This window comes from Nereida ignava, assembly GCF_001049735.1.
Taxonomy (GTDB): Bacteria; Pseudomonadota; Alphaproteobacteria; order Rhodobacterales; family Rhodobacteraceae; genus Nereida; species Nereida ignava.
The window spans coordinates 1-54,315 of record NZ_CVPC01000006.1; the positions used below are offsets into that span (position 1 = coordinate 1).

Annotated in this window: 59 protein-coding genes, 1 tRNA gene and 1 rRNA gene (1 of these 61 only partly in view); 39 read left to right on the forward strand and 22 right to left on the reverse strand. The window is 55.1% G+C overall.

Translation table 11 applies throughout. The features are described from left to right. The first annotated feature begins 57 nt into the window (after positions 1-57). Both rrf and NIG5292_RS06990 read left to right on the forward strand, forming a co-directional pair. Positions 58-172: ribosomal RNA gene (rrf, locus tag NIG5292_RS06985) — 5S ribosomal RNA — on the forward strand. 332 nt (positions 173-504) lie between these two features. Beyond that, positions 505-581: transfer RNA gene (locus tag NIG5292_RS06990), tRNA-Met, on the forward strand. Between the two features lie 264 nt (positions 582-845). Here NIG5292_RS06990 and NIG5292_RS06995 read toward each other — a convergent pair. Beyond that, positions 846-1,778: a LysR family transcriptional regulator gene (locus tag NIG5292_RS06995; protein WP_267884462.1), complete on the reverse strand. Its 933-nt coding sequence runs from the start codon at positions 1,776-1,778 to the stop codon at positions 846-848. Between the two features lie 158 nt (positions 1,779-1,936). On the opposite strand from NIG5292_RS06995, the gene pgsA reads away from it, so the two are divergent. From pgsA to NIG5292_RS07010, 3 genes are read left to right on the forward strand one after another with little or no spacing between them, the layout of a single operon-like run. Continuing rightward, on the forward strand, positions 1,937-2,602 hold the full coding sequence (pgsA, locus tag NIG5292_RS07000; RefSeq protein ID WP_048598816.1) for a CDP-diacylglycerol--glycerol-3-phosphate 3-phosphatidyltransferase: 666 nt from the start codon (positions 1,937-1,939) through the stop codon (positions 2,600-2,602). Further along, the gene (gene moaD / locus NIG5292_RS07005; protein ID WP_048598817.1) at positions 2,599-2,844 is read left to right on the forward strand and encodes a molybdopterin converting factor subunit 1; all 246 of its coding nucleotides are present in this window, start codon (positions 2,599-2,601) and stop codon (positions 2,842-2,844) included. Before pgsA ends, moaD begins: the two co-directional genes overlap by 4 nt. Positions 2,845-2,849: 5 nt before the next feature. Further along, positions 2,850-3,284, forward strand: a complete 435-nt coding sequence (locus NIG5292_RS07010; protein WP_048598818.1) for a molybdenum cofactor biosynthesis protein MoaE — start codon at positions 2,850-2,852, stop codon at positions 3,282-3,284. A gap of 4 nt (positions 3,285-3,288) precedes the next feature. Here NIG5292_RS07010 and NIG5292_RS07015 read toward each other — a convergent pair whose 3' ends face one another. The 3 genes from NIG5292_RS07015 to ubiA all read right to left on the reverse strand — a co-directional run bounded on the left by NIG5292_RS07015 (position 3,289) and on the right by ubiA (position 6,507). Continuing rightward, positions 3,289-3,618, reverse strand: a complete 330-nt coding sequence (locus NIG5292_RS07015) for a hypothetical protein (protein WP_048598819.1) — start codon at positions 3,616-3,618, stop codon at positions 3,289-3,291. Next, the gene (locus NIG5292_RS07020) at positions 3,618-5,492 is read right to left on the reverse strand and encodes an OmpA family protein (RefSeq protein WP_053084846.1); all 1,875 of its coding nucleotides are present in this window, start codon (positions 5,490-5,492) and stop codon (positions 3,618-3,620) included. Before NIG5292_RS07020 ends, NIG5292_RS07015 begins: the two co-directional genes overlap by 1 nt. A 61-nt stretch (positions 5,493-5,553) precedes the next feature. Then, entirely contained in the window at positions 5,554-6,507 is a 954-nt protein-coding gene (gene ubiA, locus NIG5292_RS07025; protein ID WP_048598820.1) for a 4-hydroxybenzoate octaprenyltransferase, read from the reverse strand. A gap of 12 nt (positions 6,508-6,519) precedes the next feature. Here ubiA and NIG5292_RS07030 point away from each other — a divergent pair, with 12 nt between their 5' ends. The 3 genes from NIG5292_RS07030 to NIG5292_RS07040 all read left to right on the forward strand — a co-directional run bounded on the left by NIG5292_RS07030 (position 6,520) and on the right by NIG5292_RS07040 (position 9,203). Beyond that, positions 6,520-7,242: a 16S rRNA (uracil(1498)-N(3))-methyltransferase gene (locus tag NIG5292_RS07030; RefSeq protein WP_048598821.1), complete on the forward strand. Its 723-nt coding sequence runs from the start codon at positions 6,520-6,522 to the stop codon at positions 7,240-7,242. Continuing rightward, positions 7,239-7,760 (forward strand): hypothetical protein, encoded by a 522-nt coding sequence (locus NIG5292_RS07035; RefSeq protein ID WP_048598822.1) that lies wholly within the window; start codon positions 7,239-7,241, stop codon positions 7,758-7,760. The genes NIG5292_RS07030 and NIG5292_RS07035 overlap by 4 nt, the downstream gene beginning before the upstream one ends. Before the next feature lie 72 nt (positions 7,761-7,832). Beyond that, entirely contained in the window at positions 7,833-9,203 is a 1,371-nt protein-coding gene (locus NIG5292_RS07040; protein WP_048598823.1) for a glutamate--cysteine ligase, read from the forward strand. Here the strand turns inward: NIG5292_RS07040 and plsY are convergent, their stop codons facing one another. The 4 genes from plsY to NIG5292_RS07060 are packed head-to-tail and all read right to left on the reverse strand — an operon-like array spanning position 9,204 to position 12,562. Beyond that, positions 9,204-9,794, reverse strand: a complete 591-nt coding sequence (plsY, locus tag NIG5292_RS07045; RefSeq protein WP_048598824.1) for a glycerol-3-phosphate 1-O-acyltransferase PlsY — start codon at positions 9,792-9,794, stop codon at positions 9,204-9,206. Beyond that, entirely contained in the window at positions 9,791-11,056 is a 1,266-nt protein-coding gene (gene pyrC, locus NIG5292_RS07050) for a dihydroorotase (protein WP_048598825.1), read from the reverse strand. The genes plsY and pyrC overlap by 4 nt, the downstream gene beginning before the upstream one ends. Positions 11,057-11,063: 7 nt before the next feature. Continuing rightward, on the reverse strand, positions 11,064-11,615 hold the full coding sequence (locus NIG5292_RS07055; protein WP_048598826.1) for a hypothetical protein: 552 nt from the start codon (positions 11,613-11,615) through the stop codon (positions 11,064-11,066). Continuing rightward, on the reverse strand, positions 11,612-12,562 hold the full coding sequence (locus tag NIG5292_RS07060) for an aspartate carbamoyltransferase catalytic subunit (RefSeq protein WP_048598827.1): 951 nt from the start codon (positions 12,560-12,562) through the stop codon (positions 11,612-11,614). The genes NIG5292_RS07055 and NIG5292_RS07060 overlap by 4 nt, the downstream gene beginning before the upstream one ends. Positions 12,563-12,663: 101 nt before the next feature. Between NIG5292_RS07060 and NIG5292_RS07065 the strand changes: the two genes are divergently transcribed. From NIG5292_RS07065 to NIG5292_RS07080, 4 genes are all read left to right on the forward strand, one after another. After that, positions 12,664-13,431, forward strand: coding sequence for a uracil-DNA glycosylase (locus NIG5292_RS07065; protein ID WP_048598828.1), 768 nt, complete (start codon positions 12,664-12,666; stop codon positions 13,429-13,431). Beyond that, entirely contained in the window at positions 13,428-13,979 is a 552-nt protein-coding gene (moaB, locus tag NIG5292_RS07070; RefSeq protein WP_048598829.1) for a molybdenum cofactor biosynthesis protein B, read from the forward strand. Before NIG5292_RS07065 ends, moaB begins: the two co-directional genes overlap by 4 nt. A 104-nt stretch (positions 13,980-14,083) precedes the next feature. Beyond that, on the forward strand, positions 14,084-15,535 hold the full coding sequence (locus NIG5292_RS07075) for an efflux RND transporter periplasmic adaptor subunit (RefSeq protein ID WP_048598830.1): 1,452 nt from the start codon (positions 14,084-14,086) through the stop codon (positions 15,533-15,535). Then, positions 15,535-18,933, forward strand: coding sequence for an efflux RND transporter permease subunit (locus tag NIG5292_RS07080; RefSeq protein ID WP_048598831.1), 3,399 nt, complete (start codon positions 15,535-15,537; stop codon positions 18,931-18,933). Before NIG5292_RS07075 ends, NIG5292_RS07080 begins: the two co-directional genes overlap by 1 nt. Here the strand turns inward: NIG5292_RS07080 and NIG5292_RS07085 are convergent. Then, on the reverse strand, positions 18,930-19,742 hold the full coding sequence (locus NIG5292_RS07085) for a protein-disulfide reductase DsbD domain-containing protein (protein WP_053084847.1): 813 nt from the start codon (positions 19,740-19,742) through the stop codon (positions 18,930-18,932). The two genes, NIG5292_RS07080 and NIG5292_RS07085, sit on opposite strands and share 4 nt — an antisense overlap. 109 nt (positions 19,743-19,851) lie before the next feature. Between NIG5292_RS07085 and NIG5292_RS07090 the strand changes: the two genes are divergently transcribed. Then, positions 19,852-20,430, forward strand: coding sequence for a YqgE/AlgH family protein (locus tag NIG5292_RS07090; protein WP_048598832.1), 579 nt, complete (start codon positions 19,852-19,854; stop codon positions 20,428-20,430). A 6-nt stretch (positions 20,431-20,436) separates the two neighbouring features. On the opposite strand, the gene NIG5292_RS07095 is transcribed toward NIG5292_RS07090, so the two are convergent. After that, entirely contained in the window at positions 20,437-21,360 is a 924-nt protein-coding gene (locus NIG5292_RS07095; RefSeq protein ID WP_048598833.1) for an L-threonylcarbamoyladenylate synthase, read from the reverse strand. Positions 21,361-21,477: 117 nt separating this feature from the next. Here NIG5292_RS07095 and NIG5292_RS07100 point away from each other — a divergent pair, with 117 nt between their 5' ends. Continuing rightward, positions 21,478-23,205 carry an acyl-CoA dehydrogenase family protein gene (locus tag NIG5292_RS07100; protein WP_048598834.1) on the forward strand — a complete coding sequence of 576 codons (1,728 nt, stop codon included), beginning with the start codon at positions 21,478-21,480 and terminating at the stop codon, positions 23,203-23,205. Positions 23,206-23,214: 9 nt separating this feature from the next. Continuing rightward, a complete protein-coding gene (locus NIG5292_RS07105; RefSeq protein WP_048598835.1) occupies positions 23,215-24,255 on the forward strand; it encodes an MBL fold metallo-hydrolase in 1,041 nt (346 codons plus the stop codon). On the opposite strand, the gene NIG5292_RS07110 is transcribed toward NIG5292_RS07105, so the two are convergent. Beyond that, on the reverse strand, positions 24,252-24,461 hold the full coding sequence (locus tag NIG5292_RS07110; protein WP_048598836.1) for a DUF6356 family protein: 210 nt from the start codon (positions 24,459-24,461) through the stop codon (positions 24,252-24,254). The two genes, NIG5292_RS07105 and NIG5292_RS07110, sit on opposite strands and share 4 nt — an antisense overlap. Before the next feature lie 114 nt (positions 24,462-24,575). On the opposite strand from NIG5292_RS07110, the gene NIG5292_RS07115 reads away from it, so the two are divergent. From NIG5292_RS07115 to NIG5292_RS07130, 4 genes are all read left to right on the forward strand, one after another. After that, positions 24,576-25,034 carry an Lrp/AsnC family transcriptional regulator gene (locus NIG5292_RS07115; protein ID WP_199555578.1) on the forward strand — a complete coding sequence of 153 codons (459 nt, stop codon included), beginning with the start codon at positions 24,576-24,578 and terminating at the stop codon, positions 25,032-25,034. A gap of 39 nt (positions 25,035-25,073) precedes the next feature. Beyond that, positions 25,074-25,523: a DUF6173 family protein gene (locus NIG5292_RS07120; RefSeq protein WP_048598838.1), complete on the forward strand. Its 450-nt coding sequence runs from the start codon at positions 25,074-25,076 to the stop codon at positions 25,521-25,523. 102 nt (positions 25,524-25,625) lie between these two features. Further along, positions 25,626-25,766: an aa3-type cytochrome c oxidase subunit IV gene (locus tag NIG5292_RS07125; RefSeq protein WP_048598839.1), complete on the forward strand. Its 141-nt coding sequence runs from the start codon at positions 25,626-25,628 to the stop codon at positions 25,764-25,766. A 4-nt stretch (positions 25,767-25,770) separates the two neighbouring features. After that, entirely contained in the window at positions 25,771-26,394 is a 624-nt protein-coding gene (locus NIG5292_RS07130) for a hypothetical protein (RefSeq protein WP_074842095.1), read from the forward strand. A 12-nt stretch (positions 26,395-26,406) separates the two neighbouring features. Here the strand turns inward: NIG5292_RS07130 and NIG5292_RS07135 are convergent, their stop codons facing one another. Continuing rightward, positions 26,407-26,745, reverse strand: coding sequence for an AzlD domain-containing protein (locus NIG5292_RS07135; RefSeq protein ID WP_048598840.1), 339 nt, complete (start codon positions 26,743-26,745; stop codon positions 26,407-26,409). Next, positions 26,742-27,455 carry an AzlC family ABC transporter permease gene (locus tag NIG5292_RS07140; protein WP_048598841.1) on the reverse strand — a complete coding sequence of 238 codons (714 nt, stop codon included), beginning with the start codon at positions 27,453-27,455 and terminating at the stop codon, positions 26,742-26,744. The genes NIG5292_RS07135 and NIG5292_RS07140 overlap by 4 nt, the downstream gene beginning before the upstream one ends. Positions 27,456-27,504: 49 nt before the next feature. Here NIG5292_RS07140 and NIG5292_RS07145 point away from each other — a divergent pair, with 49 nt between their 5' ends. Genes NIG5292_RS07145 through NIG5292_RS07160 form a run of 4 tightly spaced genes read left to right on the forward strand, consistent with a single transcriptional unit; the run spans position 27,505 to position 31,635 of the window. Beyond that, entirely contained in the window at positions 27,505-28,398 is an 894-nt protein-coding gene (locus tag NIG5292_RS07145; RefSeq protein WP_048598842.1) for a formate dehydrogenase accessory sulfurtransferase FdhD, read from the forward strand. After that, positions 28,395-28,985 (forward strand): molybdenum cofactor guanylyltransferase MobA, encoded by a 591-nt coding sequence (gene mobA / locus NIG5292_RS07150; protein ID WP_048598843.1) that lies wholly within the window; start codon positions 28,395-28,397, stop codon positions 28,983-28,985. The genes NIG5292_RS07145 and mobA overlap by 4 nt, the downstream gene beginning before the upstream one ends. Further along, positions 28,982-29,476, forward strand: a complete 495-nt coding sequence (gene mobB / locus NIG5292_RS07155; protein WP_048598844.1) for a molybdopterin-guanine dinucleotide biosynthesis protein B — start codon at positions 28,982-28,984, stop codon at positions 29,474-29,476. Before mobA ends, mobB begins: the two co-directional genes overlap by 4 nt. Further along, positions 29,473-31,635 carry a molybdopterin-binding protein gene (locus NIG5292_RS07160; protein ID WP_048598845.1) on the forward strand — a complete coding sequence of 721 codons (2,163 nt, stop codon included), beginning with the start codon at positions 29,473-29,475 and terminating at the stop codon, positions 31,633-31,635. The genes mobB and NIG5292_RS07160 overlap by 4 nt, the downstream gene beginning before the upstream one ends. Before the next feature lie 2 nt (positions 31,636-31,637). On the opposite strand, the gene NIG5292_RS07165 is transcribed toward NIG5292_RS07160, so the two are convergent. Together NIG5292_RS07165 and greA are read right to left on the reverse strand one after the other, a co-directional pair. Further along, positions 31,638-32,660: a hypothetical protein gene (locus NIG5292_RS07165; RefSeq protein WP_048598846.1), complete on the reverse strand. Its 1,023-nt coding sequence runs from the start codon at positions 32,658-32,660 to the stop codon at positions 31,638-31,640. A gap of 6 nt (positions 32,661-32,666) precedes the next feature. Continuing rightward, the gene (greA, locus tag NIG5292_RS07170) at positions 32,667-33,137 is read right to left on the reverse strand and encodes a transcription elongation factor GreA (RefSeq protein ID WP_048598847.1); all 471 of its coding nucleotides are present in this window, start codon (positions 33,135-33,137) and stop codon (positions 32,667-32,669) included. A 208-nt stretch (positions 33,138-33,345) separates the two neighbouring features. Between greA and NIG5292_RS07175 the strand changes: the two genes are divergently transcribed. The 3 genes from NIG5292_RS07175 to NIG5292_RS07185 all read left to right on the forward strand — a co-directional run bounded on the left by NIG5292_RS07175 (position 33,346) and on the right by NIG5292_RS07185 (position 37,667). After that, positions 33,346-34,998, forward strand: coding sequence for an electron transfer flavoprotein-ubiquinone oxidoreductase (locus tag NIG5292_RS07175; protein ID WP_048598974.1), 1,653 nt, complete (start codon positions 33,346-33,348; stop codon positions 34,996-34,998). Positions 34,999-35,124: 126 nt separating this feature from the next. After that, positions 35,125-36,819: a tetratricopeptide repeat protein gene (locus NIG5292_RS07180; protein ID WP_048598848.1), complete on the forward strand. Its 1,695-nt coding sequence runs from the start codon at positions 35,125-35,127 to the stop codon at positions 36,817-36,819. A 38-nt stretch (positions 36,820-36,857) separates the two neighbouring features. Next, on the forward strand, positions 36,858-37,667 hold the full coding sequence (locus NIG5292_RS07185) for a 4-(cytidine 5'-diphospho)-2-C-methyl-D-erythritol kinase (protein WP_048598849.1): 810 nt from the start codon (positions 36,858-36,860) through the stop codon (positions 37,665-37,667). 3 nt (positions 37,668-37,670) lie between these two features. Here NIG5292_RS07185 and NIG5292_RS07190 read toward each other — a convergent pair whose 3' ends face one another. Then, positions 37,671-38,672 carry a polyprenyl synthetase family protein gene (locus tag NIG5292_RS07190; RefSeq protein WP_048598850.1) on the reverse strand — a complete coding sequence of 334 codons (1,002 nt, stop codon included), beginning with the start codon at positions 38,670-38,672 and terminating at the stop codon, positions 37,671-37,673. Between the two features lie 51 nt (positions 38,673-38,723). Between NIG5292_RS07190 and NIG5292_RS07195 the strand changes: the two genes are divergently transcribed. From NIG5292_RS07195 to NIG5292_RS14605, 3 genes are all read left to right on the forward strand, one after another. Next, positions 38,724-38,939 (forward strand): putative signal transducing protein, encoded by a 216-nt coding sequence (locus NIG5292_RS07195; RefSeq protein ID WP_048598851.1) that lies wholly within the window; start codon positions 38,724-38,726, stop codon positions 38,937-38,939. Beyond that, positions 38,936-39,664, forward strand: coding sequence for a tRNA1(Val) (adenine(37)-N6)-methyltransferase (locus NIG5292_RS07200; protein ID WP_048598852.1), 729 nt, complete (start codon positions 38,936-38,938; stop codon positions 39,662-39,664). The genes NIG5292_RS07195 and NIG5292_RS07200 overlap by 4 nt, the downstream gene beginning before the upstream one ends. A 123-nt stretch (positions 39,665-39,787) precedes the next feature. Then, positions 39,788-39,955 carry a DUF465 domain-containing protein gene (locus NIG5292_RS14605; RefSeq protein WP_074842094.1) on the forward strand — a complete coding sequence of 56 codons (168 nt, stop codon included), beginning with the start codon at positions 39,788-39,790 and terminating at the stop codon, positions 39,953-39,955. Positions 39,956-39,997: 42 nt separating this feature from the next. Here the strand turns inward: NIG5292_RS14605 and NIG5292_RS07205 are convergent, their stop codons facing one another. Beyond that, positions 39,998-40,939: a transcriptional regulator GcvA gene (locus NIG5292_RS07205; protein WP_048598853.1), complete on the reverse strand. Its 942-nt coding sequence runs from the start codon at positions 40,937-40,939 to the stop codon at positions 39,998-40,000. Between the two features lie 111 nt (positions 40,940-41,050). On the opposite strand from NIG5292_RS07205, the gene NIG5292_RS14945 reads away from it, so the two are divergent. Further along, complete coding sequence (locus NIG5292_RS14945) at positions 41,051-41,200, forward strand: hypothetical protein (RefSeq protein ID WP_158441650.1); 150 nt, start codon at positions 41,051-41,053, stop codon at positions 41,198-41,200. 96 nt (positions 41,201-41,296) lie between these two features. Here NIG5292_RS14945 and phbB read toward each other — a convergent pair whose 3' ends face one another. Both phbB and NIG5292_RS07215 read right to left on the reverse strand, forming a co-directional pair. Next, complete coding sequence (gene phbB / locus NIG5292_RS07210) at positions 41,297-42,022, reverse strand: acetoacetyl-CoA reductase (protein ID WP_048598854.1); 726 nt, start codon at positions 42,020-42,022, stop codon at positions 41,297-41,299. Positions 42,023-42,117: 95 nt separating this feature from the next. Beyond that, entirely contained in the window at positions 42,118-43,293 is a 1,176-nt protein-coding gene (locus tag NIG5292_RS07215; protein WP_048598855.1) for an acetyl-CoA C-acetyltransferase, read from the reverse strand. Between the two features lie 259 nt (positions 43,294-43,552). Between NIG5292_RS07215 and NIG5292_RS07220 the strand changes: the two genes are divergently transcribed. After that, complete coding sequence (locus tag NIG5292_RS07220) at positions 43,553-44,143, forward strand: DNA-3-methyladenine glycosylase I (protein WP_048598856.1); 591 nt, start codon at positions 43,553-43,555, stop codon at positions 44,141-44,143. Here the strand turns inward: NIG5292_RS07220 and NIG5292_RS07225 are convergent. Beyond that, a complete protein-coding gene (locus NIG5292_RS07225) occupies positions 44,121-44,666 on the reverse strand; it encodes a TlpA family protein disulfide reductase (RefSeq protein WP_048598857.1) in 546 nt (181 codons plus the stop codon). The two genes, NIG5292_RS07220 and NIG5292_RS07225, sit on opposite strands and share 23 nt — an antisense overlap. 32 nt (positions 44,667-44,698) lie before the next feature. Here NIG5292_RS07225 and argH point away from each other — a divergent pair, with 32 nt between their 5' ends. The 5 genes from argH to NIG5292_RS07245 are packed head-to-tail and all read left to right on the forward strand — an operon-like array spanning position 44,699 to position 50,524. Beyond that, positions 44,699-46,087, forward strand: coding sequence for an argininosuccinate lyase (gene argH, locus NIG5292_RS07230; RefSeq protein WP_048598858.1), 1,389 nt, complete (start codon positions 44,699-44,701; stop codon positions 46,085-46,087). After that, positions 46,084-46,257: a hypothetical protein gene (locus NIG5292_RS15040; protein ID WP_177193428.1), complete on the forward strand. Its 174-nt coding sequence runs from the start codon at positions 46,084-46,086 to the stop codon at positions 46,255-46,257. The genes argH and NIG5292_RS15040 overlap by 4 nt, the downstream gene beginning before the upstream one ends. Positions 46,258-46,259: 2 nt before the next feature. Continuing rightward, complete coding sequence (locus tag NIG5292_RS07235; RefSeq protein WP_233488193.1) at positions 46,260-46,595, forward strand: DUF2834 domain-containing protein; 336 nt, start codon at positions 46,260-46,262, stop codon at positions 46,593-46,595. Positions 46,596-46,612: 17 nt separating this feature from the next. Beyond that, positions 46,613-47,878: a diaminopimelate decarboxylase gene (gene lysA / locus NIG5292_RS07240; RefSeq protein ID WP_048598859.1), complete on the forward strand. Its 1,266-nt coding sequence runs from the start codon at positions 46,613-46,615 to the stop codon at positions 47,876-47,878. Between the two features lie 36 nt (positions 47,879-47,914). Then, the gene (locus NIG5292_RS07245; RefSeq protein ID WP_048598860.1) at positions 47,915-50,524 is read left to right on the forward strand and encodes a TIGR02302 family protein; all 2,610 of its coding nucleotides are present in this window, start codon (positions 47,915-47,917) and stop codon (positions 50,522-50,524) included. A 1-nt stretch (position 50,525) separates the two neighbouring features. Here NIG5292_RS07245 and NIG5292_RS07250 read toward each other — a convergent pair whose 3' ends face one another. Next, on the reverse strand, positions 50,526-51,413 hold the full coding sequence (locus NIG5292_RS07250) for a zinc-ribbon domain-containing protein (RefSeq protein WP_158441651.1): 888 nt from the start codon (positions 51,411-51,413) through the stop codon (positions 50,526-50,528). Positions 51,414-51,588: 175 nt separating this feature from the next. Here NIG5292_RS07250 and NIG5292_RS07255 point away from each other — a divergent pair, with 175 nt between their 5' ends. Genes NIG5292_RS07255 through NIG5292_RS14805 form a run of 3 tightly spaced genes read left to right on the forward strand, consistent with a single transcriptional unit; the run spans position 51,589 to position 53,876 of the window. After that, complete coding sequence (locus NIG5292_RS07255; protein WP_048598976.1) at positions 51,589-52,260, forward strand: cell division ATP-binding protein FtsE; 672 nt, start codon at positions 51,589-51,591, stop codon at positions 52,258-52,260. Next, positions 52,257-53,153: a cell division protein FtsX gene (locus NIG5292_RS14800; protein ID WP_048598862.1), complete on the forward strand. Its 897-nt coding sequence runs from the start codon at positions 52,257-52,259 to the stop codon at positions 53,151-53,153. Before NIG5292_RS07255 ends, NIG5292_RS14800 begins: the two co-directional genes overlap by 4 nt. Continuing rightward, a complete protein-coding gene (locus tag NIG5292_RS14805) occupies positions 53,154-53,876 on the forward strand; it encodes a lysophospholipid acyltransferase family protein (protein WP_048598863.1) in 723 nt (240 codons plus the stop codon). 64 nt (positions 53,877-53,940) lie between these two features. On the opposite strand, the gene NIG5292_RS07270 is transcribed toward NIG5292_RS14805, so the two are convergent. Continuing rightward, positions 53,941-54,315: the end of an acetyl-CoA carboxylase carboxyltransferase subunit alpha gene (locus NIG5292_RS07270; protein ID WP_048598864.1), read on the reverse strand. Its footprint extends 591 nt past the window's final position; the window shows 375 of its 966 coding nt (coding positions 592-966); the start codon falls outside the window, past its right edge; the stop codon is at positions 53,941-53,943.

Consider the following 54,315-nt stretch of genomic DNA (forward strand, 5'->3'; position numbering starts at 1 on the left):
AACTACACAAGTTACGAAAATCTGGATTAAAAATGTTTGTAATGGTTCTTTCTTTGGTTTGGTGATCATAGCGCAAGTGAAACACCCAGCCCCATCCCGAACCTGGCAGTTAAGCACTGTTGCGCCGATGGTACTGCGTCTTAAGGCGTGGGAGAGTAGGTCATCGCCAAACCTAACAAAGAACCAATACTCTATATTCGATTATCATACATTAGGCCGCTACGAGCTCAGCTCGTGGCGGCCTTTTTGTGTCTATACCACCTGAAATCTTAGTGCGCGGTGCGAGGCGTGGGGTCTGCTGCGCCGCAGCTACAGATAGCCCCCCTCTGAAACCGGCTATCCTGAGAGCCGCATCATAATCGCACCCCCTGAAATCTGCCCGTCCCAATTGACGCCATGGACCACAACGCAGCAGACCTCACCTACCTCCCCTAAACAAAATCAACCAAACCCCAAATCCGCCCTTGCAGACAACACAACCCCAAACTAAACAAACCAAGTTGGCGCGGGATGGAGCAGCCCGGTAGCTCGTCAGGCTCATAACCTGAAGGTCGTAGGTTCAAATCCTACTCCCGCAACCAACGATAACCGACACCCCGCCCGTAATACGGCGGGGTTCGTCGTTTGTAGGTCCCGATAACTCCAAGATCGCGGCCAATTCTCTATAAAGTACAATGTGATGACCATCTTGAGTGAACTCTGCTGGATCCAGCAGAGCATAAGTCACAAGACCACGCAAAAGCTCCTCTAAGAATAAGATCGACAGTGGGCAAGACGTAAGGGACAGTAGGGAGGGGAGGCCCAGAATAACAACATGGTCACTAGGGATTAAAACCAATACGAAGCTACAGCTTCTCCATGAACTGCTGTTTCAGAATTTCACCAAAAGCATGTGCGTATCGATCTGTGGCTGTTTGCTGGGCAACGACGTAGCCAAACTCTATTGTCAACTGCTGTTCCCATGGGATTAACACGATACCGTTTGCCAGTTCGGGATCCATCGATACAGTATCTGCAAACGTAAAGCCGAGCCCCTGACGAACCAGCCTATATGCCGCATTACACACGGAAACTTCATAGGTAGGTATAGGCAATCCCGTGACCTGTTGGTCAATCAGGCGTCGCAGTACCGTAGAGTCATCGAGCGCAACATAGGGAACGTCACACAGGTCCTTCGGGCCGAGGGACGCGCGTGATGCCAGCGGATGATCATGCGCAAGCGCGATACGCAGGGTCGTTGCCCCAAGCGGGTGGGGAGTGAGTTTTTCCACAGGAAATGGCAAAGCTGAAACGCAAACATCAAAACGCTGATGCATAATCCGACGACCTAAATCTCGTCGTAGCATAATTTCCAGCTTTACAGGTTGATCCGGATATTGATTTGCAAATTCGGCGATAGCCGGAAGTACAAGGCCGTTCGCGATCCTAGTCTGTGAAACAATACGTAGGGGACTACGAACCTTCTGCTTCATCTGTTCGAACACAGCGGGAAGGTCATCAATCTGCGCAAGCAAACTGAGTGCTTCGGGGTAGAAGGCTTCGGCCTGCTGTGTCGCGATCAGGCGTTTTTGATCGCGACCAAACAAAGCGACATCAAACTGCTCTTCCAAAAGGGAGAGTTGACGGCTTGCGGCGGATTGGCTGAGGTTCATCCGCTCAGCGGCACGCGCTAGGGTGCCTTCTTCCATCACGTAAACAAAAAGGCGGAGAGCACGGATATTCAATGTTCCAATTTCTCGATTTATAGATGCGATAATTGCGTTTTTTATATGTGACACCTTTTGCTAAACTTAACCAGTAAAGTAAACGGCGCGTTAGTTCAGACGCCGATGTCTGTGGGAGGACACGGGGCTTTGTAATAATTCAGGCGGGAATTGTTTGATTTGTCGCAAAAGAACCTGTGGCGGCGCAGAGAATCCTAGGCTAGATCAAGGATATGAATTGGACTTTGCCAAATATCCTGACCGTCTTGCGCCTATTTGCGGCCTTTGGCGTCGTCATAATGTTCTTGTATTTCAATCGGCCTTGGGCGGATTGGTTTGCGCTGGTTTTGTTTGGCCTTGCCGCGCTGACAGATTTTTTTGATGGCTACCTTGCGCGCTTGTGGAACCAAACGAGCCGCTTTGGTGCGATGCTTGATCCGATTGCCGACAAAGCGATGGTGGTAATTGCGCTGCTGATTATTGTTGGCTTTTCTGGGATGGACCCGTGGCTGCTCTTACCTGCGAGCGTCATCATATTCCGTGAAGTGTTTGTAAGTGGCTTGCGTGAGTTTTTGGGTGATGACGCCAAAACCCTGGCGGTTACCAAGCTTGCGAAATGGAAGACGACCGCGCAGATGCTGGCTATTGCGGTTCTCTTTTCGAAGGGTGCGTTTGAACATTACTTCATTGAACAGACTGTGGGCATGACGTCTGAGATGGTTGATGGTATTTTGGCAGGGGAAATCGAAGATGTTGTTGGTTTGCGCTGGAAAGAAATGGGCTGGCACCTGAGCTGGTCCGTAGGTTTGGTTCTTCTTTGGGTTGCGGCGTTGTTGACGTTGATCACAGGCTGGGATTATTTCCGTAAATCGCTACCATTTCTGAGAGATCCGCAATGAATGTTGTTTATTTCGCATGGGTTCGTGAACGTATTGGCCTGCCTCACGAGCAGATCACGACGGATGCTGCAACAGTAGCTGAGCTGGTCGATGAGTTGCGCGCACGTGAAGCCCGTTATGAGGCGGCATTTGCAGATATCAGCGCGCTGCGTGTTGCGGTTGATCAAGAGTTGTCTGATTTTGACGCATCACTGAAAGATGTTCGCGAGGTTGCCTTCTTCCCACCCATGACAGGCGGCTAAGGGCGATGGACATTCGTGTGCAGCAGGAACGTTTTGATGCGGGTGCTGAGCTGAATGGTTTTGATCCGAACGGTGCAGGCGCTGTTGTCACATTCACGGGTTTGGTCCGCGACGTGGCGGGCGGGCTTGAGGAAATGCTGATCGAGCATTATCCGGCGATGACCGAAAAAGCGTTGCGCGAAATTGCGGCTGAGGCGGAGGCGCGTTGGCAATTAAGCAACGTCCTCGTGATCCACCGCTTTGGATCGCTACAGCCTGATGAGCCGATCATGATGGTGGCCACGGCCAGTCGTCATAGGGATGCAGCCTTTGAAGCTGCTACGTTTTTGATGGATTATCTGAAGTCTCGCGCGCCGTTTTGGAAAAAAGAAACAACGGCCACTGGTGAGAACTGGGTGGAGAGTACCGTAAAAGACGAAGAGGCGCTGAAACGCTGGTAGGTCGCTACTTTGCTTTGTTGGCGCGTTCGATATAGGCGCGCAATTCTTCAGCCTCGTGCCGTGCATCGCGCAAACCATCCATTGCGGCCCGCAGTTCAGCTTCGGTTTGGGCCATCTGGTTGCTCATTTCGGCTTCGCGCTGTTGCAAATATGCTATTGCTTGGTCGCGGGTTTCTTCGGCTTCATGCAAAGACTGCGCAAGCTTATCCAGCTCGCCGACGTCAGATTGTGACACGCGGGTGAAACGGCTGATCAACCAATGGGCGAACCATCCCAGAATGAATGCAACAAACAGGATGGCCGCAATTGCCACGATAAACTCAGTTCTGTTCATTACTCTTGTCCTGTCTCGTCGGTTGCGGGCTCAGCTTCAGTCGCTTCGGCCTTATCGGTGGTGTTTGCTGAAAGGGTGAATTCAATGCGGCGGTTTGCTTCACGGCCTTCTTCGGTTCCATTATCAGCAATCGGTGTTGCTTCGCCATAGCCAACCGCTGTCAATCTTTCCGGCGGAATGCGGCGGGTCACAAGAGATGTGCGCACAGCATCCGCGCGGCTTTGCGAGATGCGCGCATTCAGCTCTTCACTACCTTGGCTATCGGTGTGCCCTGCAATTTCAACCGAAACATTCACACAGGCCTTTAGCACCTCGGCAATTCGGTCAATCGTGGTGCGGCCTGCGTCATCAACTGTGCTGGAGCCAGGCTCGAACGTAATTTTGGTTTGCGCAAGGATCGCATCAATTTGCGCGACGCATTCTTCGGGGGTGGGGATAGACGCGATCGGGTCCAGTTCTTCTTTATAGTCCACGTCAATCTTGAAAGTGCCTTCGCCATCAAGCTTATCGGCCAGAATGCGGCTGATGATGGACCGGCTGCGCGTATCACCAGTGTTGCCGCGTACTTGGATAACGTCCCCCTGAACAATCACAGCGCCGTTGTTTACCTCTGACAAGGCTTCAACTGCGGTAAGAACGCGCAAGGGCCAGCCATCTGGCAGACCTGCTTCAACCTTGGTTGCGTTGTAAACGCGGTCGGCACCAAACTTCGCAAGTGCGAGGCTTTCCACAGATGATTTCAGGAACTCGCTGCTGACCGCTCCGCGCAGTTGCACTTGGCCTTCAGGCGACAATGTGGCCAGAAATTCCAGCTGCTCAGTGGCGTCGTTCGCGGCGGGGTCTGGCACATAGATGGCTTGAAGCGCGAACACTTCGGGCAGTTCGTTTTCTAGATCAGATGCAATTGAGTTGAACTTTTCTTCATCAAAACCGGCGGGGCTTTCGAGCGTGACGTCTGTGTCGGAGATCGTGATGCCGCCGCCGCCCATCTCGGACACTGCCGCGATTGCCGATGCACCAGCACGGCCCCAACGCGGGCTCGGCATGCCAAGGCCCAAGACGCAATCTACATCACCAGTTAGCCCTGCACTACGTGCTGCACCAACCAATTGTCCGCGTACTTGTTCGGTTCCTGCAGCGCAGGCATCAAATTGCGCGGTGCCTTGCGCGTCAATAATGAAACGCAGGGTATAAGGCGAAATGACGGGGCGTGGTGCGGTTATGCTGAGGTCCAGTTCAAGCCCTGCGGGCAACTCCCCCTCAAGAATTTCCTCAACGCGGGCTTTTTCCTCTTGGCTGTCGGTTGCAGCGATAATCGTGACACGCTCTGCGGTGATTGAAACTTTTGAGCGATCAAGGTTTTGCATTGCCGCCAAGCCAAAGCGCGTAGCGTCCTCCCAGCCGTTGGGCACGGGATAGTCAGCAACCTCTAGCAGGTCTGAGACTTCTGCGCCGCGTGCCGTGCGCGCAATGTCACGGACTAAATCATCACGGTCAACTTCAGCGGGGATCAACCCGATCAACGATAGGCCACCGTCATTCTTGAGTAGCTCAATGGAAAAATCCGGCGCGCGGGTCTGATCAACTTGCGCAATCACAAAGTTATCAATCAGGCGCGATGCATCCACTGCGGTGCTGGCAACTGAAAGCGCCCTGAAACGTGCGGCTTCATCTGGGGCTTCGCCTGACAAGATCACACTTAGCCCATCTGTTTCGATACTGGCCCAAGGGACGCTCTCTTCTGAAAACACTTGATCAACCGCAAGCGCAGAGCGGTCTTCCACCAATCGGACCACAGCATTCGAGGCTAGGACCGCCCCTGCAGCACCCAAAGTAAGGGCACCAATCGTAGAAATCAGGGCGTTCACAGTCATTATGCGTCATGTTCCGTATTAGAGAATGCCAACCTTTACGATGCCCCGTCAGCAGGCGCAATCAGAGCAAAGCAGCAACGGCAAAAAACAGCACAGGGAGCAAGCCTGCGTTCCGGTTCGAGCGGAACAGCATGATCAAGCGGTCACTGTCATCTGGTATAAAGCGCGTAAGTTGCCACGCCAGATGCCAGCCAAGCGCCCATGCGCCACCCAAAGCCACGACCACAGCCAAAACATTACCGCATGGTACGGTGACCATCATGGAGGCTGCGCCAATAATGACGACGGTTAACACCAAAAAGGCACGTAGCCATTTAGGGCTATTGTCTCCGAACAATCGTGCGGTTGACTTCACGCCGATCAACGCGTCGTCTTCGGTGTCTTGGTGGGCATAGATCGTGTCGTAGAAAAGCGTCCAGAAAATGCCGCCGACATAAAGTAGAACCGCGGGCCAGCCCAAGCTGCCGGTGTGCGCCGTCCAAGCCAGCAGGGCGCCCCAGTTGAAGGCAAGCCCCAAGAATACCTGCGGCCACCAAGTGAACCGTTTGGCAAAGGGGTAGATCGCCACGGGCAGCAGGGCCGCTATGCCTAATATAATCGCTGCGGTGTTGAAGCTGAGCAAAATGGCAAAAGCAACAAGGCACTGGACGACCAGCCAGATCAGCGCGGCCTTCACTGTCACTTGTCCTGACGGAAGTGGCCGCGACCGTGTGCGCGCAACGGAGGCGTCGATGTGACGGTCTGTGATGTCATTCCATGTGCAACCTGCGCCGCGCATCAGCCACGCACCCGCACTGCATCCCGCCGCAATCCACAGATCAGCCAGTGACGCGCGCCCCGTAGACAAGATTGCCAAGGCCAAGCCCCACCAGCACGGCAACAGCAAAAGCCATGTCCCGATCGGGCGATCCGCACGGGCCAGCCGCAAAAACGGGCGTGTCGCGCGCGGTGCAAATCTGTCGACCCAATTGTCTTTTACGGCATCTGCTACTTGGCCTTGGGGTGTGTCAGTCATAGTGTACGCTCCATGGCGAAAGTTCGTTTATATGTAGATCACCCGCTGGGGCAGGATCAAACGGTTCCTTTGGAACAATCACAAGCGCACTATTTATTTGGTGTGATGCGATTGGCAGTGGGGCAGGTGATTTCTGTTTTTGACGGTGTGAAAGGCGAATGGGACGCAGAAATCACGCAAGCCGCCAAGCGTGGTGGGCTTTTGACCTGCGTGGCGCAGACCCAAGAACAAAGCGTGCCGGCTGACCTTTGGTTGATGTTTGCCCCGATCAAAAAGGCGCGCACGGATTTCATCGTTGAAAAAGCAGCCGAGATGGGCGCCGCACAAATTCTGCCCGTTCAAACCCAGTTCACCAACGCAGAGCGGATTCGCCAAGACCGGTTGCAAGCGCATGCTGTTGAAGCGGCCGAGCAATGCGGCGGAACTTATGTGCCCACCGTGGCCTCTTTGCAAAAGTTAAGCGCGGTTCTGGACGGATGGGATCCGGCGCGACAGCTGATCTTTTGCGATGAAACACTGGTGGGGCGCGCAACGGCTGGCCTATCAAGTCTTGCTTCTGCACCCGCTGCTATCTTGATTGGGCCGGAGGGGGGCTTTTCACCCGAAGAACGGGCCCGCTTGCTTGGGCTACCTTTCGTGCAGACTTTATCGCTTGGGCCTCGCGTGTTGCGCGCAGATACGGCTGCTGTTGCCGCGCTGACGCTGTGGCAGCAAAGCAAAGGGGATTGGACATGAATTTTATCCGCCCCGAGGTTGCAGCTTTTCTGGTGAAATGGCGTGAAGTTCTTATGGGCTTAGGTCTTGTGTTGTTTGGGCTTTACGTGGCGGTGACTTCTTTCGGTTTAACGCCTTGGGCAGGCGGCCTTCTGATGATTGTTGGTGCTGCGGTGATCGTACAAGGCGTGCAGCGTGCACGTTTTCCGTTTGGCCGTGGTGGCGCAGGCGTTGTCGAGGTCACCGAAAGGCAGATCGCATATTTTGGACCTGACGGAGGCGGCGTCGTTTCTATCAATGAGTTGATCCGCGTTATGATCCACAAGCACCGCGGTGTTTTGCACTGGCAATTCGATGCGCGCGGCGCGCCGTCGCTGACCGTGCCCAACAGTGCCGCGAAAGCAGAGACTTTATATGATGCGCTTGCGTCCCTCGACGGGGTTGATCTTGATGCGGCGCGCCGCGCTATGGCCGAGGATGTGCCGATGGTCTTGATCTGGCAGTCCAAAGATGCCCGTGCGCACACGGCTGTGCAGTAACGCCCATTGACAAGCGCGTCTGGCGAGGCCACGCACATTATACCTTGATCCACTCCAGCGGAGACTTCGCGTATGTCTATTCCACAAAGCGGCGGCGGCCCAATCGAACACCACGATGATCTTGCGGCGCTTTTGGAGAAAGGCTGCAAGCCGAAGGATGCTTGGCGCATTGGGACGGAGCATGAGAAATTTGGATATTGCCAGGATAGCCATCTGCCTTTGCCCTATGAGGGCGAGCGGTCGATCAAGGCAGTCCTAGAAGGGCTTCAAAGGCGCTTTGGATGGTCTCCGGTGGTTGAGGCGGGCAACATCATTGGCCTTGAAAAAGACGGTGCAAACGTCAGTCTTGAACCGGGTGGCCAGCTTGAGTTGTCTGGCGCACCACTGGAAAATATTCACCAAACTTGTGATGAAGTGAACACCCACCTCGCGGAAGTGCGCGCGATCGCGGATGAAATTGGCGTTAAGTTTATTGGCCTCGGTGCAGCCCCTGAATGGAGCGGCGCGCAAATGCCCGTCATGCCCAAAGGCCGCTATAAACTGATGACGGATTACATGGACCGCGTTGGGACGCACGGCAAACAAATGATGTACCGGACCTGCACTGTTCAGGTGAACCTCGACTTTGGTTCCGAGGCGGACATGGTGCAAAAGCTGCGCGTCGCCTTGGCTCTTCAACCTGTTGCCACGGCCCTTTTCGCAAATTCACCGTTCTTTGAAGGTAAGCCAAACGGTCATAAATCTTGGCGGAGCCGTATTTGGCGCAATCTGGATGATGCGCGCACAGGCACGCTTCCGTTTGTGTTTGAGCAAGGGTTCGGGTTTGAGGCTTGGGTGCAATATGCGCTCGATGTGCCAATGTATTTTGTCTACCGCGACGGAAAGTACGTGGACGCCTTGGGAATGTCGTTCCGTGATTTTCTTAAGGGGCAGCTGCCTGCGCTCCCTGGTGAAAAGCCGACGCTGTCTGACTGGGCCGATCACCTCACAACAATTTTCCCCGAGGCGCGGATCAAGCAGTTCTTGGAAATGCGTGGAGCGGATGGTGGCCCATGGCGCAGACTTTGTGCGCTTCCTGCGTTTTGGGTTGGTATTTGTTACGATCAAAACGCGCTGGATGCGGCGTGGGATCTTTGCAAAGGCTGGAGCGCTGAACAACGTGAAGCGCTTCGCGTGGCCGCATCGGTAGACGGGTTGCAGGCTAAGGTTGACGGTATCGTTATGGCTGATCTGGCGCGTGAGCTGGTTGCCATTGCCGAAGCTGGCCTGAAGGCGCGCGGCAAAGCGGGCGCAGGTGGCATGGTTCCTGATGAGACGCACTTCCTGAACGCATTGCATGAGACGCTTGAAACAGGCATGACGCCAGCGGATGAATTGCTTGCGCGCTATAACGGTGAATGGGGTGGTGATCTGTCTCGCATCTACGGCGAATACAGCTACTGATTACTTGCTACCGATTTTACCTTCGGTGCCTTTCAACAGGCGCTGAATGTTTTCGGTGTGCCGCCAAAAGATAAGTAGAGCCAAGATGATCAGGAAGGGCACCATGAGTGTTCCTCCCAGTGCGGCTGCATAGACCGGCGCAAGCGCGCTGGCGATCAATGCCGACAGGGACGAATATCTGCTGAGTGCGGCAATGACGAGCCAAGTGGCGCCAGCAGCCAATCCAACAGGCCAGCAAGCGGCGAAAATTAGGCCAAAGAAAGTGGCGACGCCTTTACCGCCTTTGAAGCCCAGCCATACTGGATAGCAATGACCGACAAATGCGGCCAGTCCCGCCACCAGTCCTGCGAGTTCTCCGAAAAGAGCACCGGCAAGTAAGACAGCAATGCCCGCTTTGCCTGCATCAAGGATCAGGGTCAGAAAGGCAGCAAGTTTGTTTCCGGTGCGCAAAACATTTGTCGCACCAATGTTACCGGACCCGATTGCCCGTAAATCACCAAGCCCGAACACTTTGGCCATCACAATACCAAACGGAATTGCGCCAAAGAGATAGCCTGCAAGTGCGGCAAGAAGGAGGGTGATAATTGTCATAGGGTGCCGTGGACCAGTTCACCTTCAACAAGTGTTGCGATGATCCGACCTTCCATGCGTTGTCCGTCGAATGGCGTGTTCTTGGATTTCGATTTCAGTTTGAAGCGATCCATAATGAACGGTGCGCTGGGATCAAACACCACCAGATCGGCAGGGGCACCAACTTCAAGGCGACCTTGCGCAAGGCCTAACCGGTTTGCGGGGTTTAGTGACAGGGCAGCCCAGAGCGTCGGTAGATCGATCATCCCAGAATTGACGACCCTAAGCGCTGCAGGAAACAGGGTCTCAAGAGCAACCGCACCGCTCGCGGCTTCCTCAAATGGCAGGCGCTTGCTTTCCTCATCTTGGGGGGTGTGCATGGAATGGATGATGTCGATAGTTCCATCCGCAAGCGCCTCAATCATCGCAATGCGGTCATCTTCGCAACGTAGAGGAGGCTTGATCTTAAAGAACGTGCGGTAGTTGGCGACGTCCAGTTCGTTCAGCGTTAAGTGATGGATGCTAACACCTGCCGTCACATCCAGACCATTCGCCTTGGCGCGTTTTAGGGGTGGGATCGCACGTGCAGTGGTAATCTGATCGGCGTGATATTTCGCACCGGTCATTTCGACCAGCGCGATATCACGATCAAGGCCCATACGCTCGGCCATAGGTGAGACAGCCGGCAGCCCCCGCAACGATGCGAATTTGCCGCTTGTCGCACAGGCGCCTTTGCTCAGGGTTGGCTCTTGCACGTGGCCGATGACCAGTGCGCCAAGTGATCGTGCGTAGGTCAATGCGCGTTGATAGACTTTGGTGTTGGTGATGACGTGATCGCAATCTGTGAACGCTACTGCGCCTGCGTCTTGCAGAAAACCGATCTCAACCATTTCGCTGCCTGCGCGTCCCTTTGTTAGGGCGGCCATCGGGTGCACTTTGACGGGGCTGTCTTTTTCTGCGCGCTTTGCGATGAACTCTAACACTTCGGGTGTATCAATGGCGGGGTCTGTGTCTGGGCGCGTTACAATTGTGGTGACCCCACCTGCCGCTGCCGCAGCGCCCGCAGAAGCATAACTCTCTTTGTGGCGCTCTCCTGGCTCACAAATTTTCACGCCAATATCAACGATACCTGGTGCAAGGCATGCCCCGTCCAGATCGACAATAGTCCCAACCTGCGGGCCATCGATCGCTGTGATTTGTCCGTTGGCTACCGTGAGGCCGCCGAGAGCATCGGTGCGCGTTGCGGGGTTGATCAGGCGGGCGTTGATATAGGTCGTGGTCATTTCGTCTTTATCCTGCGATCCAGATCATAAGGCCAACAAGGGCAAACATCGTCAGCAATGCGTAGGTGGCGATCATGCCGCTCATCGCCGCGTCACTTTTCTTCTTTTTCGGCTTACCCCCGAGGCTGGTGTCATCCACCTCTGGCGGGGTGACAGCCGCATCGCTTTCTAAGGTGATGGTGGGCGTTTGCGCGCCTGCTTCTTTGAAAGCACCAATTGGTCGCAGCGGGTGTTTGTGGGCGAGTGATGTCATTTGCCCTGCGAATGCCTTGGACAGAACCACGACGACATAGCCGTCTACATCCACAATTCGTTCTGCGTAGGGGTCGATATCACGCGATGCTATGCCAAGGCCGGTTTCCATATAGCCGCGCAGGCCGATGTCTTCGAGGTCATTGACGCTAAAGATTTCGACAAAATCTGTATCTAGTTCGGGGGCGTTAAGGGCCTGCTGTACGTCATATGCCGTTAGGGCTTTCGCGTCAGCCGCAGGGAGAGCGACCTCATAGAGCCGCACGATGCCGGCTTCGTCGGCGTCAACGTGTTTGAGCCAGCTCATGTTGCAACCCCTTGGGCTGTTTCGCGGCTGGCTTGGACAAGCAATTCCATCGCGGCCATCCGCACAGCGACGCCCATTTCGACTTGCTCCTGGATGACCGAACGGTTGATGTCATCGGCAAGTTCGCCGTCGATCTCAACACCTCGGTTCATTGGGCCTGGGTGCATGACAATTGCGTCGCTTGCCGCGTTATCCAGTTTTGCCTGATCCAGACCATAGCGGTGATAATACTCACGTTCCGACGGGATAAAGCCACCGTCCATCCGCTCGCGCTGAAGGCGCAGCATCATCACAACATCAACGTCTTTAAGGCCTTCTTCCATGTTGTCGAACACCTCTACGCCAAAGTGGTCAATCTCTGCGGGCATCAACGTGGGCGGTGCAATCAGGCGAATGCGGTTTTCCATCTTGCCCAACAACATAATGTTTGAGCGCGCCACACGGCTGTGAGCGATATCGCCACAAATTGCGATGTTGAGACGATGAAGCCGCCCCTTGCGCCGCCGAATGGTCAAGGCATCCAGAAGCGCCTGCGTGGGGTGTTCATGGCGTCCATCGCCCGCGTTTAGCACTGCGCAATTTACCTTTTGCGATAACAGATCAACCGCGCCGGAATGAGGGTGGCGCACCACCAGCAAATCGGGGTGCATTGCGTTCAGGGTCATCGCCGTATCAATCAGCGTTTCGCCCTTTTTGATCGAGCTGGCCTGCATGGCCATGTTCATCACATCCGCGCCGAGACGTTTGCCTGCCAACTCAAAGCTTGCTTGGGTCCGCGTCGAATTCTCGAAGAACATATTGATCTGCGTCAGACCCGCCAACACATCGGAATGCTTGTGAGGCTGGCGGTTTAGCGCAACATATTGGTCCGCCAGATCAAGAAGGGTCGTAATCTCATCAGGGGCGAGTTGTTCGATTCCAAGCAGATGTTTGGCGCGCCATCCCATGTCTTAAGTCCCCTCAACATGATGTTCAGCGCCTTATATGAGCCCATCCAAAGCGCGGCAAGGTGTTTACCATCTCAAGGGCTGCGCATAAGTTTAGCCGCATGGAATCATTGGATTGGCACAGCGGCCTTGCCGCGCTGGAGTGGCAGGTGGAGTTGGGTGCTGATGAATGCATCAGTGACGCGCCGATCAACCGCTATGACGTGCCTGCAGAAGCGCCCAAATTAGCTGCAAAAGGGGTTAAGCACGCAGCACCTGTTATTACCCCGAAATTAGATGTCGTCGCCGAGGCGCAAAAAGCCGCACAGGCCGCGTCTAATCTGGATGAGTTGAAAGCCGCAATGGCGGGCTTTGAGCATTGTGATCTGAAAAAAGGCGCGCAAAATTTGGTGTTCAGTGACGGCATTGTGGGCGCGCCGTTGATGGTTGTGGGCGAAGCACCGGGCCGCGAAGAGGACATTGCAGGCAAGCCTTTCATTGGTGCTGCTGGTGCCATGCTTGACCGGATGTTGGGCGCGATTGACGTTTCGCGCACAAAAGACGTCTACATCACAAACGTTATCCCGTGGCGGCCCCCGTCTAATCGTGATCCAAAGTCGCTTGAGATTGCGATGATGCAGCCTTTCCTTATGCGTCATATCGCGCTGGCGGCTCCAAAAGTTTTGATCGCGATGGGCAACATCAGTTGTCAGGCCCTGCTTGATCGCAAAGGCGTGACCCGCTTGCGCGGCACATGGGCCGAGGCAGCAGGATTGCCGTTGATGCCGATGTTCCATCCAGCATATTTGCTTCGTAACCCCGCCGTAAAGCGCGAGGCGTGGGCTGACCTGCTTGATGTGCGCGCGCGCCTGAAGGGAAATGGCCCATGAGTTCAGCCAGTCGAATTGATGAAACGCGCGAATTCATAGTGGTGCGCATTGCCGTGCTCACGGTCAGTGATACGCGCACGTCTGACGATGACCGCTCCGGCGATACGCTTGTCGCGCGTCTCGAAGCGGCAGGTCACCAATTGGCCGCACGTAGCATCGTGAAAGATGATCGGACGGAGATCGCGAATATCCTGCGCGCTTGGTGTGATGATGAGGCCGTTGACGTGATTATCTCAACGGGGGGCACGGGCCTGACTGGGCGGGATGTCACCGTTGAGGCACACAGGGACGTTTACGAAAAAGAGATCGATGCGTTCGGCACAGTTTTTACCCACGTGAGCATGGCAAAGATCGGCACCAGCGCGGTGCAATCTAGGGCGACTGGCGGCGTTGCGAACGGGACGTATTTGTTCGCACTCCCGGGCAGCACTGGCGCGTGCAAAGACGCGTGGGACGAGATTTTGGTCAAACAACTCGATTACCGCCACCGGCCGTGTAATTTTGTAGAAATCATGCCGCGCCTTGATGAACACAAGCGCCGGAAGTGAAGTTTTTGTGCAGATGACCGACGGAAACGCGGCTCTGGTTCGTTAAAGATTTGGTAAAATGCCAAAAGGGCCTAAGTCTATCCGTAGACAATTAGGATAATGCGATGCGATTCTTGTTGCGTAGCCTCATGGGCATGGTGATGTTGGCGTTGACGGCAGGCTTGGTAAGCTTTGCTGGCTACTCGGTGGTGAGCGCTGTGCGCGAAAAAGCGGCACAAACGCCGTTCGCCAGACCAGCACGCGAGCGGACATTTACAGTAAATGTTGTTCCATTTGAGCCGACAACAGTTGTGCCAGAAATGACTGTGTTTGGTCAGATCGAGAGCCGCCGCACCCTTGATTTGCGCGCCGCCGTCGCAGGTCCCGTTATTGAAGTTTCACCTAACTTTACGGAAGGCGGTCGTGTTTCAGAGGGTGAGTTGTTGGTACGCATCGACCCGTTTGAAGCGCAAACTGCGTTGGCGCGTGTCAAAGCGGACGTATCTGATGCGCTTGCCGAACAGCGCGAGGCAACAGCGGCTTTGCTTTTGGCAAAAGATGATCTGGCTGGCGTGACTGCACAGCGCGATTTGCGCAGCCGCGCGCTTGTGCGGCAGCAGGACCTAAAGGATCGCGGTGTCGGCACAGATGCGGCTGTTGAGGCTGCTGAATTAGCGGTAGCTGCGGCTGATCAAGCTATCTTGACCCGCAGACAAGCGGTGCAGCAGGCGCAGGCACGTGTGGACCGTGCCGATGCGCAAATTGAGCGACTGGATATTTCGCGCATGGAGGCAGAGCGTCGTCTAGCAGACACGCAGATCCGCGCAAAATTTGATGGCACCTTGGCGGACGTGGCTGTGGTGGAAGGTACGCGTGCCGCACAGGGGGCAGCGCTTGCGCAGCTTGTTGATCCTGCACAACTGGAGGTAGCTTTTCGTCTGTCCACGACCCAATATGCACGGCTTTTGGATGATGCTGGCGCTTTGACGCAAGCGCCGGTCACCGTCACGCTCGACGTTCTGGGCACCGATATGAAAAGCAGCGGCGTGATTGCTCGCGAAGGTGCAAGCGTTGGTGAAGGGCAAACGGGCCGATTGGTATTTGCGCGCCTCAATGACCCACGCGGGATGCGCCCGGGTGATTTCGTCAGCGTTAGTATTGCAGAGCCCGCGTTGAACTGGGTTGTCAGCCTGCCCGCTGCGGCGGTGAATGCCAGTGGTGAGCTGCTTGTGCTGGGTGAGGATGAGCGCTTGGAAGTAGTGCAGGCTCAGGTTCTTCGTCGTCAGGGCGATTTCGTATTGGTCCGCGCACGTAATATGGAAGGCCGCGAGGTCGTGACTGCGCGGTCTCCGGTTCTGGGCGCGGGTATCAAAGTCCGTCCGCTGCGCGCTGATGCCGTTGTGGAAGAGCCGCAAACCGTTGCGCTGACGCCGGAACGACGCGCCAAGCTTGTTGCATTTATCAATGCCAATACGCGCATGCCCAAGGCAGCTAAAGACAGAGTTTTGGCCCAACTCAATCAGGACGTGGTTCCTGCCCGCGTGGTTGAGCGGATTGAAGCACGGATGGGCAGCTGATGCGCGATATTGGTGTATCCACAGGCGGGGTCCTGTCGTATTTTACGCGGCACAAAACGGCCGCGAATTTGTTGTTGGTCGTTATGCTTGTGTTGGGGGCGGCGTCGCTGCCTAAAATGCGTGCGCAGTTTTTCCCTGATGTTGTTGTCGACAACGTTACGGTTTCGGTGGGCTGGCAAGGTGCGGGCGCCGAAGACGTCGATGCGGCAATCGTACAGGTGGTTGAGCCTGCGTTGTTGGGCGTTGAGGGTGTGCAAAGTTCACGCGCGGTCTCTCGCGAGGGCAGTGCGTCCGTCACGTTGGATTTTGAGCCCGGCTGGGACATGTCGCGTGCGGCGGATGATGTGCAGGGTGTTGTTGATGCGATCAGCACGTTGCCCGAAGACGCCGATGATCCGCGTGTGCGGCGCGGTACGTGGCGCGACCGCGTTACGGATGTTGTAATCACTGGACCCATTGGTGTTGAGCAGCTTGGGCTGTTGGCTGATGAATTTGTGAACCGCCTTTTTGCTAAAGGGGTGACGCGCGCTACCATTCGCGGTGTTGCGGCTCCCAACACGGTTGTTGAGGTGAACCAAACGGATTTGATCCGTTTCGATGTGACCATGGCCGACATCGCCCAAGCCATTGGTGCTGAGGTCACGGCTGACCCTGCAGGTGATGTGGGCGCTACGGCGCGTGTGCGAACGGGTGTTGCGAAACGTGATGCGCGCGCGATTGCAGCGATTGTTTTGCGTTCTGATGTGGGGGGCACTGCGCTGACGATTGGTGATGTAGCGCAGGTCCGCGTTGAGGGCATTGACCGCGAGCGTGCCTACTTCGTAGGTGATGCACCTGCGCTTTCCATTCGTGTGGATCGCTCGGATCAAGGGGATGCGATTAACATCCAAGAACAGGTCCAAAGCGTGGCCGATGAAATGTCGCTCAATCTACCTGCGGGGGTTAGCGTTGAGTTGATCCGTACCCGCGCCGAGGCTATCAGTGGCCGCCTCAATATCTTGATTGAAAATGGCCTTACGGGATTGGGCCTTGTGGTGTTGCTGCTATTTTTGTTCCTGAACGCCCGTACTGCGTTTTGGGTTGCTGCGGGCATTCCAGTGGCCATGCTTTCGGCGATTGCCATCATGTATGCGGCTGGTTTGACAATTAATATGATCAGCCTGTTCGCGCTTATCATTACGCTTGGTATCGTCGTTGATGATGCGATCGTTGTGGGTGAGCACGCTGATTTCAGAGCGCGACGGCTTGGTGAGACCCCGGTCGTTGCGGCCGAAAATGCAGCCCGCCGAATGGCGTCTCCTGTGTTCAGCGCCACTGTGACGACTGTCATCGCATTCTTTGGCCTTGTGGCGATTGGCGGGCGATTTGGTGATTTGATCAGCGATATTCCCTTTACGGTGATTGCTGTTTTGATTGCTTCTTTAGTTGAGTGCTTCTTGATTTTGCCGCACCACATGGCGGGTGCGCTGGCGCATGGGGACAAATTGCGTTGGTACGATTTGCCAAGTCGGACTGTGAACCGCGGGTTTGATTGGTTCCGCGAGACCCTGTTCCGCCCGTTCATTGCGGGTGTGATCAAAGCACGTTACCCCGTTTTTGCAGGCGCACTTGTGATGCTGGCGTTGTCCTCTGTGTTGTTTATCAAGGGCGATGTGCAGTGGCGTTTCTTCAACGCGCCTGAACGTGGTTCGGTCACGGGTAATTTCGCGATGGTGGATAGTGCTGTGCGGGCTGATACGCTGGCGCAAATGCGGTTGATGCAAAAGGCGATTGATGAGTTGGGCGCAGAAGTTGAAGCCCGTATCGGGGCAAATCCTGTTGATTACGTTTTGGGCGAAATTGGCGGAAACGCAGGGCGGGCCATTTCAGGTTCTGAGACAAAAGAGAAAGATCAATTAGGCGGCGTGAGTATTGAGCTTATCGATGCGGACCTGCGGGTCGGCTATTCAAGCCGCGATTTTGTGTCTGATTTGCAGGACCGCGCTGCACGCCACCCACAGCTTGAGGCAATTAGTTTTCGCAGTTGGGGCAGCGGCCCGGGTGGTGGCGATGCGATTGACGTTCAGTTTTATGGCGCTGATGCGCAGACACTGAAAGACGCAAGCGACGCCCTCAAAGAACAGCTTGTTCAGTTCCCTGAAGTAAGCGCTGTAGAAGATGATCTGCCTTATGACAAAGAGGAGCTGATCCTTGAGTTGACGGCAAAAGGGCAGGCTTTGGGCTTTACCATCGACGGGCTTGGCCGTGATCTGCGTGCTCGTCTAAATGGCATTGAGGCGGCTACTTATCCGGTTGGTGCGCGCAGTGCGACGATCCGTGTAGAGTTGCCCGAAGCCGCTTTGACCCAAGACTTTCTGAGCCAGATGTTGGTTCGCTCGGCTACGGGGCAATACGTACCGCTTGCTGATATCGTTGAGGTTGAGCGGCGCACGGGATTCCGTACGGTGAACCGTGAAAACGGTGTGGCATTGGTGTCTGTTACCGGTGAGCTGAACCAAGATGATGCCGCCCGTGCCAATGAAATTCTTGATACTATTCGCGAAGTAATCCTTCCCAAAATTGAAGCGGACCTGCGCGTGTCTTACGAGTTTTCTGGTGCATCTGAGGACGAAGACACGTTTTTGAACGATGCGCGCCTAGGGTTGATGCTATCACTTCTTGGCATCTTTTTGGCCCTTGCGTGGGTCTTTGGCAGCTGGACGCGGCCCGTTGTTGTTATGGCCATTATTCCGTTTGGCTTGATCGGAACAATCTATGGCCATTGGCAGTGGGGGGTTCCGTTGTCGATGTTCACAGTTGTCGGGTTGATCGGGATGATCGGGATTGTGATCAACGATTCAATCGTTCTTGTCACAACCGTTGATGACTATGCCAAAGATCGAGGCCTTGGACCGGCAATCATTGACGGGGTGTGCGACCGCTTACGGCCTGTATTGTTGACCACGTTGACAACCGTGTTGGGCCTGATGCCGCTGCTTTATGAAACTTCAAGCCAAGCACAGTTCTTGAAGCCAACCGTGATCACGCTTGTCTACGGTCTAGGCGTTGGGATGGCGCTTGTTTTGTTAATCGTGCCGTCATTAATCGCGATGCAAATGGACGTGCGCCGTTTGTCAGAAGCAGCAAGACGCGCCGTCAGTGCGCGGGGGCGTTTCGGGGCACGTGCGCGCGGTGTTGTGCTACCAGTTTTGGCGCTTGGTCTGATGGTTGCGTTGGGCTTTGCGGCAACACTTGGTTCGGTCATGGCGACTGGAAATTTGGCGTGGGGTAGTGCGGCAAGCGCGGTGGCCGCGCTCGGTTGGTTTGCGGGAATTGTTTTGGGTGCGGGTGTGCTGGTCTTTGTGGCGACAGCGATCATGTTCACTATGCGCCCCAGCAAAAAGGTCAGTGGCGCTTAACCGCCTGTGCATCCTTTGATTTCCACAGCCTGACCACCGGCTAAAACAGTCATAATGACGCCGCTTCGGTCTATGCTGAAGGGTTTGCCATTCGCCTCAAGCAGCGTTGCAGTTGCCGAAATTGTACTGCCAGTCCGGATAGTTTCGGCCTCCGATACCCACACATTTGGATTGGCCACCTCAAGCACGCTTATTTCGCCGAGGCCTTGTTTGGGCAATGTAACAGATGCCGTTAAAACAACGCCGTCGTCTGCAGGCGTGATGGTGCAGACGGGCCGTTTGGCGCCCGCCTCACGCGCGCTTAGGGGTTGCTCAAGAAGTGCGGCGGCGATCTGCCCATCAAGCGCGCCAACTTCGGGTAGCCGCCCATCAAACCGCAGTGTTGTGGGGATACAGATATCTTTGCACACACCGATTTCTGCCTTGCCCTTGATCCGCATACTGCCATCGTTTTTCGGACTTACAGTAATCGGGATAACCACTTGATCAGTGTAGCCCAAAGTGCGCATCCCGTTTTGAACATGCACATCAGGGACGGGCCAGTGAAATTTCACAGCATCAACGTTGCGCGTGCCGCCCCAATGAAACGCAGGCGGTACACCTGCGTCGCCCGGACTGCGCCAATATGTGTGCCATCCATCCGCCAGGGTGATCCGCAGTGCCGCCATATGCGTGCCGTCGGCCTCACGCCACCCGCCGAGCACATCAATAGAGGCCGCATCGCTTGCAGCATCTGAGGCGATCGCGGCTGTGCACCCAAAAAGGGTGGCCACAAATGTGGCTGCGTATTTTGTCAGGGCCTTCGTCATAGCATCCACTACATACGCAGCTTGCCGCGTTTTGGAAATCACGTTCACGACAAGGATATGTCAGTGATGCGCGCTTGCCGATGGTTCTTTGGTGTCTCATGGTGATGACATGAGCGACCCAAATTTTCCTCTAACCACCTTGGTAGGTCACGTACTGATCGCAATGCCCGGCATGGATGATCCAAGATTTGCCGGCAGCGTGGTCTATATTTGCGACCATACGTCTGAAGGTGCGATGGGGCTGATCCTGAATAAGCCGACCAAGAAGGTGACATTCAAAGGACTGCTAGAGCATCTTGAAATTGAGCCGCTTAAGCCTGTTGAGAGCGTGCCAATGTATTACGGTGGTCCAGTTGAACAGGGGCGCGGCTTTGTATTGCACAGTGGTGATTATGCCGGCAACGACAGCACCTTGCAGGTATCAGATAGCGTTGGAATGACTGCAACGCGGGATATTTTAGAGGATATTGCCGTAGGCGTTGGGCCGCGCAGCATGGTTATGGCGATGGGCTACGCGGGATGGAGCCCCGGCCAACTGGAAGCTGAAATATCGATGAACGGGTGGCTTACGGTTGAGGCAGATAGCGCGCTTGTTTTCGATACGCCAAGCGATGACAAAAGATCAGTCGCGCTTGATATGCTGGGGATTGATCCGCGGCTTTTGTCGGTAGTTGGCGGACAGGCCTAGGTCACCTTAATCGCGCGGTGCAGCGGCCCGGCGCAAGCGGTCGTTGATAGCGCGGCCAAGTCCGTGATCTGGAATAGGTGATACGGCGATCGGCTGGTCAAGGCGATCAAGACTGTGCAGATGGGTGAACAAATTGGCCGCCGCTTCCCGCAGATCTGCGCGTGGCGATAGGTTAAGATCACATTGCACTTCTCCGAAACCCAACAGCACTTCGCCGGCCTCGGCTCTGGCGGCATCCATGCGTAACGCTTGGCGCGGCGCGTAATGGCTGCTTAGCTGGCCGGGGGCGGCGATGGCGGCGGGTGTCGTGTCGTGGGAAAGTGGGCCGGTGATTGCTTCGATGTCACGCAAGGCCAATCCGCCAAACCGCAAAACAGTTGGTGTGGGTGCCACAGCAACGATTGTGGACTCCAAGCCCACGCTGCAAGGGCCCCCTTCTAACACGGCGTCAATTCGGCCGCTTAAGCCGTGCATAACGTGCTGGGCTGTTGTGGCACTGATGCGACCTGACGGGTTTGCGGAGGGCGCTGCGATCGGGGTGCCTGCTGTGCGCAAAACGTCGCGGGCTTGTTCGTGGTCAGGCACGCGGATTGCCACGGTTGAAAGGCCTGCGGTGACCAGATCGCAAATGCCTGAATTGGGCCTCAGAGGCAGCACAAGTGTTAAGGGGCCGGGCCAAAATGTGGCGGCAAGGCGTCGTGCGATCTCGTTCATTTCCACGTAGGGTTCGGCATCGGCAAGGCTTGGCACATGGATGATCAGCGGATTGAAGCTTGGCCGTCCTTTTGCCTCATAAATGCGCGCCACGGCGGTTGCGTTCGTTGCATCGGCGCCAAGCCCATAGACGGTCTCGGTTGCAAACCCCACCAACCCGCCTTGGGCCAAAAGTGTGCCTGCGTCTTGGGCGGTCTTGAGCAGTTTCGTTTCCATCTATGACGCCGCGTTCCCATTGATTGAGGTCGGTGGCCGTGCGATGCTGTGGCCGTGCAAACTGACTTACGCTTATGGGGTTGGATTGCCAAGCCTGCGTAAATTACCGGAGTTTTCATGCCATACGTCGCGCCTGTTGCTGAGTATAAATTTTTGTTCGACCATGTTGTTGGGTTTTCAGACATCTGTGCAACGGCCCGTTTTGAGGACGTGAGCAGCGACATCACCGACGCGCTTTTGTCTGAGGCTGGTAAAGTCTGCGAAGAAGTTTTGGCCCCGCTGCAGCGGGTAGGTGATATTCAGCATGCGGTGTTGAAAGACGGCGTTGTTGTCATGCCCGATGGCTTCAAAGAGGCGTATCGTGCCTTGGCGGATGGCGGTTGGATGGGAATTTCGGCGCACCCTGATGGCGGCGGGATGGGCCTGCCGCTAACGCTGACCTCAGCGGTGAACGAGATGATGGCGAGCGCGTGCCTGTCGCTTCAATTGAACCCGCTGATGACCCAAGGCCAGATTGAGGCGCTTGAAGCCCACGCGGATGACAAGATTAAGCAGACATATTTGCCCAAGCTGATCAGTGGTGAATGGTCCGGCACGATGAACCTGACCGAGCCACAAGCAGGCAGTGATGTTGGCGCGCTGACCACCAGAGCGGTGCCGCGCGGGGATGGAACGTTCGAGATTACGGGGCAAAAGATTTACATCAGCTACGGTGATCACGACATGGCGGAAAATATTTGCCATCTTGTTTTGGCGCGCTTGCCAAATGCACCTGCTGGCACCAAGGGTATTAGCCTTTTCATGGTCCCGAAGTATCTACCCGATGATAATGGCGATGCAGGCCAAGCCAACGCGCTGCATGTGGTCAGCCTTGAGCATAAGATGGGCCTGCACGCGTCGCCCACTGCGGTGATGCAATATGATGGTGCGACTGGTTGGCTTGTTGGGGCGGAGCATGCGGGCATGGCGGCAATGTTCACCATGATGAACAACGCCCGCGTCGGTGTGGCAATTCAAGGCACAGGAGTTGCAGAAGGGGCGCTTCAACACGCGTTAAGCTATGCGCGGGACCGCAAGCAAGGACGCACGAACGTATCAAATGATGCTGTCGCTACTGGCACTATTGTTGACCATGCAGATGTGCGTCGGATGTTGGTTGCGATGAAAGCTGATCTATTTGCGGCGCGCGCGATCGCTCTGTCCTGCGCTGCGGCGATTGATATGGGAACGGCCACCAGGGATACCTTTTGGCACGCACGGGCCGCGTTTCTGACGCCAATCGCCAAAGCATTTGGAACCGACGTTGGCATGGCCGTGGCGGCTGAGGGCATTCAGGTGCACGGCGGAATGGGTTTCATTGAGGAAACAGGTGCCGCTCAATACAGTCGTGATGCGCGCGTCACCGCTATTTACGAGGGCACAAACGGCATTCAGGCGATGGACCTTGTGGCCAGAAAACTGGCCGACGGCGGAGATGCCGCTTTTGCGCTGATCGAGGAAGTGCAAACCCAAGCGGAAAGCTGCCGCGGTACGCATGAAGGTCTTGCTGGCCCTCTTTGGGAGGCGTCCGAGACTTTGCGCGAGACAACCGAGTGGATGGTTTCACAATCAGATAGCAACCACCGCTTTGCCGGTGCCGTACCTTATTTGCGCGGGTTTGCACGGGTTCTTGGGGGGCATTATCACCTTAAGTCGGCACTTGCTGCGGGACCTGATAGTGGCCGCGCGCGACTTGCGAGGTTCTACATCAAGCGGTTGTTGCCCGAGCACGCAGGCCTTCTTGCCCATGCGCGCGAGGGAGCCGATGATCTTTATGCGCTTTCCACCGAGGACCTGCTCGCCTAGACCTGTGCCATGACAAAACTGGCCTATCCATTCGCGCAAGCGCCCGCCGAGGGTGAAGCAATCGAAGTCGCTCAAGGTGTGCTGTGGATGCGTTTGCCGCTACCCATGGCGCTTGATCATGTGAATGTTTACGCCCTTGATGATGGCGACAGTTGGACGATCATCGATACGGGGTTTACGTCTAAGCGGAGCCGGAGTATTTGGCGCGCGTTGAGGGATGGCCCTTTGGTCGGCAAGCCGGTTAAACGTGTTATCGTCACCCATCACCATCCCGATCATGTGGGTCTTGCGGGCTGGTTTCAGTCCGAATTTGGTGCAGAACTTATTTGTACCCGGACAACATGGCTTTTCTCCCGCATGTTGCAACTGGATGCGCAGGACAGGCCGACTGCGCAAACAGTTGATTTCTGGCATCGTGCTGGGATGGCGTCTGATATTCTTGAACAACGCCGCAATGAGCGGCCCTTCAACTACGCTGATTGTGTCGCGCCGATGCCCCTTGGCTACACGCGCATTCAACAGGGTGGATCTATCATTATGGGCGGGCGTACCTGGGACATTCACATCGGTAATGGGCATTCCCCTGAGCATGCAACGTTCTGGAGCCGTGATGACAATTTGGTAATTTCTGGCGATCAGATCATTGCTTCAATCAGCTCAAACATTGGTGTCTACGCGACCGAGCCGGAGGCGGACCCTGTTGCTGATTGGCTTGAGGCGTGCGAGCGTTTGGGCGCATTGGCCCGCGACGATCATTTTGTTTTAGGGGGTCACAAGTTGCCATTTACAGGCTTGCCCGTGCGGATGCGGCAGTTGATTGAAAATCACCACGGCGCACTGCGCCGCCTAGAGGCCCATTTGTCAGAGCCGCGAACTGCGGCGCAGTGCTTTATGCCATTGTTTAAACGGCAGATTGTAGGCGGCGAATACGGGTTGGCGCTTGTTGAGGCCCTCTCGCACTGCTTACATCTTTGGCATCACGGGCGGGCAACGCGGACCATGTCTAAGGATGGTCAGTGGCTGTTTCAGCGGGTGACAGACACCGCTTAGCGATTGGTGATTTTGTCATTTAGGCGGCGGATAATGTTGCCAGCGGTCTTTTCGAATAGGGCAGGAATGATTGCGTGCACTGCAGCGCAAAAAGCGGCCGCCATCAGCCAAAATGCAAACGTCGCTGCAAAGCGCATATGCTCAAAATAGGTCTCGTTCACTGAGGCAGGATGATCAGAGAAAAGGGCAGTGAGGACACGGGTCATATCAGGCTCCGACAGGTGTTGGGGTGGTTGTGTCTTTACTATGGCTGCGCGGTTATGAGGCTGTGTCCCAAAATATACTGTCAAAATGGGTAAAGTTGGGATAAAATCCCAATTATGGCTAATTTAGATTCTATTGATAACGCTTTGCTAGCTGCTTTGCAGGACGACGCTACTGTTAGTCTTGATCAGTTGGCCGAACATGCAAACCTGTCTCGTAATGCGTGCTGGCGGCGAATAAAGGCGATGGAGGCGACGGGGTTGATACGCAAGCGTGTGACGCTGCTTGATCCAGAACAGGCGGGCTGCCCGCTTTTGGTTTTTGTAATGGTGCGGACGAATAATCACGATGCGGAATGGATGCGTTTGTTCAACCGTGCTGTCAGCTTGTTTCCTGAAATTGTTGGTGCACACCGAATGACCGGTGATCTTGATTATGTCCTGCGCGTGCGTGTCGCGGATGTTGCGGCGTATGATCGGTTTTACAAAAAGTTTATCGCGCAGGTTGCGGTTTCCGATATCTCTGCAAGCTTTGTTATGGAAGACATCAAGGATACCACTGCGTTGCCGTTATGATGGTGCGGTGTGGGCGTGTAATTGGCGGAGGAAGTAACGATGGATAACGTGATCAAAACAAGCGCGGACGCATTGGAAGATGATGTGTTGCCAAAGATGCGCGCCGCAAGCGCGGCAGGCACCGAGGATGAAGAACTGCCATCCGCAATGACCCAAGCGGTCAGTAAGAAAAGCCCCGCACAATGGGCTTATGAACGGGTGGTTTTGTACCTTAAGAAGTTTGAAGAAACGCTTGACGCCGAGCATGAGGCGGCAATGGGTTTCGCGGGTGGCGAGGCAGGCGTGCTGCGGATTGAAGGCATGGGATATTTTGACCCTGATATTGTTACGTTCTACGGCACGGACGCAGCAGGCGCCAAGACGCAGTTGGTACAGCACGTCACCCAGCTTAATGTGATGTTGCGCGCAATTCCCAAAGAGGTTGACGCGCCTGAGCCTAACCGGATTGGCTTCCGCCTTGCCGAGCAGCTTGAAAAGCCTGTTGCCTAAGCCGGTGTGAGCAGTGTCGCAGGGGCAGTGAAATCACTAGAAATGCGTGCAAATATGCTTTATGCGCGCCTCAAGAATACTTAGCTAAACGGGAAATTAGACATGGCTGATGACAAGCACGAGCACGGTAAAATGGACATCGAAGTCCAAGAGAAAACTTTTGCGGGCTTCGTAAAATTCACAACGTGGAGTGTGGTGATCATCATTGCGACGTTGATCTTGCTCGCCATTATTGGCGGATAAGCGGATGAAAACGCGGAGCATTGCTGCACTTTTCACAGCGGCGGTGCTGCTGGCGGGGTGCCTGACACCCCCTCAGGACCTGCCAACCGCGACAGATAGTGAAATCCGCGAGAGCGTTTATCGCCACGACGGCCCTCCCGCCCTTTCTTTGATTACTGTTGTAAGTAACGGTACTAATTCCGGCGCCCACAGCGCCCTGCTGGTCAACGGATCGCAGCGCGTTTTGTTTGACCCAGCTGGGAGTTTTGAGGCCAAGTCAATCCCCGAGCGTGGTGATGTGCTTTACGGTATTACGCCACTTTATAAGCGATTTTATATTGGTGCCCATGCCCGCATTACCCACCGTGTGGTTGAGCAAACGATCGAAGTGCCCGCGGGTGTGGCCGAGCAAGCCCTTCAGTTGGTGATCAACAACGGCGCTGTCCCTGCGGCGGGGTGCACCCGAAGCATCACGAGCATCTTGAGCCAGCTTGACGGCTTTGAAAGCATTGGCACGACATACTTTCCCAACAAAGCGCGCGAGCGGTTTGGCGCACTTTCCGGTGTAACGGAACAAGAATATTATGAGACGGATGACGGCAATAAAGCCGTGGCGCTTTCGCAGTATATTGATGTTGATCTGGACTAACGCGCTGGCACTTTAACCAAAACCACCAGTGAGATAGAGCATCCCGTAAAGTGTCGCTGCACCCAAAACGATTGCCCAAAGGACGTTGCGTGTCCAAACACCAACGGCCAACGTGACAATCGCGGCTGACAGGCGCGCGGGGTCCACTTCACCGTTTGTCGCAGGCGGAAACAGCACAACCGGTGCAATCAGCGCGGGCAAAACAGCAACGGCCGTGTAGCGAAGGTGTCGCAAAATCCATTCTGGCAATTCACGGTCACCGATCAGGCCCAAAAATGAAAAGCGGCTAATGAAGGTCCCAAGCGCTAAAACACCGATAATTAGCCAAACTTTTACATCATCCGAAATCATGACTTAGGCTCCTTTTTCAGCATCAACTCAGCCTGAGCGCCCGCGATCATAGCCGCGATGCCTGCGATGATAATTCCAAGGCTATAGGGCACATTCATGCACAATAGGGCCACTACAACAGACGTCGCCGCGGCAATAACGTGTGGCAGTGTGCGCAAAGCAGGTGCGATAAGTGCGAGGAACGTAATCGGGATCGCAAAGTCGAGCGCATATTCCGGCGGAATAGAGCTTCCCAGTTTTGCCCCAACGTAGGTCATCGCATACCACGTTGAGCAAATGGGTGTGACGGTGCCCGCAAAATAGCGCAGCTTTTGGGGGAGGGTCCAAGCGGTTTCGTCTTGGAATTTTTGATCCGCAAGTGCGTATGTTTGGTCCACCATCGAATAGCTCACAAGCGCACGTTGCCAAAGGCCGGCTTTGCCCAGATGCGGCACCATTGCGGCGGAATACATGGCCATGCGCAGGTTCACAGCAAGCGATGTTGCCAGCACGATAAGCGTGGGTGCGTCCTCGACCATAAGCTGCACTGCTGTGAATTGCGCGGCTCCCGCGATGACCAAAACGCCAAAGCCCATGACTTCTGCAATGTTTAATCCGGCTTCCGTGCCCACGACCCCAAACAACAGTCCAAATGGTGCGATGACCAAAAGAAACGGCAGGCCGTCGCGGAAGCCCTGCAGATATGTCGATTTCGCGGTGGTAGATGACATTGTGACTCTCTAGGTTATTCGAGACATGACTTAGACGAGTGTCAGGGGGATGCAAATGGCTGATGAGGCAGATTACATTATCGCGCCAGATCCACTGGGTGCGCGCGGTGGTTTGCGCCTGACGCGTTCGGTTGCGGGGGTGGATCATACTGGTGCTCAGATTGAGACGCCCGTGGTCGAAGAACGTCCTTTGACCATCTATTTGAACAGTCAGGAAATCGTCACGGCGATGACGATTGGTGACTTCCCTCAATACCTCGCGCTTGGGTTTTTGCGCAACCAAGGGATGCTTGATGATGCTTCTGACGTCACTGGCGTAGACTACGATGAAGAGCTTGAGACTGTGGTTGTGCGCACGGCCAATCAGACGGTGTTTGAGGATAAACTCAAGAAAAAGACACGCACCAGCGGCTGTGCTGTTGGGACAGTTTTTGGTGATATGATGGAGGGCCTTGAGGGCGTGACGTTGCCCCAAGTGCCTGTGAAAACGTCATGGCTTTACGCATTAGCGCATCAGATTAACACGACACCCAGCCTTTATCTGACCTCAGGTGCTATTCACGGCACGGTGCTTTGCCAACAAGATCGTCCCCTCGTTTATATGGAGGACGTTGGTCGCCATAACGCAGTTGATAAAGTAGCTGGCTGGATGCTGTCAGAGGGTGTCAGCCCATCGGACAAGATTTTGTACACCACAGGCCGCCTTACATCGGAGATGGTGATCAAAACAGCGATGATGGGTATTCCGGCCTTGGTGTCACGTTCTGGCTTTACGGCATGGGGCGTCGAGATTGCCCAGCAAGTTGGTTTGACGTTGATTGGCCGGATGCGTGGGCAGCGGTTTGTCTGTTTGGCTGGAAATGACCGGTTGGTGCGCGATGCTGATCTTGCCTGCGTTCGCGACGAGCCATCGAAATCTGGCCGTAAGGGAGCGAAGCAATGAAGCAACCCTTCGGTGTTATTCTGGCGGGTGGCCAAGCACGCCGGATGGGCGGCGGGGACAAGGCGCTTTTGCAGCTTGGCGGCACAACGTTGCTTGAGCTGGTGATTGAGCGTCTTGAACCGCAAGTGGCGGGGCTGTGCCTTAACGCCAATGGTGATTCTGCGCGGTTTGGCCAAATTGGTCATGACGTGGTTGCTGACAGTATCGGTGGGTTTGTTGGTCCTCTTGCGGGTGTTCTTGCGGGTCTTGATTGGGCGGCTGAGCAGGGTGCGGAAACGGTTGTAAGCGTTGCTGCGGACACGCCGTTTTTCCCATGTGATTTGACGCCCCGTTTGATGATGGCTGCTGATAATATGACCCACCCGCTGGCTTTGGCGGCAACGGATGGCCGTCATCCTACGTTTGGAATTTGGCCAGTCGCCTTGCGCGATGATCTGCGCGCGGCCTTGCAAGGGGGCCTGCGCAAAGTCGTCGCGTGGACCGATCAGCATCATGCGGCAGCCGCTTCGTTTGAAGTTGGCTCTTTTGATCCGTTCTTTAATATCAATACGCCTGAAGATTTGGCGCAGGCGGAGCGGTACTTATGACGGAGCAAAAGGTTTTTGGTGTCATTGGCTGGAAAAACGCAGGAAAGACGGGCCTGATGGAGCGGCTTGTGGCTGAAATTACCGCGCGCGGTTTTTCAGTTAGCACGTTGAAGCATGCGCATCATAATTTCGACATCGACCAGCAGGGCAAAGACAGCTACCGCCACCGCGATGCAGGCGCACAACAAGTGCTTTTGGCCAGTGCAAACCGGTGGGCGTTGATGACTGAATTGCGCGGAGAGGCTGAGCCACCGCTTGAGAAATTGCTGGCACAGCTGGCGCCCGTTGACTTGGTTTTGGTCGAAGGCTTCAAACGGGACACGCACCCCAAAGTGTGTGCTTACCGGCAGCAAACATCCCAATCCATGATCGAGGACGCATCGGTATTAGCCTATGCCACTGACACAGTGCTTGATACGCCAAAACCGCAATTTGATTTGGATGATACCGTCGCGATTACGGATTTCATCTGCGCAAAGGCGGGTCTGTGAGCTTCGATCAGATCATCGCGGTCGATTGGTCATCTTCCTCGACGCCATCTTCGGCCAAGCCCGTTGCGAACGCGATTTATGTTGGCTTAAAGGTGCGCGGGCAGCCAGTAGACATGCAGTATTTTCGAACGCGGCTGTCGGCGATGGATGCTATTTGCGCGATGCTTAATAGGGCGCAAGATGCTGGCTCGCGGGTTCTCGTCGGGTTCGATTTTGGTTTCGGCTACCCACAGGGTTTTGCACAGGCTCTGACGGGGCAATCTTCTGCGCTTGGCGTATGGGATTGGCTGGCCGAACGCATTGAAGATGGGCCGGACAACAAAAATAATCGCTTTGAAGTGGCCGATCAGATCAACCGCGCTTTGGATAGTATCGGACCTTTTTGGGGGTGCCCGAGGGGTGCTGAAACCGATGCGTTGCGCCAACGCGGGTCCGAGCGGGACCCCCGGCAGTTCCCTGAGCGCCGCACGGTCGAGGCATTGACCTCAAGCGCGCAACCAATGTGGAAGCTCTACACTCCGGGCTCTGTTGGTGGGCAGTCTCTTGTGGGGTTGCCGATGTTGGCCAAGCTGCGGGTGCGCTACGGCGGCGGCATTACAGTTTGGCCGTTTGAGACAGGTTTTGCAAAGCCCGCAACAAATATTGTACTGGCTGAAATTTACCCGTCATTGTTTGATGCAACGCTTCGCATGGGCGATGATGGAACGATATTTGATGTGCTCGACGCGCGTCAGGTCCGCGCGGTTTGCGAGGCGTTTGAGAATGCTGAGTTGGACGCGCTTTTTGGCGCAGGTTTCGATCAGACGACGGACGCGAAAGCTGCGCAGATTGCCTCGGAAGAAGGGTGGATATTGGGTGTGCGAAAGCAAAAAACAGATGGCGACAGCTTGACGCCTCCGCCTCTTGGGAACGACTGTTTTGCGATGCCGCAAGGCGTCAGTTGGACGCCCGTGGATCAGGCGCTGGATCAGTTGAAAAAGCGGGTTCGTGCCGTAACAGCTACAGAAACCATTGCGGTGAAAGACGCGGTGGGGCGCTACCTTGCGAGTGATGTTTTCGCACAGCGCGCAAACCCACCACACGCTAATTGCGCGGTCGACGGGTATGGGTTTTCGGCAGATGCGATCTTGGAAGGGCCCAACGAATTACCCGTTGTTATGGGGCGCGCCGCCGCTGGCGCGCCGTTTTCGGGTGCTGTTCCAAAAGGTCATGCAATCCGTATTTTGACGGGCGCGGTTGTCCCGATCGGTGTTGATACGGTTGTACTTGAAGAGGATTGCACTGTTGAGGCGGATGAGCAGGGGCAGCCCATTCGCATCGCTTTCCACGGAGGCCTACGCAAAGGCGCCAACACGCGCAAGGCTGGTGAAGATGTTATGAAAGGTGATGTGATGCTGCGCGCTTCGCGTAAAATCACCCCTGCGGATGCAGCGTTTCTGACGGCTGGTGGGATTAGTGATATTGACGTTCGCGCACCCCTTCGTGTTGCAGTTATTTCTACCGGTGATGAGTTGGTCGAGGCGGGCAGTACCGCCAGAGCGGGTCGAATTTTTGATGCAAATCGCCCCATGCTTTTGTCGATGATCACGGCTTGGGGGTTTGAACCTGTTGATATGGGGATCATCCGCGATGATCCGGACGCATTGAAGGCAGCACTTGATGAAGCGGCTAAGTCTGCGGATGTGATCCTGACATCAGGTGGCGCATCCGCGGGTGATGAGGACCACGTTTCAAAGCTGTTGCAAAGTTCAGGCTCGCTTGCGTGGTGGCGGATTGCGGTCAAACCCGGGCGGCCGCTGGCATTGGCGATGTGGGGCGGTGTGCCTGTGTTCGGCCTGCCTGGAAATCCCGTTGCAGCCTTTGTCTGCACAGCTATTTTTGCACGTCCCGCGATGATCTGTTTGGCTGGTGGGGATTTCGCAGCACCGCAAGCAGTGACCGTACCCGCGGGTTTTTCAAAGCGTAAAAAAGAAGGCCGCCGCGAGTTTCTGCGGGCCCGTCTGCGTAACGGTGTTGCCGAGGTTTTTGCCTCAGAAGGGTCTGGCCGGATTGGTGGGCTGTCGTGGGCCGAAGGGCTGGTGGAGTTGCCAGACGAGGCGCAGGATATCACCCTTGGGACACCCGTTCTCTACATTCCGTTTTCAAGTCTTGGTCTGTAGGTTTAGCTGAACATTCCGGCCACACGACCTAAAAGCATGAATGCCAATGCGGTGCGTGTTGTGGACAGTTTTGCCAATTCCGCATCGGATGCGTGTGGTTCAAATTCCATCATGACTTTGTCAAATCGGCGCAAAAAGTGGTGCGCTGCGTCCCGAAAGATGACGTCTTCTTTCATGCGTCCTGCGGTTAGGGCCAGGGATGATCTGTCGCGTACACCGCCAAGGGCTGCAATCGCGGGGCCGCGCTCACCTTGCGCAAAGCGCCGCCACAGCTCTGGTTTGGCGCGATCATGGCGCAGGTCGTCCATGTAGATGCCCTCTTGGCTCAGCAGGGTCAGCATGTCTTGTGCGGCGGTGATCAGTTGGCTGGCGCGGTGATCTTTTAGGGCCTTGCGAAGTGCGGCGAAGCCAACGGTGTCTTCGGCGGTCTCGGGGAAATTGAGTGCGCGGATGAAATCTTCGTTTTCAAGCGCGGGCTGCAGCGCTTCCATCGGTGTGCCGAGGGGAAGGGCGGTTTGCCCGTCCGCGCTGGTGGTTGCTTTGATTGCATCGATGCTGATGCGCGGGGCATCAGAACGGCTTGAAGTGAATGTTGCCAGCGCCGAAGATGTTTCGCGCGCTGTGGCTGCGATTTCTTCGAGCTTTTTCTCAACGTCTGGGCGCGTCGTTTCAGTGACGGCCTTCTGTTGCTCAAGATATGTTTTGCGCATCCCGTCGATGGCCGAATGCAACCTGCCGCTTTCTTCGCGCATCACACGGATCGAACGCGCTGCCGTTGCAGCGACCCAAATTAACGCCACGGGCATAAAAACCGCGAGTAGGACCATAACGAACTGAAGGCTGTTGAATGATCCTTCTGTCGGCAGCATCAAAAAGAATACCGCTGAACCGATTAACCACACAAGCGTCAGCGCTGCTGCGATCACCTCGGTCGAGGAAATCGCGCTGCGTTCGGGCGGGGCAAGCAAGTCATTTTTCGGCTGTGACTTGGATTGAGGCTGTGAATGCGGTGAGGTTGTGGCCATCACGAGTTACGAAAATTTCACGGACAGAATTTCGTAAGACCGCGTGCCACCGGGGGTGCGGACCTCGATGCTGTCACCTTCTTCTTTCCCGATCAAAGCGCGCGCCAACGGCGAGGCGATGTTCAGCAGGCCGCGCTCAATGTCGGCTTCTGGCTCACCCACAACTTGATAGGTCTTTTCTTCATCGGTGTCTTCGTCAACCAATTCAACATGCGCGCCGAACTTGACGGTGCCCGACATTTTTGAGGTGTCAATGATATCTGCACGGCTGAGGATAGCCTCCAGCTCTGCGATGCGGCCTTCGATAAAGCTCTGTTTTTCACGGGCAGAGTGGTACTCGGCGTTCTCTTTAAGATCGCCCAATTCACGCGCTTCCGCGATCGCTGCGATGATCTCGGGGCGATCCTTAGATTTCAGTCCCTTTAACTCCGCATCAAGTCGATCTGCGCCAGCTTTTGTGAGAGGAATTTTATCCATTTTCTGTCTTTCTAAGGCCGTGGTTTTGTTGCTCGATCTATTGCGCTACAAAACGCAAAAGCAAAGGGAAATGCAAGGAGCAGGCACAGGATTGAGCGACTAATTGCAGCCAAGGCGCCGCGTAATGAAAAACCAGCGCCTTTTTTCAATTGACCCCTTTAATTCCTGTCGCCATATATTTTTGCAACATTTATTGGAGCCGAAAAAAATGTCCCAGATTGAACGTGAAGCAATGGAATATGACGTGGTCATCGTTGGCGCAGGTCCAGCTGGCTTGTCTGCCGCCATAAAGCTTAAGCAACTTGATGCGGACATGAACGTTGTTGTGCTCGAAAAGGGTTCAGAAGTTGGCGCGCATATTCTGTCTGGCGCGGTACTTGATCCTGCAGGCCTGAACGCGCTGATCCCTGACTGGAAAGAAAAGGGCGCGCCGCTTAACGTGCCTGTAAAGGACGACAATTTCTATATGCTTGGCGAAGCCGGTCAGGTGCGCCTGCCCAATTTTGCAATGCCGCCGCTGATGAATAACCACGGCAATTACATCGTCTCAATGGGTAATGTCTGCCGTTGGATGGCTGAGCAGGCCGAGGAGCTGGGCGTTGAGATTTTCCCAGGCATGGCATGTTCTGAATTGGTTTACGGTGACAACGGTGAGGTCAAAGGTGTTGTTGCGGGTGAGTTCGGTTTGAATGCCGATGGCACCCCCGGTGATGCTTATGAGCCGGGAATGGAGCTGCATGGCAAATATGTTTTCTTGTCTGAGGGCGTGCGCGGTTCGCTGTCCAAGGAAGTGATTGCTAAATATGAGTTGGATAAAAACTCAGGGCCGCAAAAATACGGCCTGGGCATGAAAGAGATTTGGGAAATTGACCCCGAAAAGCACAAAGAAGGCAGCGTCACTCACACAATGGGGTGGCCGCTGAATGGTAATGCGGGTGGCGGGTCTTTCATCTACCACCTCGACAATAACCAAGTTTATGTCGGCTTCGTTGTGCACCTGAACTACGAAAATCCGCACTTGTTCCCTTACATGGAATTCCAGCGCTTTAAGCACCATCCGATGGTTGCGGAGCTACTCAAGGGCGGCAAACGTGTTGCGTATGGCGCGCGTGCGATTACCGAAGGCGGGTATCAGGCGATGCCAGAACTTGCGTTTCCTGGTGGTGCGCTGCTTGGATGTTCTGCGGGTATGGTCAACGTTCCACGGATCAAGGGCAATCATAACGCAATGCTTTCAGGGATTGCTGCGGCTGAAGCTGCGGTTGAGGCCATTAAGGCCGATCGCGCGGGTGATGTCCTTGCTGGCTACGCCGAACGTGTGCACAGCGGCCCAATTGCAAAAGACCTTAAGAAGGTGCGCAACGTGAAGCCACTTTGGTCAAAATACGGCCTTACTGCTTCGCTGACCCTTGGTGGCTTTGATATGTGGACCAACAACCTCTTTGGGGTCTCTTTGTTGGGCACGATGAAGCACGGCGAAAGTGACGCTGCCGCTACGGGCGAGGCGAAAGACCACAAACCAATCGAGTATCCCAAACCAGATGGTGTGTTGTCGTTCGACCGGCTTACAAATGTAAGCTTTGCAATGACCAACCACGAGGAAAGCCAACCGGCGCACCTCAAGCTGAAAGACCCCAGCATACCTGTGGCCGTGAACCTGCCAAAATACGCAGGCCCGTCAGCGCGGTATTGCCCCGCTGGGGTTTATGAGTTTGTTGAGGAAGCGGGTGCGGATACGCGGTTTGTGATTAACTTTCAAAACTGCGTTCATTGCAAAACTTGCGATATCAAAGACCCCAGTCAGAACATCAACTGGACCACGCCGCAGGGCGGCGATGGGCCGAACTATCCCAACATGTGATCCTTGTTGGGTCCACTTGACGAAAAGTTCATTGATCAGGGCGCTCTGCGGGGCGCCCTTTTTTGTGCCCTTTGCTTGTGGGTGGGGCGCAACTCGGGCAAGCTGTCCTGACACAGAGGAGACCCCATGCGCCGATACATTCGCCCCATCGTTTTGAGTGCCGCCTTGCTTCTGCCCGCCGTTGGTAACGCGCAGGGCATTGCGGGGTCCTATCTTGCGGGGCGTCATGCGCAGTTTAACGGTGATTACGCAGCGGTTGGCCAGTATTATTCCCAAGCACAACGCAGCGACGCGACCAACCCAGCCTTGCTTGAGGCGGCCTTGGCAGGCCGTGCAAATGCCGGTGACGTAGCAGGTGCTGTCGCACTTTTGCGTGGTTCTGATCTTGACATGAACCAAAGCCAAATCGCGGGATTGATTGCCGTTGCAGGTTTGGCAAAAGGTGAACAATTTACGGAAATTGTCGAAGGGTTCGGGGCAGGCCGACGCATAAGCCCTCTTGTTGACGGCTTGGTCTTGGCTTGGGCAACCTTGGGCCTAGGCGATGTAAGCGCTGCCACCGATTACTTTGAGGATATGGCCTCAATGAACGGTATGAGCGGCTTTGCGAATTTGCACCACGCTTTGGCCAAGGGCACATTCGGTGATTTTGAGGGCGCGCTGGGCCTGTTGACTGACGATAAAGTTGGCGCCCTTGGGTATACGCGGCGGTCGATCATGGTGCGCGCTGAATTCTTGAGCCAACTGGGTCGCAACATAGATGCAGCCGCGCTCATTGATGATAACTTTCAAGGGGCACTAGACCCTGAATTACAAGAACTGCGCAGTGGTCTTGAGGGGCGCAAGGCCGTACCTCTGACGACAGTTTTGACTGCGCAACAGGGATTGGCTGAAGTTTTCTGGACTGTTGCATCGGTTCTCCGCGACGAGGCTGGCCCAGATTTTGCGCTTCTTTACGCACGTGCAGCGGCCTATGTGCGGGCTGATTTCGATGAAGCGAATTTGCTGATCGCGGGTCTGTTAGATGAGTTGGGCAATCATGTTTTGGCGGCGGATGCTTATGGTCAGATCACGCCGGACAGCACCTCCTTTCATGCCGCAGAGATCGGTCGTGCAGAGGCGCTTTTTGAAAGCGACCGCAAAGATGAAGCAGTTGAGGCATTGACTGCGTTACAAGACAGTCACGCTGATCTGCAGGTGGTCCACTCAACCCTTGGAGATATGTTACGGCGTCTTGAGCGGTTTGAGGAAGCAACGGCAGCCTATAGTACCGCGATCAAGCTTTTGGAGCAGGGCGATCCAAACGCATGGTTCTTGTACTATGCGCGCGGGATATCGTTTGAGCGGCGCGATTTGTGGCCACAGGCAGAGGCTGATTTTCGCAAAGCCTTGGCCCTCAACCCCGATCAGCCGAACGTGCTGAACTATCTTGGTTATTCACTTGTTGAGAAGAAAATTAAGCTCGATGAAGCATTAGAGATGATCGAGAAGGCCGCAGCTGCACGTCCTGACAGCGGCTTTATCCTTGATAGTCTTGGGTGGGTTTTGTACCGGCTCGGACGTTATGACGAGGCCGTAGCCCCGATGGAAGTTGCTGCTTCACTTGCTGCGACTGACCCTGTGGTGAACGACCACCTGGGGGATGTGTTGTGGGCTGTTGGTCGACGGACTGAGGCACGTTTTCAGTGGTCACGTGCATTGTCTTTCGATCCAGCGGAAGATGATTTGCCGCGGATTAGGCGCAAGCTGGAAGTGGGACTTGATGTGGTGCTCGAAGAAGAAGGCGCCCCCGCATTGCCGCCAGTACAGTCTGGTGGCTGACCTCCGGTTTTGGATATTTATAAACAAAAGAAGACCTTATGACATCCGAGACACGCCAACTGGCGCCTGCAAAAGTGAACTTGACCCTGCATGTCACGGGGCAGCGAGATGACGGCTATCATCTTCTTGATAGCTTGGTGGCCTTCGCCGATTTCGGCGATGACGTTTATGTATCGGCTGGGCCCACACATTTGAGCGTTGAGGGTGATTTGGTCGCAGGTGTACCGACGGGGCCAACAAACCTGATGTGGCGTGCACTTGATGTGATGGGGGCCGAGGCGTCTTTGAGATTGGTCAAACGTCTGCCTGCTGAGGCCGGCATTGGTGGCGGCTCGTCTGATGCAGCAGCCGTTTTGCGCGTGATCGGTGGCAGTACGGTTGAACAGCAGATGTCGCTTGGTGCTGACGTGCCTGTTTGTATGCTTGCAACTGCTGCGCGGATGCGCGGCGTGGGTGAGCAGGTGGAAAAAGTTGCACTGCCGCTACTGCCTGCTCTTTTGGTGAACCCCCGTGTTAGCATGCCGACACCAGCAGTTTTCAGTGCTATGACAAAGCGCACCAACGCTGAAATGCCGGTAATCCCTACGTTCGAGGGCGTTGCGGATGCGGCGGATTGGCTCGCAACGATGCGCAATGATATGCAAGATGCGGCTATCTCAATCCAGCCAGTAATCGAGCGTGCGTTGTCTGATTTGCGCTCAACCCGGCAGTGTTTATTGGCGCGCATGTCGGGGTCGGGTGCGACGTGCTTTGCAATTTATCCAACCATGAAGGCTGCACATTTTGCGGCCTATGAGCTGGGTGCGATGCATACAGATTGGTGGATCAGGCCCTGCACATTAAGCTGAGGTCTACCTAACGCGCGCGACCACATAATCAGCAAGATCAAGAAGCATATCCTTCAACTCACTCTGTTCAATCACGCTTAGTGATGCTTTGGCTTTATCTGCCCAAGCAACTGCGTCGGCGCGGGTCGCATCAAGTGTGCCGTGGCTATCCATTAGGCGGAGAGCTTCTTCCAAATCACCATCGCGCTGGTCGCCTTTTGCGATGGTGCGGTGCCAAAAATCACGCTCGGTTGTATCGGCTTTGGCAACGGCTTTGATGACGGGCAGCGTTAGTTTGTGCTCGCGGAAATCGTCCCCAACGTTTTTGCCAGTAGCTTGGGTGTTCCCGCGGTAATCCAGCAGGTCGTCGACAATCTGGAATGAAATGCCCAACGCGTCACCATACGCGAAAAGCGCCTTTACCACATCATCGCTTTGGCCTGCGATGACACCACCGACTTCCATTGCTGCTGAGAAAAGCGCCGCCGTTTTGCCGCGCACAACCTTGAGGTAAATTTCCTCATCGGTTCCCAAATCAGATGCTGCGGTTAGTTGCAGCACTTCGCCTTCCGCGATGGTCGCTGACGCGTTTGATAGGATGTCCAGTACGCGCAAATTACCTGTCTCAACCATCAACTGGAACGAGCGGGCAAAGAGATAATCGCCGACTAAAACGCTTGATTTATTGTCCCAAAGCAAGTTGGCCGTGGGGCGTCCCCGCCGTTGGCCGCTTTCGTCTACAACGTCGTCATGCAGCAAAGTAGCCGTGTGAATAAATTCAACCGTTGCCGCCAAATGGATATGAAACGGTCCTTCGTAGCCACACATTTTCGCACTGGCCAACGTCAACATGGGACGTAGGCGTTTGCCGCCAGCATCGACCAGATGCGCGCTGACTTCGGGAATGCGGGGGGCGTGCTCTGATGCCATGCGTTCGCGGATCAATTCATTGACTGCAGTCATATCGGCATCAAGTGCGGCGGCGAGGCGCTCGTGTGGCTTTGTTGCGGCGTTATCCAAACCCATGAAAAGGTCTCCTTGCTCGACAACCCGTGGCAACTAGCCTTAGATCGGGGGATGAAAGAACTTATGCGCAGCAACGATCCGACGGCCATTGCCTTCGCCAAAGCTTTGCTATCCGGCGAGGGTATAGACTGCTTTGAAATGGACGTAAATATCAGCATTCTTGAAGGCAGCATTGGCATTTTGCCGCGCCGGTTGATGGTCCGCCAGGCAGACCATTTCATGGCAGCTGCTGCGTTGCGTGATAATGGGCTGACGGTTAGCGAATGAGCGAAACACGCGATGATTTTCTGGGCGGTAAAGTGAAGGCCTATCAACCTGCGCAAGGGTATCGTGCGGGTGTGGACGCGGTGTTGTTGGCGGCTAGTGTGCCCGCAAAACCAGCAGAGACCGCGCTGGAGTTGGGATGCGGCGTGGGTGTGGCTAGTTTGTGCCTTGCCGCGCGAACAGATGTGGCAGTCACGGGTGTTGAGCGGGACAGTTGTGCGGCGGAATTAGCTGGGCGCAACGGTCTTGATGTGGTCCATGCTGATCTTGCGGCGCTTCCCAGTGAGGTACGCGAGCGCAGCTTTCACCATGTGTTCTGTAACCCGCCGTATTTTGATCGCGGGCGGGGAAATAAATCGGATGATGCGGCGCGCGAGGCAGCACGCGGTGAGCAAACTCCGCTTTCTGTTTGGCTGGATGTTGCCACAAAGCGGCTTCGGCCAAATGGTACGCTGACTGTCATCCAAGATATTTCGCGACTGCAAGATGTGTTGGGTTCACTGGATGATCGGCTTGGTCGGGTGACGGTATTGCCGATCGCATCGCGGGTAGGGCAGCCTGCGCGACTTGTGATTGTCCAAGCAAAGAAAGCCTCGCGCGCGCCATTTTCTTTGTTGGCGCCGTTGATTCTGCATAAGGGTGAGCGGCACGAAGCGGACGAAGAGACTTACACACCCGAGGTGCGTGGGATTTTGCGGCACGGCGCGCAATTATTCATCCGCAATTAACCACGTGTGAAGAAATTCGGCTAAATTCAGCTGATTACTTGAATCCTTTTGCAGCTGCGGCGTGACACAAGCGGGCTGCGTGTGCTCCACTAAAATCACACATCAGTAGAAAAGGACGCGCCTATGGCATTAAGCACGCATATCCAGCAACTGAAACAAAAGCATGAGAATTTATCGGAGACGGTCGCGCGCCTGCAGCGCATGCCTGCCGTTGATGATTTGCAAATTGCGGCGATGAAGAAAGAGAAGCTGAAACTCAAAGAAGAGATTTCGCGCCTCGCTTCTGCCTGAAGTATCACGCTGACGCGCAGACCAGTTTGGGTGGCGCGTCAGTTATTCAACATCTGCTGCATGAAGCAGTGTTCGGCCTTCCGCGAAGGACTTTGAGGTATTGATCTCGTCCAGCAGCCAGTCATGAAACGCTTTCACCTTGGGGCGGGTCTCGTTGCCTTGTGGGCATACAAATCGAAATTGTGCGGGCGTAATCAGTCCCAGGTCAAAAGGTGCCACAAGTCGTCCTGACGCAAGCGCGCGCGCAGCAAGCGATACGCGACCCAACACGACGCCCGCGCCCGCAATTGCGGCGTCCAATGCATGATCAGCTTGGCTGAACCTTGCACCGTGATCCGGGTCAATGTCGACCTTCGCGGCCCGCGCCCATTTGGCCCAATCACATGTAATTTTAAATGCGTCCATACTGTCATCGTGGATGAGCGGCGCATTAGTTATTGTTTCTTTGGTGCCGAAATTTGCCGCCATTTCAGGGGTCATCATCGGCGTGACCCATTCGCTTACAAGTGGTTCTGAATAGACGCCGCTGTAGCCGCCTAATCCAAACCGAATGGCTACATCGACTTCGTCTCGGTCAAAGTCGACCAATCGTAGGGATGCCGAAAATCGCAACTCAATCGTGGGGTGTGCCTGGGCAAAGTCGAACAGTCTTGGGGCCAGCCATTTAGAGGTGAACGCAGGGCCCGCGGTGACTGTAAGGGTCGTGTTGTCGCTTAAGCGGCGTGTGTTGCGCCACGCGGATGTTATCGCTGCAAAGCCGTCATGTACGCCGGGGGTTAAGGCGCGACCCGCCTCTGTCAGCTCAACTGCGCGATTAAGTCGAATGAACACTGGTGTGCCCAAATCCGCTTCAAGAGATTTGATCTGATAGGATAGTGCTGCAGGTGTTACATTTAACTCATCCGCTGCTTTGGCGAATGACATATGGCGTGCGGCGGCTTCAAAGGCGCGTAGGGCGGTGAGCGGAGGAAGGCGATCAGACATTTCAGTTTAATACAGCTTAACTGACGGTATGGGAAGTCTCGTTTGTAGAGTGCGTGCAAGAGGCGCATATACAACAGCAGGGAGAGACACATCTCATCAATGGAGTTTAATATGTTTGAGAGTACAACAAGCGAAATTACACGCAACGCAATGCAAATTGCCCATGAGGAACGCGCGATTGCGTTTCGTCAATTTTGGGCATGGATGCTGAACCGTTTCAACGAACCTGCACTGCGCACTACGCAAGCCTCAGCTACGTAAGTGGCCGCGCATCCGAATGCGTGATGCAGTTTGTCGAGAAAAGGGCCGCTCCTGATGGGGCGGCCCTTTGCAATTTAGTTGAGGCAAGCACGAAGCTTAGCTCATATATTGGCCGCCATTCGCGGAGATCGTTGAGCCGGTGACAAAGCCAGCGTCATCAGAGGCAAGGAACACAACGGCCCGCGCCATCTCTTCTGGCTCACCCAAGCGACCAACAGGGATTTGCGGCAGGATGACTTCGTTCATCACTTTTTCGGGGATAGTCGCCATCATTTCCGTGTTGATATAACCCGGAGCCACCACGTTTACTGTAATGCCTGCGCGGGCACCTTCTTGGGCCAAGGCTTTTGTAAAGCCGATGTCGCCTGCTTTTGTAGCGGCATAGTTGGCTTGGGCGAACTGACCTTTTTGGCCATTGATCGATGAAATTGTTACGATGCGACCAAATTTACGTTCGCGCATGCTGCCCCATACGTTGTGGGTCATGTTGAACACGCCGTTCAGGTTTGTGTCGATGCATTCGTGCCATTGTTCGGGCGTCATCTTATGAAATGGCGCGTCGCGGGTGATGCCAGCGTTGTTGACCAAGATATCAACAGGGCCGAGGTCTTCGGCAATTTGGGCGATGCCAGCTGTACATGCGGCATAGTCGGCAACATTCCACTTGTATGTTTTGATGCCTGTCTCGGCTGTAAAGGCAGCGGCTTTTTCATCGTTACCAGCATATGTAGCAGCAACTTTGTGGCCTTCTGCGGCCAATGCCTTAGCGATTGCGGCACCAATGCCGCGGGTTCCGCCTGTGACGAGGGCTACGCGTGTCATGTTGATTCTCCAGTCAGGGTTATTCGGTAATCTAGTTACAAATTAAAAATCCTGCGCGCAACTATATTGCGCACAGGATTGATATTTTTGGTTGGTTACGGGCGTTCTACGCACATAGCAACGCCCATACCGCCGCCAATACACAGCGTTGCGAGGCCTTTTTTCGCGCCGCGACGCTTCATCTCAAAGAGCAGTGTGTTCAAAACGCGGCAGCCTGATGCACCGATCGGGTGGCCAATGGCGATTGCGCCACCGTTTACGTTTACGATGGCCGGATCCCAACCCATGTCTTTGTTCACTGCGCATGCCTGAGCGGCGAACGCTTCGTTGGCTTCAACCAGATCGAGATCGCTTGCTGACCAGCCCGCTTTATCAAGCGCCTTGCGGCTTGCGTAAATTGGCCCAACGCCCATGATTGACGGGTCCAAACCTGCGGTGGCGTAGGAAACAATCCGTGCCAGCGGCTCAATGCCGCGCTTTTCGGCGTCATCTGCGGACATCAAAAGTGTTGCTGCTGCACCGTCGTTAAGGCCTGATGCGTTTGCTGCGGTGACGGACCCTTCGCGTGTAAATGCGGGGCGTAGCTTTGCCATGGCATCCATTGTCGCGCCGTGGCGAATGTATTCGTCCGCGTCGACGGTATTCTCGCCTTTGCGTGTTTTCACGATGAACGGCACGATCTCGTCTTGGAACTTGCCAGCCAATTGTGCGGCCTCTGCCTTGTTTTGCGAGGCCACGGCAAACTCGTCTTGCATCTCACGGGTGATGCCCCATTGATCCGCAACGTTTTCAGCTGTTTGGCCCATGTGATAGCCATTGAATGCGTCCCAAAGTCCATCGCGGATCATCGTGTCGATGTACTGCATGTCACCCATCTTTTGGCCTGCGCGCAATGTTGCGGCATGGGGGCTAAGTGTCATGTTTTCTTGTCCGCCTGCGGCCACGATTGAGGCATCACCCAACTGGATGTGTTGTGCAGCCAATGCAACGGCGCGCAAACCAGAGCCACAAACTTGGTTGATGCTCCATGCAGCAGACTCTTTGGCGAGGCCTGCGTTGATGTGCGCTTGGCGCGCAGGGTTTTGACCTTGGGCAGCTGTAAGAACTTGGCCCAAGATTGTCTCGGAGACTTCTGACGCATCGATGCCTGCACGTGCGACGACTTCGCGCAAAACGGCTGCGCCCAAATCATGTGCTGGTGTGTTGGCAAAGCTGCCCATAAAGCTGCCGACGGCTGTGCGTGCGGCGGATGCAATAACGACGTTGGTCATATCCCTGAGGTCCCATTCTTAGTTGGCTGGCCCTCGCAAACTGCAATTTGCGCATGTGTTTACGCGCGAAAGGGCCCTGATAATGCCTCTTGCGTAGTGGGAATGGTCTGATGAGTCACGGAAGTATTTAATGTTTACGCTAGCATAAGCAGTAGATTGCCCGCAAAAATACGCAGAAGTTTCGGATTGGCGTCACCGCTGTGTGACTTAGGGTCAACTTTGGTGTGTGTCTGGCAGAAATTGAAATGGGAGAGATGTTTTGAATGATGGATTGACGCGATGCGACTGGCTCGATGGATCTGAGATTTACCGCCACTACCATGACACAGAGTGGGGTGTGCCGGAGTACGACAGTCGCGCACTTTGGGAGAAGCTAATTCTCGATGGCTTTCAGGCCGGTCTGTCGTGGATCACCATTTTGAAAAAGCGCGAGGCGTTCATTGAGGCGTTTGAAGGGTTTGACCCCCACCGCATCGCTACATGGGGTGAGGCGGATGTTGAGCGTCTGTTGGCAAACCCTGGCATCGTTCGCCACCGCGGTAAAATCACAGCGGCGATCAGCAATGCGAATGCCTTAATTCGCCTAGAACGTGAACAGAGCTTTAGTTCCTATTGCTGGTCATTTGTTGGGGGCACACCTATTCAGGGGCATATCATGCGCCCCGAGGACCGGCCCGCCCAAACAGTAGCATCGGCAGCACTCTCAAAAGACCTGAAAAAGCGCGGTTTCAAGTTTTGCGGCCCCACAATCGTTTATGCATGGATGCAGGCTTGTGGGCTGGTCAACGACCATTCGCTTGATTGCCACAGGTTTGAGCCGTGCCGCCTTATGGGGTCAAAAGCGCGCTGATCATCGCCTTAGCTGACGGGCTGTTCCATTCTGCATCACCAACCATACGTGCAATTTCGCGCCCCTGTGGATCAAGTATCAAAGTTGCCGGTAAGCCGAGTACGCCGATTTGACGCGACAGGATTTGCTTGGGGTCGCGGTAGAGCGGCAGATTTTCGACACCGATGTCGTCAAAGAATTTACGCATGGCCGCAGGGTTGTTGCGCCCGGTCGCAATGGTCACCACGGCAAAGTCGTCACCGCCAAACTCTGCCTGTAATTCTTGAAGCATCGGCATCTCTTTGCGGCATGGTGCGCACCAGGTTGCCCAGAAGTTCAAAACGACGTGTTTACCCTCATAGGCCTCAAGCGTCGCTGGCGCGCCATCGAAGGTTTGAAACTCTGCCTCTGGCATATCTTTTGCGGCGGCATGGAAGTTCAGCTTTTTCATGCTGCCCATCAGCAAATCTTCCAGCGCGGGATTGGCCGCAGCATTTGTTGCGATAAGAGCGAAGGCCATATAAAGCGACACAAGATATTTCATTTTCGCAGACTTCTTCCTGTTAAAGGGCCGTTATGACAAAGACATCGAACCAAATGTGGGGTGGCCGTTTTGCCGCCGGTAATTCAGACATCATGGAGGCAATTAACGCGTCCATCGATTTTGACCAGCGGATGGCGGCACAAGACATTGCAGGCTCGCGTGCCCATGCGGCGATGTTGGGTGCGATGGGCATTGTCACTGATAGCGATGCGACCGCGATGCGGGAAGGGCTGCTCACAGTATTGTCAGAAATCGAAGCAGGCGATTTTCCGTTTTCAAAGCAACTTGAAGACATTCACATGAATGTCGAAGCGCGCCTGAAAGAGATCATCGGCGAGCCAGCAGGTCGTCTGCATACGGGGCGTTCGCGCAACGATCAGGTGGCCACTGGGTTCAAGCTTTGGGTGCGGGACCAGTTTGACGCAATTGACGCGGCATTGGCGGCACTGATGAAAGCGTTCGTTGGTCAGGCAGAGGCCGGCGCAGAGTGGGTGATGCCAGGCTTTACGCATTTGCAAGTGGCACAGCCCGTAACTTGGGGTCATCACATGCTGGCTTATGCCGAAATGTTGGACCGTGATCGGGCGCGCTTTGCGGATGCGCGCAAGCGGATGAACACATCGCCTTTGGGGGCCGCTGCGTTGGCCGGTACGGGTTTTGCGATTGACCGCGACATGACCGCGACTGAACTTGGTTTCGACCGGCCTGCGTCCAACTCGCTTGATGCGGTGTCTGATCGTGATTTCGCGCTTGAGTTCCTCAGCTCTGCGTCAATTTGTGCGATGCACCTAAGCCGCTTCGCTGAGGAGCTTGTTATCTGGTCGTCTGCGCAATTCCGCTTTGTCACCTTGTCCGACAGCTTTTCAACAGGCTCGTCGATCATGCCGCAAAAGAAGAACCCTGATGCGGCCGAATTGATCCGTGCAAAGATTGGCCGGATTTTCGGCGCCAATGTCGCTTTGATGACTGTGATGAAGGGCCTGCCGCTGGCCTACTCTAAAGACATGCAAGAAGACAAAGAACAGGTCTTTGATGCGGCTGATAATTTGATGCTGGCGATTGCTGCGATGGAAGGCATGGTCAGTGATATGACAGCAAATGTCTCAGAACTTGAAAAGGCGGCTGCCACAGGGTTCAGCACAGCCACAGATTTGGCAGACTGGCTTGTGCGTGAACTTGGGCTACCCTTCCGCGAGGCGCACCACGTGACAGGTGCGCTGGTCGCCATGGCCGAGAAGGGGGGCTGTGATTTGCCTGACCTCAGCCTTGAGCAGATGAAAACGGTGCATGAGGGCATTACTGTAAGTGTGTTTGACGTATTGGGCGTCCATAATTCAGTTGCCTCACGCACATCATTTGGCGGTACAGCGCCCGTTCGCGTACGCGAGCAAGTTGCCCGGTGGAAGGAACATTTGGGATGAGAGTAATCGGTATTTGTTTAATGGTAGCAACTTTGGCTGGATGCGGTGCTGACGGTCAGCCTGTGCGCCCGACAGGTGGTGTAGGCGTGTCTGTTGGTTCGGGTGGTGTCAGCGTTGGTGGTAATGTCGGCGTGCGCTCTGGCCCCGTTACCGTAAGCGTTGGGCTTTGATCATGATGCGCAATGTGCTCCGCCTCATCTTTCTTGCACTGGCGATTTGGGGTGCCATCCACCCTATGTATTATTTCGTCAGCTGGTTTCAGTCTGAAGGGTGGGCGTTGGGCCCGATGATCGATGCTTGGTACGTCAATGACGCCACAAGCGGCCTTGTTTGGGACCTCACCATCGCAGCCATTGCGCTGTCCGTTTGGGTCATCTACCGCGCCTTTGCGGATAGCTTTGTGTATCTGGTGGTGATCCCCGCAACCTTTTGCATTGGCGTCAGTTGCGGCCTACCGCTTTACTTCTTTATCGCCTTGTCGCGCAGCCCCGCGCACGCATCAACCTAAGACCACAGGGATCACCCATGGATCACTTTCTCTATCGTGACGGCGCACTTTATGCCGAAGACGTTCCCGTCGCTGAAATCGCGGCTGCTGTTGGCACACCGTTTTATGTTTATTCATCAGCGACGCTTCTGCGGCACTTCCGTCTCTTTGATGAGGCGCTGGACGGCATGGAGCATCTTGTTTGTTTTGCGATGAAATCTAACAGCAACCAAGCTGTTCTCAAATTGTTGGGCGATGCGGGTGCGGGCATGGATGTTGTGTCCGGCGGAGAATATCTGCGCGCCAAAGCGGCAGGCGTGTCTGGTGATAAAATCGTATTTTCGGGCGTTGGTAAAACCGCTGATGAAATGCGCCTCGCGCTGACTGGCGGTGTGCGTCAGTTCAATGTGGAGAGCGAGCCAGAGATGCGCCGCCTGTCCGAGGTAGCCACATCATTGGGCATGGTCGCGCCGATTACTGTACGCGTGAATCCTGATGTGGATGCGAAAACCCACGAGAAAATCAGCACAGGCAAAAAGGGTGATAAATTCGGTATCCCGATTGACCGTGCGTCTGAGGTCTACGCCCTTGCTGCATCACTGCCCGGTCTGAAGGTCGTGGGCATTGATGTGCACATCGGCAGCCAACTGACACAGCTTGAGCCGTTTGAATTGGCCTATGAGAAAGTTAAAGACCTGACCATTCAGTTGCGCGCCGAAGGTCATGAAATCATCCGCCTCGATCTGGGTGGCGGTCTTGGCATTCCATACGAGCGCTCGAACGAAGCGCCGCCTTTGCCAACGGATTACGGTGCGATGGTAAAGCGTGTTCTCGGCGATCTGGATGTTGAGATTGAGATCGAACCGGGCCGCCTTATCTCGGGCAATGCGGGCATCATGGTGTCAAAAGTGATCTACCTCAAAGAAGGGGATGACCGTCAGTTCCTGATCATTGATGGTGCGATGAATGATCTGGTGCGTCCTGCGATGTACGGCGCATACCACGATATCATCCCTGTTAATGAGCGCCCTGCGGGTGCGCAAAGCGCAACCTATGATATCGTTGGACCGATTTGTGAAAGTGGTGACACTTTTGCCAAGGGCCGCTCTATGGCTGCTGTCGCACCGGACGAATTGATCGCGTTCCGCAGCGCGGGTGCATATGGCGCTGTGATGTCGTCTGAGTATAATTCACGTCCCTTGATCCCTGAAGTTCTTGTGCAGGGTGATCAATTTGCGGTTATCCGCCAGCGGCCCACCTTTGACGAAATGATAAATCGCGATACCATTCCTGAGTGGCTGTGAGGGCTATCGTGCGCTCACGTGAGTGAAAGGTGAGCGATGACTGCCAATTTGGCTCTACCAAAAGCGACGCGAAAAGCACTGCGGCTCACGTGGCTAGGGCTATGGACTGAACGTATCACCCGTGCTTTTTGGCCGGTTTGGTCGGTTGTTTTTGTGGCTGTTGGTGCGGCTCTTCTTGGTGTTCATCAGGCGTTGTCCGAAATAACCATCGCCGTTGTTGGTGTTGGGTTCTTTCTGTGTATTCTTGCGGCAATCTTACACGGTGCACGTCAGTTTGAGCGCCCGAAATGGGCGGAGGCGCAAACGCGCTTAGACAAAACCCTATCGGGCCGTCCGATAAGCTCATTGCTTGATGCACAGGCCATAGGCACAAGAGATCCTGCATCGCAGGCAGTCTGGGAAATTCACCAGAACAGAATGCGCGCCCAAGCACAGACAGCCAAAGCCGTTGAGCCGGATCTTAGGGTCTCGCGATTTGACCCGTTCGGTTTGCGGTTCGTTGCCCTTTTGGTGTTGTCGGTTGGGGTATTGTTCGGCTCATTTGGGCAGCTAAGCAGCGTGACAAAAATAACCCAAGCCACTGATGAGCTAGCGATGGGCCCCAGCTGGGAAGGCTGGGTAACGCCGCCTGTGTATACGGGGCGGCCTACGATTTATTTGCCTGATGTTCCCGCTGGTCCGCTGCGCGTGCCCGAAGGCAGCGAAGTGACGGTGCGCCTTTACGGTGAACTTGGTTCATTAGGTGTGATGCAGAGTGTTACACGCTCGCAAGCTGATCCTAACGCTGCTGAGCAGCGCTTTGTTATTGAGAAAAGCGGTGCTTTGGCGATTGGTATGGCGGATCAGAACGCAACCAAGGCTGATCGCGCGCCGCAGCAATGGTCTGTGATTATGGAGCCGGATCAGGCCCCATCAATTATTGCGTCTGCGCCGGTGCGTTCCGAGGCGGATGGGACTTTGCTTCAGCAGTTCTTGGCACAAGATGATTACGGCGTGGTCGCGGGAAGTGGGGTTATCTCGCTTGATCTTTTGAATGTTGACCGTGCCCATGGCTTGTTGGCAGAGCCCGAAAACCATCCCCAGATCACGCTACAATTGCCAATGACAATCACGGGGGATCGCGCGCAATTTGAAGAAACCTTGACCGAGAACTTCTCGGAACATGTGTTTGCCAACCTGCCAGTCGTGCTACAAATGCAGGTCGAAGACAGTCTTGGTCAAACTGGTCAATCTGCCCCCATCAAGATGACGTTGCCCGGCCGCCGCTTTTTTGATCCGCTTGCAAGTGCGATCATAGAGCAGCGGCGCGATTTGCTGTGGACCCGTGAGAATGCCACCCGCGTAGAGCGCCTACTGCGTGCCATTTCATGGCTACCTGATGATATATTTCGCGGAGAAGGGACGTACCTTAGTCTGAGTTTTATCATCCGTGATTTGGCCAATTTAGGCCGCCAAATGAGCGACGAAAAACGTGATGAAATTGCGCAAGCCCTTTGGGAATTGGCAATTGAGTTAGAAGACGGTGATCTTGAAGATGCGCGCCAACGCTTGGCCCGCGCTCAAGAACGGCTGAACGAGGCGATGCGCAACGGTGCCTCCCAAGAAGAGATCGCTGAATTGATGCAGGAATTGCGCGACGCGTCACAAGATTATCTGCGCCAACTTGCGCAGGAACAACAGCGCAATGGCGAGGCGGGCGATCAACAGCAAGCGGGAAATAGTCAAGAAATCACGCCAGATCAGCTTCAGCAGATGATGGATGAAATCCAGCAATTGATGGAAGAAGGGCGCATGGCCGAGGCGCAAGAGCGCATGGCGCAGCTGAACCGGATGCTTGAGAACATGCGCGTCGCCCAAGGCAGTGGCGAAGGTGGTAGCCAAGGCGAAGGTCAGCAAGCCATGGAAGACTTGGCCGAAACACTTCGGGATCAACAAGACCTAAGCGATGAAGCGTTCCGCCAACTTCAAGAGCAGTTTGAGCAAAGCGAGCAACAAGGGCAGCAAGGCCAGCAACAAGGTCAGGACGGACAGCAGGGTGAAGGCGGTCAACAGGGCAATCAGTCGGGTCAACAACAGGGTCAGCAGCCGGGAGAGCAGTCTGGTGGGCAATCAGGTGGGCAAGGTGGTGCCGAAGGTTTGGGCGATCTTGAAGGGTCACTCCAAAACCGCCAGCAAGCACTCCGTCAAGAGTTAGATGCACAGCGGCGCAACCTACCTGGTGCGGGCACCCAAGCGGGTGATGATGCACGTGATGCTTTAGGGCGTGCCGAAGGCGCAATGGAGAACGCGGATGAGGCTTTAGGCGAGGGTGATCTGGCCGAGGCGATTGATCAGCAATCTCGCGCTATTCAGGCGTTGCGCGACGGGTTGCGTGATCTGGGTGAGGCTATGGCCCAAGCCAATGATGGCGCTCCGCAAGAGGGACAGGGAACGCCCTCAGGTCAAAATGGGGGCGCATCCCGTGATCCGTTGGGCCGTGATCGCGGACAAGGTCGTGCAATAAGTGATGGCGAAGGCCTTTTGCAGGGCGATGATGCAAACCGTCGCGCACAGGATTTGTTGGATGAAATTCGTCGTCGTTCGGGCGATGCAGAGCGCCCTGAACTTGAGCTTGAGTACCTGAAGCGTCTGCTTGAACGGTTCTGAGTTAACCCGCGTCAGGCTCGGCCGGTAAGGCGGGTGTGTCCCGCGCAGCCGCCCCGTTCACTGAAACAGTCGCCTTTTCCATCCAAGAGTTGGCGGTTTGGGAAAACGTACTTAGCCCCTCATCTAGCTTGCTGCGAGCCATATCCACAAAGGTCACATAGCCATCTACAGGCTGCGCAACTTGCGGCAGGGCGTCTTTGGCTTGGGGCGCATACACATAGAGAGCAAGTGCTGCCGCCGTGATGCTTAGCATGCCGAAAAAGCCGGTCCGGAACTGCTTGCGATCTGCGCGCTCTTGAAGGGTCGTGTCTTGCGCAGATGCCGCTTGGTTTGTGCTGAGCGTTGAGTTGATTTCCTCAATATCTGGCAGCAATTCACGGCGTGGTGCCGACGAGGGCGCTTTGGGCGCATTTGTCACCGCCGCAATTTCCTCGGCCTCAATTCCGCGCAATCGTGACAGACGATCTACGGCGCTGCTTTCTTGGCTCTCGCGGGTTGTGATCTGTGCTGCGCTGTCCTCAAGCCCAAGTTCTGTTTGCGTCTCAAGTGGGGACGTGGGTGCGGCGCGTTGCTTTTTGTCAAACTCGGCTTCTTGGCGCAGGATGTTCTCAACCTCTGGGGTCATGGTGCTGCGTGGGCCGCCGTCTGCTTGTTGGCCGCGGACCCACGGCGTTGGATCTTCTACGCTTTCGCTGGCGATGTCATCCAGAACCGTCTCGGCCATTGATGCCGTCAGAGTGTCATCAAGTGTGCCGTCTGCGGCGGCTTTGGCCGGCGCTTGAAACCACGTCACATTACAGCTGGAGCACTGCACGTCGCGGCCCTCATCAGGGATCACGTCGTCGGGAACCTCATACGTCGCATCACAGTTCGGACAAATCAGCCGCATCTTGCTTACCTTACCATTTAACAGACGTATCGCCTGTCCTTCATCGCTAATTGTCCATAAATAAGCAACAATATCAATCAGACAATCAAAACACAGGCGCTGTGATTGAAACATTGCAAATGTTGCTGCATGAAGGCGTGCAATGCGGCGGATACGCGTGAAGGATGAACAGGCAGTGATTGAATTACGCGATACAAGCTACTCCTACCGCGGTGGTGAGCCGTTGTTGCAGGGCATGACTTTGCAGGTTGCGCCCGGCTCTTTTCACTTCCTGACGGGGCCTTCAGGTGCTGGTAAGTCAACGTTGCTAAAGCTTATGTACGCAGAGCTGCAAGCAACGGGTGGCGCAGTAACACTTTTTGGTCAAGACTCTCGGGTCATGGACCGCAATGCGGTTGCAGATGTGCGCACGCGCATTGGTGTGGTGCATCAAGACTGTCAATTTTTGGATCATCTGAGCATCGCAGATAATGTGGCCCTTCCGTTGATGGTTCAAGGGAAACCTGTGGGCTCTGACCTGCATGATCTACTTGCATGGGTTGGCCTGAGTGATCGGATGCACGCGTTTCCACCCGAACTATCAGGCGGTGAGCGGCAACGCGCAGCACTCGCGCGGGCAGTTATTTTGTCACCTGATGTGATTTTGGCTGATGAGCCTACGGGCAATATTGATTGGGATATGTCCCAACGGGTTCTGCAGTTGTTGGTTGAGCTAAACAAAATGGGCAAAACAGTTATGGTGGCGACCCACGATATTGCGCTTATCCGTGCCGCGAAACCGCAGGTCTCAACGCGCATTTTGCGGATATCTAACAAACGCCTTCAATCTGCAGGGGCTGAGCTATGATAGCCGATACATTGCGCCTTATGATTGCGCCCAACAAAGCCTCGGACACGGTTGTGCCGCCCACTGGGTTTACTGCACGCCTTACGGTTTTTGCCGCCGGTGCAATGGCGTTTTTGGCTGTGTTTGCTTTGGCTTTATCCGTTTCAACAGGGCGCTTGGCGGACCGTTGGGAAGCCGAGCTGAACAGCAGCGTTACCATCCGGATATCCGCGCCCGCCGATCAGGTTGAAGCGCAAACGTTGGCCGTATTGAAAGTGCTGGACCAAACCGCAGGTGTGGCCTCGGCGCGCGCGCTTGAGCCTGATGAGCAGCGCGCACTTCTCGCGCCGTGGTTTGGGCCTGATGTGCCTCTTGAAGAGTTACCACTGCCCCGTTTGGTTGATGTTGTGCAGGGTCCACAAGGTCTTGATGCCGCGGGTCTGCGATTGCGTTTAGCGGCCGAGGTACCTGGGGCCGTGCTGGACGATCATAGCCGTTGGCGTGCGCCGTTGGTTGATGCTGCGCGGGCTTTGCGGATGCTGGGGTGGATTGCGCTTGGGCTTATTGGGATCACAACTGCTGCGATGATTACACTGGCGGCTAATGCGGCTTTGGCTGCAAACGCTCAGGTAATTCGTGTGCTGCGGCTTGTTGGTGCCCGCGATACATTCATTGCTGGGGCGTTTGTGCGTCGCTTTACGCTGCGCGGTTTGATCGGCGCTGCAGCAGGTACTACCGCTGGTATCGTGGCGATTATCTTGCTTCCGAACGGGGCCGAAGGCGGCTTTTTGACCGGTCTCGGTTTTGAGGGGCTTGGTTGGCTGTCGCCCGTTCTTATTCCGCCGCTTGGTGCTATTGTGGCCTTCGCCGCAACACGCGCGGCGGCTCTTCGTACTTTGTCAGGACTTCGCTAAATGCAGTATTTGCGCTCGCTTGTTTTTGTTGGCCTTATTTATTTTCTCATGCCGATCGTTGGTTTGCTTTGGATGCCGTGGGCGATTTTTGATCGACGCGGTGCGCTATCTGCGTGCAAGTCTTTCTCACGGATCGTGTTCTTTCTTGCCCGTCCTATGGTGGGTCTGAAAGTCGAGGTGCGCGGCACACCCCCCTCTGGTGAGGTGATTGTCGCCGCCAAGCACCAGTCGTTCCTCGACATTATGATGATCTTTACAGCTTGTCCCTCTGCGCGTTTCATCATGAAAAAGGAAATTCTTTATACGCCGGTTATCGGGCTTTATGCGTGGCGGCTGGATTGCATTGCTGTTGATCGTGGCAAGAAAATGCAAGCAATTGAGAAGATGAAGACCGACGTACAGGCAGGTGTGAAACACCCCGGTCAGCTGATTATTTACCCCCAAGGAACGCGCGTCGCACCGGGTGTCGAGAAGCCCTATAAAGTGGGTACGGCCGTGATCTATGACCAATTGCAACAGCCTTGTGTTCCGGTGGCAACCAACGTTGGCGTGTTTTGGCCGCGCACGGGCATTATGCGCAAACCAGGTACGGCTGTTGTTGAGTTTTTGCCCGTCATACCTGCAGGCCTGCCGCTTGATGACTTCCGAAAGCGTTTGCAGTCAGACATTGAAGGCGCATCAGACGCACTTTTGGATGAGGCCGGCTTCAAGCGGCCTCAGTAATTTGAATGACGTTCCACGGTGGAAGCCGCGCGGCGCTAGATGCTGCCTATGACAGGCTGGTTAGTTAAGCCGCAAGGCCCTTGCTGCCCAAGTCCAAGAACTTCTGACGGCGCTCTTTGAGCAGCTCATCAGGGCTCATCTTGCCGAGCGTTGCCATCATCTCGCTGATGCCTTTGCCAACATCGGCGATCGTATCATCAATATTGCGGTGGGCGCCGCCAAGTGCTTCTTTGATGATGCTGTCGCAAATTCCAAGCTTTGTCAGATCTTGCGCGGTCAAACGCAGTGCTTCTGCGGCTTCGCGCATTTTCTCCGCGTCTTTCCAAAGGATCGATGCGCAGCCCTCGGGTGAAATGACCGAATAGACAGAGTGCTCCAGCATGATCAGACGGTTGGCCGTGGCAAATGCAACCGCTCCGCCCGAGCCACCCTCACCGAT

Excerpts from the sequence above, each read along its gene's own strand:
- pgsA (WP_048598816.1), top strand. The coding sequence starts at position 1,937 with ATGAATTGGACTTTGCCAAATATCCTGACCGTCTTGCGCCTATTTGCG.
- moaD (WP_048598817.1), top strand. The coding sequence starts at position 2,599 with ATGAATGTTGTTTATTTCGCATGGGTTCGTGAACGTATTGGCCTGCCT.
- NIG5292_RS07010 (WP_048598818.1), top strand. The coding sequence starts at position 2,850 with ATGGACATTCGTGTGCAGCAGGAACGTTTTGATGCGGGTGCTGAGCTG.
- NIG5292_RS07015 (WP_048598819.1), bottom strand. The coding sequence starts at position 3,618 with ATGAACAGAACTGAGTTTATCGTGGCAATTGCGGCCATCCTGTTTGTT.
- NIG5292_RS07020 (WP_053084846.1), bottom strand. The coding sequence starts at position 5,492 with ATGACTGTGAACGCCCTGATTTCTACGATTGGTGCCCTTACTTTGGGT.
- ubiA (WP_048598820.1), bottom strand. The coding sequence starts at position 6,507 with ATGACTGACACACCCCAAGGCCAAGTAGCAGATGCCGTAAAAGACAAT.
- NIG5292_RS07030 (WP_048598821.1), top strand. The coding sequence starts at position 6,520 with ATGGCGAAAGTTCGTTTATATGTAGATCACCCGCTGGGGCAGGATCAA.
- NIG5292_RS07035 (WP_048598822.1), top strand. The coding sequence starts at position 7,239 with ATGAATTTTATCCGCCCCGAGGTTGCAGCTTTTCTGGTGAAATGGCGT.
- NIG5292_RS07040 (WP_048598823.1), top strand. The coding sequence starts at position 7,833 with ATGTCTATTCCACAAAGCGGCGGCGGCCCAATCGAACACCACGATGAT.
- plsY (WP_048598824.1), bottom strand. The coding sequence starts at position 9,794 with ATGACAATTATCACCCTCCTTCTTGCCGCACTTGCAGGCTATCTCTTT.
- pyrC (WP_048598825.1), bottom strand. The coding sequence starts at position 11,056 with ATGACCACGACCTATATCAACGCCCGCCTGATCAACCCCGCAACGCGC.
- NIG5292_RS07055 (WP_048598826.1), bottom strand. The coding sequence starts at position 11,615 with ATGAGCTGGCTCAAACACGTTGACGCCGACGAAGCCGGCATCGTGCGG.
- NIG5292_RS07060 (WP_048598827.1), bottom strand. The coding sequence starts at position 12,562 with ATGGGATGGCGCGCCAAACATCTGCTTGGAATCGAACAACTCGCCCCT.
- NIG5292_RS07065 (WP_048598828.1), top strand. The coding sequence starts at position 12,664 with ATGGAATCATTGGATTGGCACAGCGGCCTTGCCGCGCTGGAGTGGCAG.
- moaB (WP_048598829.1), top strand. The coding sequence starts at position 13,428 with ATGAGTTCAGCCAGTCGAATTGATGAAACGCGCGAATTCATAGTGGTG.
- NIG5292_RS07075 (WP_048598830.1), top strand. The coding sequence starts at position 14,084 with ATGCGATTCTTGTTGCGTAGCCTCATGGGCATGGTGATGTTGGCGTTG.
- NIG5292_RS07080 (WP_048598831.1), top strand. The coding sequence starts at position 15,535 with ATGCGCGATATTGGTGTATCCACAGGCGGGGTCCTGTCGTATTTTACG.
- NIG5292_RS07085 (WP_053084847.1), bottom strand. The coding sequence starts at position 19,742 with ATGACGAAGGCCCTGACAAAATACGCAGCCACATTTGTGGCCACCCTT.
- NIG5292_RS07090 (WP_048598832.1), top strand. The coding sequence starts at position 19,852 with ATGAGCGACCCAAATTTTCCTCTAACCACCTTGGTAGGTCACGTACTG.
- NIG5292_RS07095 (WP_048598833.1), bottom strand. The coding sequence starts at position 21,360 with ATGGAAACGAAACTGCTCAAGACCGCCCAAGACGCAGGCACACTTTTG.
- NIG5292_RS07100 (WP_048598834.1), top strand. The coding sequence starts at position 21,478 with ATGCCATACGTCGCGCCTGTTGCTGAGTATAAATTTTTGTTCGACCAT.
- NIG5292_RS07105 (WP_048598835.1), top strand. The coding sequence starts at position 23,215 with ATGACAAAACTGGCCTATCCATTCGCGCAAGCGCCCGCCGAGGGTGAA.
- NIG5292_RS07110 (WP_048598836.1), bottom strand. The coding sequence starts at position 24,461 with ATGACCCGTGTCCTCACTGCCCTTTTCTCTGATCATCCTGCCTCAGTG.
- NIG5292_RS07115 (WP_199555578.1), top strand. The coding sequence starts at position 24,576 with ATGGCTAATTTAGATTCTATTGATAACGCTTTGCTAGCTGCTTTGCAG.
- NIG5292_RS07120 (WP_048598838.1), top strand. The coding sequence starts at position 25,074 with ATGGATAACGTGATCAAAACAAGCGCGGACGCATTGGAAGATGATGTG.
- NIG5292_RS07125 (WP_048598839.1), top strand. The coding sequence starts at position 25,626 with ATGGCTGATGACAAGCACGAGCACGGTAAAATGGACATCGAAGTCCAA.
- NIG5292_RS07130 (WP_074842095.1), top strand. The coding sequence starts at position 25,771 with ATGAAAACGCGGAGCATTGCTGCACTTTTCACAGCGGCGGTGCTGCTG.
- NIG5292_RS07135 (WP_048598840.1), bottom strand. The coding sequence starts at position 26,745 with ATGATTTCGGATGATGTAAAAGTTTGGCTAATTATCGGTGTTTTAGCG.
- NIG5292_RS07140 (WP_048598841.1), bottom strand. The coding sequence starts at position 27,455 with ATGTCATCTACCACCGCGAAATCGACATATCTGCAGGGCTTCCGCGAC.
- NIG5292_RS07145 (WP_048598842.1), top strand. The coding sequence starts at position 27,505 with ATGCAAATGGCTGATGAGGCAGATTACATTATCGCGCCAGATCCACTG.
- mobA (WP_048598843.1), top strand. The coding sequence starts at position 28,395 with ATGAAGCAACCCTTCGGTGTTATTCTGGCGGGTGGCCAAGCACGCCGG.
- mobB (WP_048598844.1), top strand. The coding sequence starts at position 28,982 with ATGACGGAGCAAAAGGTTTTTGGTGTCATTGGCTGGAAAAACGCAGGA.
- NIG5292_RS07165 (WP_048598846.1), bottom strand. The coding sequence starts at position 32,660 with ATGGCCACAACCTCACCGCATTCACAGCCTCAATCCAAGTCACAGCCG.
- greA (WP_048598847.1), bottom strand. The coding sequence starts at position 33,137 with ATGGATAAAATTCCTCTCACAAAAGCTGGCGCAGATCGACTTGATGCG.
- NIG5292_RS07175 (WP_048598974.1), top strand. The coding sequence starts at position 33,346 with ATGTCCCAGATTGAACGTGAAGCAATGGAATATGACGTGGTCATCGTT.
- NIG5292_RS07180 (WP_048598848.1), top strand. The coding sequence starts at position 35,125 with ATGCGCCGATACATTCGCCCCATCGTTTTGAGTGCCGCCTTGCTTCTG.
- NIG5292_RS07185 (WP_048598849.1), top strand. The coding sequence starts at position 36,858 with ATGACATCCGAGACACGCCAACTGGCGCCTGCAAAAGTGAACTTGACC.
- NIG5292_RS07190 (WP_048598850.1), bottom strand. The coding sequence starts at position 38,672 with ATGGGTTTGGATAACGCCGCAACAAAGCCACACGAGCGCCTCGCCGCC.
- NIG5292_RS07195 (WP_048598851.1), top strand. The coding sequence starts at position 38,724 with ATGAAAGAACTTATGCGCAGCAACGATCCGACGGCCATTGCCTTCGCC.
- NIG5292_RS07200 (WP_048598852.1), top strand. The coding sequence starts at position 38,936 with ATGAGCGAAACACGCGATGATTTTCTGGGCGGTAAAGTGAAGGCCTAT.
- NIG5292_RS14605 (WP_074842094.1), top strand. The coding sequence starts at position 39,788 with ATGGCATTAAGCACGCATATCCAGCAACTGAAACAAAAGCATGAGAAT.
- NIG5292_RS07205 (WP_048598853.1), bottom strand. The coding sequence starts at position 40,939 with ATGTCTGATCGCCTTCCTCCGCTCACCGCCCTACGCGCCTTTGAAGCC.
- NIG5292_RS14945 (WP_158441650.1), top strand. The coding sequence starts at position 41,051 with ATGTTTGAGAGTACAACAAGCGAAATTACACGCAACGCAATGCAAATT.
- phbB (WP_048598854.1), bottom strand. The coding sequence starts at position 42,022 with ATGACACGCGTAGCCCTCGTCACAGGCGGAACCCGCGGCATTGGTGCC.
- NIG5292_RS07215 (WP_048598855.1), bottom strand. The coding sequence starts at position 43,293 with ATGACCAACGTCGTTATTGCATCCGCCGCACGCACAGCCGTCGGCAGC.
- NIG5292_RS07225 (WP_048598857.1), bottom strand. The coding sequence starts at position 44,666 with ATGAAATATCTTGTGTCGCTTTATATGGCCTTCGCTCTTATCGCAACA.
- argH (WP_048598858.1), top strand. The coding sequence starts at position 44,699 with ATGACAAAGACATCGAACCAAATGTGGGGTGGCCGTTTTGCCGCCGGT.
- NIG5292_RS15040 (WP_177193428.1), top strand. The coding sequence starts at position 46,084 with ATGAGAGTAATCGGTATTTGTTTAATGGTAGCAACTTTGGCTGGATGC.
- NIG5292_RS07235 (WP_233488193.1), top strand. The coding sequence starts at position 46,260 with ATGATGCGCAATGTGCTCCGCCTCATCTTTCTTGCACTGGCGATTTGG.
- lysA (WP_048598859.1), top strand. The coding sequence starts at position 46,613 with ATGGATCACTTTCTCTATCGTGACGGCGCACTTTATGCCGAAGACGTT.
- NIG5292_RS07245 (WP_048598860.1), top strand. The coding sequence starts at position 47,915 with ATGACTGCCAATTTGGCTCTACCAAAAGCGACGCGAAAAGCACTGCGG.
- NIG5292_RS07250 (WP_158441651.1), bottom strand. The coding sequence starts at position 51,413 with ATGCGGCTGATTTGTCCGAACTGTGATGCGACGTATGAGGTTCCCGAC.
- NIG5292_RS14800 (WP_048598862.1), top strand. The coding sequence starts at position 52,257 with ATGATAGCCGATACATTGCGCCTTATGATTGCGCCCAACAAAGCCTCG.
- NIG5292_RS14805 (WP_048598863.1), top strand. The coding sequence starts at position 53,154 with ATGCAGTATTTGCGCTCGCTTGTTTTTGTTGGCCTTATTTATTTTCTC.